This is a genomic window from Sporosarcina luteola (assembly GCF_007991495.1).
GTDB lineage: Bacteria > Bacillota > Bacilli > Bacillales_A > Planococcaceae > Sporosarcina > Sporosarcina luteola.
Genome location: NZ_BJYL01000003.1, coordinates 1 through 57,671, shown reverse-complemented (window position 1 = coordinate 57,671; position 57,671 = coordinate 1). Strand labels below are relative to the sequence as shown.

Sequence of the window (57,671 nt, the reverse complement as noted above, 5' to 3'; positions counted from 1 at the left end):
TATTTTGACTAAAAACAGACTGTAACCTATCAATTGATACTTTAAATTGGTTCATACCTTCTTTAAGCGCCGCAACATCACTAATATCTCCGCCTGTAGACTTTTTTCCTAATTCAATTAAATCACTTTCTGTACAACTAAACGTATCTCCTCCATATTCATACTTTAGTTCCCTGAAAAATTTATCATTAATATGGTCTACAATAGTTGGAGAGAAAATTACATGAATATTGATTGGTCTTTCTCTAGCGGTTACTGTATCAATTCTCATTTCCACATTAGGTAGAATTAAATCAATATTATTTAATCTGCCATTATTTTTATATTCCATGACTTTTTGGTAACCTTCTATAGAGTAATAATCTGTTATTCCCAGTACACTAATATCTTCTAAGCCTTCCAATGCATCTATGTATGCATCCCATGAAGTAAATTCATTATGTAGTTTTGAGGCTGGTGAATGGACGTGTAAATCCCATTTTCGCCATATAGAACCTTTACTATTTAAAAATTTTTTCACTTATTCCATCTCCCTTTGGCACTTTTATTTCCACTCTATTTTTTACTCTATATTGAAGTCATGTGCTTTTCACTTATGGGTCTTATAAACATAGAAAATTACAATAACTAATCAAGTCACAATAGTGCCCTAGTTGTATCAACTAGGGTACATTCACACTATCTTACTGACTTAATAAACTTTGTTCTTTTGAGACTCCCAATGTTCGTTGAATAACCCCAACAACCCTCTCCTGCTCATCCACCGTCATCCCCGACCCCGATGGCAAACAAACCCCTCTCTCAAACAACCGCTCACTCACCACATCATCTTCAGCATGCGCATAAAACGCACACTCCTCAAACAAAGGCTGCAAATGCAACGGCTTCCAAACAGGTCTTGCCTCAATATTCTCCGCCTCCAACGCATCAATTAATTCGTTAGGCGTAACACTAATCTTCTCAGGATCCAACAGCATAGCCGTCAACCATCTATTGGAAAAGGTCCCTTCCAATTCCGGCATAAACTCAACACCATCAATACCCGCAAGGGCCATCTCATATCTTTCATACACCGCACGTCTCGCCGCTACACGCTCATCCAACACCTCAAGCTGCGCCCGGCCTACTCCGGCAAGTATATTACTCATACGATAATTGTATCCGACGACGCTATGCTGATAATGCTTCGCCACATCACGTGCTTGCGTCGCCAAAAATCGGGAGCGTTCTAATGCATCCAAGTCATCCGAAACAAGCATTCCTCCCCCGGAAGTTGTAATAATCTTATTCCCGTTGAATGAAAATACTCCAAACTGGCCAAACGTTCCACTCTTCTTACCTTTGCATAACGATCCCAACGATTCTGCAGCATCCTCAATCACCGGAACTTCATAGCGGTCACAAATAGCCATCAATTCGTCCATCTTGGCACTTTGCCCATACAAATTCACAACAATAACAGCTTTCGGCAATTGTCGTTTCACTTGCGCTTCTTCCATGGCACGCGCTAATGCAACAGGCGACATATTCCACGTTTCCTCTTCGGAATCAATAAAAACAGGTGTTGCTCCTGCATAAAGAATCGGATTTGCGCTAGCTACGAACGTCAAACTAGAGCAAAAAACAGTATCTCCAGAACCGACACCCAATAATTCTAGCGCCAAGTGAATCGCAGCAGTTCCCGATGAAGTTGCCGCTGCACCATTACTACCTACATAACTCGCGAGCTCGCTCTCAAACGCATTTACGTTCGGACCAAGAGGGGCAATCCAATTTGTTTCGAATGCTTCGTTTATGTATTTCTGTTCATTCCCACTCATATGAGGGGGGGAGAGTAAAATTCGATTCGTCAATTTTCATCCTTCTCTCTTTATCACTCTGGCTGGGTTTCCAACCGCTGTTTCTCGATCACCAATAGTTGTAATCACCGTAGCCCCCGCTCCCACAGTCGACCATTTCCCAATTTGAACCCCAGGAATAACAGAAGCTCCTGCTCCAATATGTGATCCTTCGCCAACATGAACTCCACCTGTAATAACAGCTAGTGGAGAGATATGTACAAAATTGCCGACCACACAATCATGCTCAACAACGCACCCAGTGTTCAGAATGACATGATCACCAATAAGAGAATCTGCATTTATTGTCACGTTCGGCATAACGACGGTTCCCACACCCAAACGAGCACTTGGACTAACAACAGCTGATGGATGAATCAAGCTAACGAATACTTCAGACGAAAGATCATAAGTCATAATGATTTTTTCCCGTATAGCATTCATGCCGATTCCGAGGATAACCTTCAATGTAGCATCTTGGTTAAATAACGATTCTATATTGCTAATAGGAGCTTTGATAATACCGTCTTCAATAAACTGAGAATCATACTTGTCATCCAATTTCGCATAAACACGCATATCCGGATGTGCATCTACAATATCAACTATCACTTTCGCATGACCACTATCCCCGATAATGACTATGTTTTTCACTCGTGATCACCCTTTGACTTTGTTCCTTCAAACTTCGTCATCGTCGCCTGTCCATCCTGACTAATGCCTTCTGATTTAAACACCTTCAACACTGTCATAAATAAAATCTTAATGTCCAACCAAAACGAGCGATTTTCAACATACCATACATCCAATTCAAACTTTTCTTCCCACGAAATTGCATTCCGTCCATTTACCTGCGCCCAGCCAGTAATCCCTGGACGAACTTCATGCCGCCTCGCCTGGCGCTCATTGTATAGTGATAAATACTCCATTAACAACGGTCTTGGTCCAACGAAACTCATATCACCTTTAAGTACATTCCATAACTGAGGCAGCTCGTCCAAACTTAACTTTCGCACTACCTTGCCAAATGAAGTTAACCGTACATCATCAGGCAATAATTCACCATTGGAGTCCCGCTCATCTGTCATTGACCGGAATTTGTAAACATTAAAAGGCTCCCCATTCAATCCGGGTCTCTGCTGTTTGAATAAAACTGGGGAACCTATCTTTAGACGAATAAGGAATGCTGTTACACCTATAACAGGGGATAAAATGATTAATGCCAGTAAACTCACTATAGAATCAAATAGTCTTTTCATAGTTCAGCCTACATTTCTAAACGATATTTTTGATTGCATAATTTACAACGAATTAATGATCTGTAAGCATATTGAAAAGCTCTATCTGTTTTGATAGAACTTTCTCTTCATCAAACAACTCTTCAGTAATCTCCCTACTCCTATTACCAAATTGACAAACGAGCTCCGGATTTTCCAATAATGCAACCATAGCTTCTTCCAACTCTTCGGCATTCGCTTTCTCTACTAAAAAACCATTCTTACCTGGGAACACTTCTTCCCTGCAACCTCTAATATTTGTAGCAATGATAGGTTTCGACATTGCCATCGCTTCTATAATTGATCTCGGCAACCCTTCCCTATAGGATGGCAAGATAAAAGTATCAGTTGCTTTCATAATCCTAGGGATATCATTACGGAACCCCAAGTAGCATATCTTAGGATGATTTAGATCTCGTAAAAGTTGATCGTAACTTTCATGATCCCTCTCACTTTCAAGCAGGCCGCCGATTAACAATAACTTAGCTTGGGGGAATCTGTCAGATAGGGACTTAAATGCTTCAACCAATTCAAAGATCCCTTTTTCTTTTACCAATCTTCCAATGAAAGAAAAAACAAAGTCTTCATCATCTAAGTTATTTTCCATTCGAAAATCATGAATTTCTTCATGAGTAATACGACGTTCGTGGAACTTATTCCAAATATCGACACCATTACCCAAATGGACTATTCGCTTTTGCGGTTTAAATTTATGTATCAATGCTAACTCGTAGTCTTCTTTGCTTTGGAGCAACAACCAATCCGTCATCCATTTGGCTGCAAACTTTTCAATGTTGAAAAAGAGATTATACTGTTTTTTAGACATTTCCTCATGAAAATAAAACCCGTGTGCCGTATAAATCACATTCTTTACACCAGCTAACTTTGCAGCTATACGACCAAGCAAAGCAGCGATTGGTGTATGGACATGTACAACATCGTATTTTTCCCTTTTCATCAACTTATACAAATTCCAAACCGACCCTAGATTTTTGATAGGATGTATTTGGCGATCTATCGATACTTCAACCATATGTAATCCTTGTCTTTTCAAATCGGTAAATTTACCGGTATCTGTACAAGCATTATGAACTTCATATCCTTCTTCCATTGACTTTAGGATTAACGGTTTTAAAAGTGCATCCACACTTACATCAATTGCGCAGACTTGTAATATCTTTTTGTTCGTCACCTTTATAATCTCCACAAATCAATTTGCTCAGGTTTGTCCTCTTTATTAAGAGCACTCTTAATATCTACAACAATCCCTTTTCCGTATTTCAGCAAGCTATCAAATTGAGACCAACCAGCCTCAATATATTCATTATGAGAAACAGCCAAAACAACTGCTTCTGCAGGTAATAATTCATTATAAGGAGTTATAGAGATTCCATATTCTCGCATAGCTGAATCAGTATCTGCTTGCGCATCCGTCACTTGAACATCCACTCCATATTCCTGTAGTTCTTTGATAACATCGATAACTTTCGAGTTTCGAAGATCAGGGACATTTTCTTTAAACGTCAATCCAAGAATCGTTATCCTAGCTCCTTGAACTGGCAAGTTTGATTTAATTAGCTTCTTCACCAATGTTCTTGCAATGAATTTCCCAACATCATCATTTATGCGACGACCCGCTAATATCACTTCGGGATGATGTCCAACCATTTCAGCTTTATGCGTTAGATAGTAAGGATCCACACCAATACAATGACCACCAACTAAGCCGGGCGTGAACTTCAGGAAGTTCCATTTCGTTCCGGCAGCTTCTAAAACTTCAGACGTATCAATACCTATACGATCAAAAATCAATGCTAACTCATTCATCAAAGCAATATTTACATCACGTTGCGTATTTTCAATAACTTTTGCAGCTTCTGCTACTTTAATAGAACTTGCTTTATGTATACCTGCTGTAACAACACTTCCATATACTTCGGCAACAATATCCAACACTTCTGGAGTTTGTCCAGAAACAACTTTTGTAATGTTTGTGAATGTATGTATCTTATCTCCCGGATTTATGCGTTCAGGTGAGTAACCAACGAAAAAGTCTTGTCCACAGACCAGTCCGGAAGTTTTCTCTAAAACAGGAACACAATCATCTTCTGTCGCTCCCGGATAGACAGTCGATTCGTACACGACGATGGATCCTTTTTGCAGGTTAATGCCTACAGTTTCGGATGCTTTTAACAAAGGAGTCAAGTCGGGTTGATTATGGGCATTAATAGGGGTCGGAACAGACACAATAACAAAATCTGCTTCTTTCAACTTCTCCCCTTCAGAAGTGAATTCGATATCAGCTACTTGCAGGTCCTCTCGCTCTACTTCATTTGTATAGTCAACCCCTGATTTCAAAGTTTCGATGCGATGTGTATTAATGTCAAAACCAATGACAGAGTGCTTCTTTCCAAACGCAACAGCAACAGGCAATCCAACATATCCTAGTCCCACAACAGCAATATTTCGATTCATCTCAACCATCCTTAGAGTTTTACTTTGTAGTAATCGATATACCAATCGACGAACTTGCCTACGCCGTCTTTAATAGACGTCTGTGGACGAAAATCAATCGTACGGTATAAATCTTCAACATCCGCATAAGTAGCAGGTACATCACCCGCTTGAAGGGGCATAAAGTTCATAATAGCTTTCTTACCGACCTTCTCCTCGATTGCTTTAATAAAATCCATCAGATTAACGGGGCTATTGTTTCCAATGTTATAGACTTTATATGGTGCATAACTAGAACTCGGATCAGGATTTTCACCTGACCATTCAGGATTAGGTTCGGCTGGCTTTTCAATCAATCGGGAAATCGCTTCAACGATATCATCCACATATGTAAAGTCGCGCATCATTTCCCCATTGTTATAGACATCAATCGGCTTACCTTCAATAATGTTCTTCGTGAATTTGAAGAGGGCCATGTCAGGGCGTCCCCACGGACCGTATACAGTAAAGAAACGAAGGCCGGTAGTCGGGATATTGTATAGGCTACTATATGTATGAGCCATCAATTCATTGGCTTTCTTTGTAGCGGCATATAAACTTAATGGATGATCAATATTGTTGCTTGTTGAGAAGGGTAATGCTGTATTTGCACCGTAAACTGAACTTGAAGATGCATAAATTAATTGGTCAACTTTGTTATGTCGACAAGCTTCGAGAATATTTACAAATCCTGTAATGTTAGAATCAATATAGGAATGCGGATTTTCTAAGCTGTAACGTACTCCTGCCTGCGCAGCCAAATTAATTACAATGTTAGGTTTTTCTGTTTTAAATATCATATTCACAGCTTCCCTATTTTCCAAATCAATCTTGTGCAGAGTGAAATTATCATCATGAATTTCTTTAAGCCGATTTTCTTTTAGCGACACTTCATAATAATCATTCATATTATCTATACCTATTACCGAGTGATTTAACTCTAATATTTTTTTCACCAAATTAAATCCAATAAAACCAGCAGCACCAGTAACAACAATTTTCATGTATTCCCTCCTCAAGAAAATTCCCTAAAACAAAACCTAATATTCCACTCTCGAAATTCTAAACAAATAAAAAGTTATGATTGATATTATCCAAAGAAATAAAATGAAAATAAACGAAGTGGCTTGAAGTATCATAAGTAAGAAACCTGTGATATAAGTGAGTATAATTATTAAATTGTTCTTTGAACTATCTCCAAGCCTACAAACTAATATAAGAACAATTAATGAAAGTAAGATACCAAAAATCACTCCATAATTCGATATACTCTCATCAAAAATACCAGTTGTCATCCCCCATCCTAAATCAACTGGAGTATTATATCCTATTAATTTTGATGTAGCATAAATAGAATATTTATATTCACTATGTAATGCTTTTAAGTTGATTGGAAGAAACTTCAAAAGATATAGATGTGTATTAGATTGTCCTTTTAATATACCATCATCATTAACCTGGTAGTAAATCGCCATCTTGATAACATCGTCTCTTCCATAATCCACTCTAATATCAGTATAAAACTGCGAAGAAGATTCATTCAAAGATATTCCTCTAATTTCAGATTGATACGTGAAAGAAGATATTAATATAAAAATCGCGCTCAGAACTATAATATACTGGAAGTTCTTCAACTTTATTTTGGTCTTGAAAAGCAAAACAAATATATATAGAACCAAAAGTATTGCAATTATGTTTCTCTTCCCATGGATTCCTACTGCAATATAAACCGGAACGGAGTAAAAAATTGTTTGTGATAAAATACTCCTGTTTGTAAATACTAAAATAATGATAAATGACAAAACGACAAATAGTGATAGATAGTAATAAGTTAAAAAGTTTTCATCATTTCTAAACAATAATCTTAAATAATTGTAATTAAATATTTGAAACCAAGAATCATTTAGGATAGTGATTTTATTCAAACTTAATACTAGAGGCAGTACTATAACAAAACTAAGAGCAAAAATAAGCCACCTATGAACGGCACTATACCTAACTTTTTTTATATCCTTTATTAAAAGATCTTTTTTCCTTCCAAATAAAAAAAGTAATATAGTACTGCCAATCAAAAAGAAGGAATAAATTATCTCAGTTAAATAATCCTCACCACTAATTTTAAAGCCCCAAAACGAATTAAACTGAGAATAATAATCAAAATTTGGTCTACCAAATATTAAATCTAAAAATACTGGAAGAACCATGAAAAAATAGAAGCCCAAATATATTATGTAGCAACTATTTACAATTCCTTTTTTCAATTTACCGAACGACACGGCAACAAAAAAAGTACAAAATATCCAGGTAATCAGCTTCAATAAAATGATTGTCATATGTAATCCTCTACTGTTTGTATATTGTCAAGAAAACCCCAACTTCATTCTTAACTCGGGATAAAATATTCCTTGATAATCTTCTCAGTTCAACTTAGCATGAATGAAGAAAATGCATTCACCGCCGTTTTTCTTCGTTCCATAATTTTAATGGTAAATACTCTTATCTGCTTTTAACTAATATCATTTTTAGTGAAAATTTTATTATAAAGTACTAAAATATTTGATACAGTATCACTGAATGTGAATTTTTTTTCGACTCGTTCTTTTGATGCTATACCAAATTCGATCAACTTGCCACTATCGTTCATAAGTATGTTAATTTTATTTGCTATTTCTTGATAATCACCACATTCAACAAGAAAACCTTCAATATTGTCTGTTAGTATTTCGGGTATCCCACCCGTTCTTGTAGCTATATTTGGAATACCCCTAGCCATGGTTTCAATAATTGATATTCCGAATCCTTCTTCTTTCGAAGTTAAAATATGTAGATCAATGTTATCTATGACTTCTTTAATGTTAGAATGAAAGCCCGCAAAAACAACATATTTATTAATACTTAATTGTTTTACAAGATGCTGGAGTTTTTCTTTTTCCGGTCCATCTCCATAAATAATATATTCAATGTAAGTGACTTTTAAGGTGTACACCAAATAATGGATCGCCTTTAACGCAGTTTCTAAATCTTTCCTAGTTTCTAATCGAGCTATAGAACCAATAACAAATCTACCACTGGATTTGTTCTGTACTTTATCCACAATTTCTTTAGAAGACCTAATTTCCATATCAGTTCCGTTATGGATGGTTACTAACTTGTCTTTATTAACACCACTCCAGTTTAATGTGTGTGTACGGACGTCCTCCGAGATTGTCGTAATAGCGTGAAATCTTCTGTACATTATATTTTGAAGTAACCCAAAGACTTTATACTTTTTTCTTCGGCTCGAAGAACTATGCTCTGTAGAAACTCTTATCGGACTAGCCTCTCTATTTAAGGACGTCATGTAATTCATCAAGTCTCCTTTAAATAAGTGAGAATGGATAACTTGAATATTACTTTGCTTAATAACTCTATTTAAACTAACTAACTTTCTTATCGTAATGTTAGAACCTTCACCTAACTCATAGTATGAGATTTCACTATTCAATCTGTCCTTTAATACTCCTCCTTTACCTAATGTACAAACTGTTACGTTATGTTTTTCACTAATAAGACTATTACTTAAGTTAACGACTTGTACTTCAGCCCCGCCTATATTTAAATTTGTAACTACAAACAAAATGTTCACTTGAATCACCTTCTTACCCATATATATATTCTTAATTCGTTTTTATTTTCCGTAGTATATTAAAAAATAGGACAGTATACAAAAGAGTTTGTATAAGACGGCTTAATAGAAGTGCCCATGCAGCACCTTCAATAGCGAAATCTTTTATCAAAAGGTATCCTGCAATAAACGATACACAAACTGCAATTCCATTCAATACTGGAAGTGATCGGACCTCTCTGGTGGAAATAATAGATAAGTTGAGAAATGAGTTGATAAAGCCGAATATTAGCGTTATGGAAATAATAATAAAAGCTCTTTCATAAACAGCAAATCCCTTTCCATACAATAAAGTAAGTATATACTCACCACTTAATAAAACTGGAAGAATTAAAATTAATGACATTATCACTGCTAATATGATTAGTACTGAAATTAGTTTTAAGAAATCACTTCTAGTACTATTATGATACGAATTAGCAATCCGAGGGGCGGCTAATAAAGACACTGGTGTTATAAGCATATTTCCCGCGACTATTATATAATATAGAGCTGAGTAGATTCCCACCGCTTCTACACCTACATAATAATCCAAGAAATATCTAGGTATATTTGGAACCAGCGAACTAATTAATGCGGTTATTCCCAAGGGGAAAAATAAAATAATCATTTTCAGACCACTTAAATCGAATATAGGGAATACATTTGTATATGGGATTAAATGTTTTAGATCATAAAATAAGAACCTCAAAATCATAACTGTTAGTAATCCTAATAACATAAAATTAATACTTTGAGTTATTAAATAGATTAACGACGAGACAGTCATTGACAGTATACCTCTATAAAGTTGAGATTTTCCTATCAATTCTATTTTACTTTCCTTTTGAAAGTATCCCATACATAAATCACTCAGAGCTTCAAATATCTTGATTAAGCCAATCAATAGAATTGATAGTGTCGCAATTGTGTTTTCAACATAAAAAAATGAAATAGGCATTATTACTAAGTAAGCAATTAAAAGATGTATAATCCTACTTCCGAAAAATTGTTGAAAACTGTAATCATTCTTACTATCAGTTGCTAACACAGTTCTTAACTCAAAATTAAAGAATTGGATAACTGGGGCAGTGATTGCTAGACCCAAAGAATATATACCTAGGTCAGCTGCTGAGCCGAATCTCGCTAAAATAGATAATATAATCCATTGGGATAGCGCGAAAACAATATTACCCAGTAAAGACCATGTTAGTTTTCCTTTAAATTCATTTAACTTGCTCCACATTTTCACACCTGCATTTTCAATGGATTGGAATAACATTCAAAAAGATAAATGTATTGCCTACCAGCAATCAGACCGTCATCTTCATTTGCGTCTGCCTCTCAACAACCTTCCGATTCGCCAACCCAACAAGCGTTTCCTTCAACTCATCCGTGTCCATATCCAGCAACTTGTCCAACACATATTCCTGTTCTATTTCAGTAATCGGCGTAGCCTTCCCAACATAAATCTTCGGAAACACATACTCACTCTGCCGTTCACTCTCGTTCAACAATTCCTCAAACAACTTTTCCCCCGGACGGATGCCGGAATATGTAATTTTTATCTCTTCTTCTCCGTATCCAGACAATCGAATCAAGTTCTTTGCCAAATCGACAATCTTTACAGGCTCGCCCATATCAAGGACAAACACTTCGCCGCCGCGAGCAAGGGTACCTGCCTGAATCACAAGCCTTGAGGCTTCAGGAATCGTCATGAAATACCTCGTCATTTCAGGATCTGTCACAGTCACCGGCCCTCCTGCGGCAATCTGCTTCTTAAACAGGGGAACAACACTCCCCCGAGATCCAAGCACATTGCCGAAGCGGACAGCCGCAAATTTCGTACTACTGTTCTTCGCAAGATTTTGAACAATCATTTCCGCAAACCGCTTCGTCGCCCCCATTACGTTCGGTGGGTTAACCGCTTTATCCGTCGAAACAAGAACAAAGTGCGGGATGCCGAACATATCTGCAGCTTCGGCGATGTTTTTTGTGCCGAAGATGTTGTTTTTGACGGCTTCCATCGGGTTCGCTTCCATGAGTGGGACGTGTTTATGTGCCGCAGCATGGTAGATGACGTGAGGAAGATAGTCCGAAACGATTTCGTTGATTCGGCTTCGGTCTTTTACGTCTGCGATTACTGGAATTAATTCGATGTCTGGTGAAACTTTTTGGCGGAGTTCCATGTCTATATTATAGATGGAACTTTCACCGTGACCGAGCATAATGAGTCTCTTCGGTTTGAAAGCTGTCACTTGCCGGCATATTTCCGAGCCAATGGATCCGCCTGCACCAGTGACGAGTATGGTTTTGCCTGTCAGTTTCTCCTGGATGGCCTGCATATCGAGTTGCACCTCGTCGCGGCCAAGGAGGTCTTCTATTTTTACGTCGCGTATGTCGTTGACGGATACTTTGCCTGTCATCAAGTCTTCGATGCGCGGGATCATCTGTGTTCGGACACCTGTTTCGACGCATCGCTTCATAAGTTCCGTCATTTCTTGTTTTGCCATTGATGGAATGGCGATGATGATTTTGTCGATGTTGTTGTCTTTGATCTTTTCTTCGATATGGTTTGTACTGCCAAGAATTTTAATGCCGTACAGTTCCAGTCCTTTTTTCGCTCGATCGTCGTCGAGGAAGAGGACAGGCTTCATGCCCGAATCTGGGTTGTTCAGCAATTGCCTTACTACCATCGTACCGGCTTGCCCGGCGCCGATGATCATTGTGCGTTTCATCCCGTTTTCATCCGTTTTGCGGAAGGAATCGCGTACAATGCGCCAGCTGAGCCGCGATCCGCCAATCAAAAGAATGTGGAGCATCCATGTGAGGAATAGGGCCCGAAAATTGATGTCTTTGACGAAAAGCAGCTGGGCGGCCATGACGATGATGATTGTGAATGTGACTGCCTTGAATATGGCTTTCAGTTCTCCGACCGAGGCATATGACCAGACTTTCCTGTAGAGTCCGTAGTGCCAGGCGAGTAGATGGTGTGCGACTTGGATTGTCACCGCGCTCATCAGGACGATTTCATCTTTAAAGATAATAACGTCGGGGCGCAATATATAGTAGCCTAGGAAGATTGATAGGAACACGATGAGTGAATCCAATAGGAAAAGCATTGTCATCCGCTTTTTCATTGTCATGCTGGCTGCTCCTTCCACTGTGTGCTGTGTCTCAGAAACTATAAGTCTTCCATAATTATGGGTTTCAATATAGTATGATAGTATCACTCTTCCATTTTGTGGTCTAGTGGAATTTCCAACTTCCACCCCTTCTGACTACTTGGGTTTCTGGGAAAACAGAGTCGGTTTTCTTCAATTTCTCCTGATTTAATAACCTTTTACGGCTTTATTCCCCTTTACCTCAACAGTTTTTTCATTACTATAAATTATTCACTTGAATTTCAATTCATTTTATAATCCTAGGTCTTTTTTACCGACGTTTACCCGATTAATCCGAAAAACTTCCTCGGTTTTTGTAATTCCGGTTCTAGAAGCAATAGTGGCTCATCATTCAAAATGCGTTCATTGTTTGCAAGCAACAGATCCGCGATGTCATACAGCCTTTTCTTTTCCAGAAAATCGAGTCCTTTGCCGAAATGGAAGGGACGCGTTTTTAAGTTATGGACATCGGAGCCGTATGTATGGATAAGGTTCGATTCAATCAGTCGGAGTGAAAGCCTTTGAATATTTTTCCCGAAATGCCCAGATAGACTGCCGGCAGTGATTTGAGCGGTTGCACCATGACGTATGAGCTTTTCGAGACGCTGCGGTTTTTCGGCGATTGCACGGTTACGCTCCGGATGGGCGATGATTGGAATGGTTTCCCGTTCCAGCAGTGCATGGATGATATTGACGGTGTATGCGGGAACGGTCTGTGACGGAAGTTCCAGTAGAAGGTATTGTGAATTTGCAAGTGTTAGCAGTTCATTTCTGTCGAATTTATCGATGATATCTTCTGTCAGGCGGATTTCCTGCCCAGGGTGAAGTTTGATGTCATGGCCTGCTTTCACTAAAGCAGTTGTAAGTGATGTAGTTTGCTTGAGAACTTCCGGCTTTTCGACATTGTATTGCGGATGATAGGCATGTGAGGTGCAGATCAAATCCGTGATGCCTTCCGAATGTGCTTTTTCGATCATTTTCAATGTCTCTTCCATCGTCTGGGGTCCGTCATCCACGCCGAACAGGAGATGAGTATGTATATCGATCATTTATTTGCTGCTCCTTCAAACAGGAAAAGAGCGAGAGGGAACCCCCCCCCTCTTCACTCTCCCGTTCCGTAATATTGGTAGTAGTAATGGTCTTTTTCGAGCTTGAAGTTGTTCATGAGGGTTCCTAATATGTTCGCTTTAGCGGAAACGAGTGATTCCTTCGCCTTAACGACGCTATCTTTTTCCGTCGTGCCTGCATTGATGACAAGGATTGTGCCATCGCATTTATTCGATAGGATTTGTGCATCAGCGACTGATAATAGTGGCGGAGCGTCGAAAATAACGATGTCGTACTGGGATTTCAATGTCTCGATTAGCGTACCCATTGAGTTCGAACCAATCAATTCAGCTGGATTCGGCGGAATCGGACCACTCGTAATCAAATGCAATCCGTCGACTTTCGTAACCTTTGTAACTTCTTCCAACATCCATTGCTTCGTCAGCAAATTGGACAGACCTGTCGTGTTTGTCGTGTGGAATGTGTAATGCATCGTCGGTTTACGCATATCTGCGTCGACCAATAGAACTTTCTTCCCTTCTTGCGCAAATACGATTGCGACATTAGCCGCGCTCGTCGATTTGCCTTCGCCCGGAGAGGAAGAAGTGAATAACAACGTCTTCAGCTCCTTGTCCGGCATTGAGAAATTGATGTTCGTCCGGACCGTGCGGAACTGCTCCGAAACGATCGATTTCGGATTTTCATTCGTCACGAGTTTTCGCGCAACGTTTTGCAACGGCTGTTTTTTGCGTTTGAGCATGTTTGTCACCCCTTCTTCCTTCTCCGTTGTAATGCTTCTCTCGCGTTTGGCATATCTCCATCTGTAATCGGGCTCACGAGGCCTAAAATCGGCAAGTCCAAAATTTCCTCGATGTCCTGCTCTGTCTTCACTGTCGTATCCAAATATTCAAGTAAAAATGCGATTCCGACGCCAAGCATCAGTCCGACTACAGCCGCAATTGCCATATTCAAGTATGGATCCGGTTTGACCGGGCTTGGATTCTCGGATAGAACGGCTGGTGACAGAATGTTGACGTTATCGACATTCATCAGCTTTTGGATCTCTTCTTGGAACACTTCCGCAGTCGTGTTGGCGATATCGACCGCCATATAAGGCTCCGGATCTTGCACACTTACATTGACGACTTGGGAATTTTGCGCGCTGTTTACTGTAATTTTTGTATTCAAAGCGGCCGGCGTCGTGTCAAGGTCTAGGTTTTCAATCACCTTCGACAATATAGCCGGGCTTTTTATGATGACATTGTATGTATTGATCAACTGAAGATTCGCTTGGATATCTTGCGTGTTGAACTGATTCTGCTCCACTTTCTGCTGATTGACGAGAATCTGCGTGGATGCCTGGTAGATCGGCGTCAAAAATATGAAACTGACAACTCCCGCCACCGTAACCGCCAACAACATCGTCAGCAAAATGAGGACAGCCCTCTTCTTCAACGTCTTGAACAGATCCTGAAGACTAATTGTTTCTTCCATATAGTCTGTATCCCCTTTATAGCTATCTATTTAAACATGTCATATTATATCATATTTTGTAGAATTGATTCTTGTCTTAATTTATTTTATGGTATATTTGATGCATAGGATAATTTGTGGGAGGAATGGCTCATGAATAAAAAAGGGGTCGGCATTGCCCTCTTCATCTTCTTTTGCCTTGGCATACTTGCCTTCAGCTACAGCAGTTGGAAGCAGAAACTGGCAGGCGAATCGGGGAACAGTGCATTAGCGGAAGGACCAATGTCCGAAATCGCGATGATGGAAGATGGCTCTATAGCTTCATCTGAAATTGAATCTTCCACAACTGAAGAAAACACTGAATTAACAGTGTCCGATCTTGCTTCCCTATCCGCAAACATGGATGAAACGCTCGCCGGCTTATTGACAGACCGTTTCGAATCGGATAAGACCGTGAAGTTTCTCATTGTCGGATCTCAAGCAATCGCGCAAGGGGGAGACAAAGGCGCAGCCGGCATACTGGCGGATAATTTAACGGAAGCTTATCGGGGATTCATTGAAACGGAGGTCGTTGCATTCGACGGCACTTCGCTTGAATTCATCGACAGGATGGACGAGCTTGTCGATTGGGAGACGGGGTATGATGTCCTTCTTCTCGAACCGTTCACATTGAATAATAATGGACGTGTCGTCATCGAGGATGAGCATCGCCACGTATTGAGGATTCAGGAGCGCTTGCAGGAAATTTCCGCGGATGCAAGGTTGGTCGTCATGCCATCACAGCCGATTCATCGGCCAAGTTTCTACGCAACGCAGATTAGGTCATTGCAAAGATTCACGGAAACACGCGGTATTCCGTATATCGATCATTGGCAAGGTTGGCCGGATGTAGCGGATGAGGATGTATTGGGGTACTTAGACGAGAACAGCGCTCCGAATGATTCAGGGGCAGAGGTTTGGGCAGGAGTTTTACGGGAATACTTCATGGGAGATTACTAGAACTCTACATAGAGATTACGCGGGAATCGCTAATTTTTTTCAAGATCCGACATATTTTAGTATCAAACTAGTAATCTTTCATGCTATAGTTAGTGGGAATATTCATTTTTATTTAATTACCATACAAAAAATTGGAGGGAAACAAATGAAAAAAACAGCAAGAAAGTCTTTCCTATCGGCATTATCTTTATCATTAGCGGCTGGCGCAGTCGTCGTTGCAGCTCCTACATCAGCTGACGCAGCTACGACTTCGTTCAGCGACGTAGCACCTTCACTCGATCACCATGATGCAATCATGAACTTGGCGGCACGTGGCATTCTTCAAGGATTTGAGGATGGCAGATTCATGCCTGACATGAAATTGACGCGTGCACACGCTTCTAAAATTCTTGCTATGTCATTAGGTTTGGATACAACAAATGTCAAAGACCCTGGCTTCAAAGATCTTAACAAAAACCAATGGTACTACGGTTATGTCGCAGCTCTTGCAAGCGCAGGCTACATTGACGGCTTCGAAGACGGCACATTCCGTCCGAACGCACCAATGACACGCGCGCAAACTTCGAAAATTTTGGACATGGCTTACAAACTTCCACTTGAAGCAAGAACGGAAAACCCGTTCACAGATGTAAGCAGTTCTGCTTGGTATGTCGATCATATCCGCACACTCGTTGAAAACAAAGTGACAAAAGGCAAAACAGCAACTACATTTGAACCGAATGCAAACGTTACACGTGCACAAATGGCTTCTTTCGTCGTACGTGCTGAAAACTTTGAAAAAGTTGCAAACATCGTAGACGAAACGAAAGCAAAAATCCGCGCAACTGTCCTTGAAGAAGGCACAGTCGAAAAAGACGGCGTCAAAGTAGCAGAAGCAAATTACGACACAGCGACAGACACTTTGACAATGACGGCCTACAACTTGGACGAAGGCGTTAAGGCGCTTCAAGGTACAGGTCTTTTCTCGGACAAGCTCCCTGAACTTGGCGTATCCAGCATCCGCATCGGAGACGGTCAACTAATCGACGTCGTCAACAACCGAGCAGAAGCAAAGCAACACATCATGGACACAATGGCTGAACTCCTCAAGACGCCAGCTGACACAAGCAAAGGCGACATGGTAGCAGACGACATCAAAGTCACACTGTTCGGCCACAGCGAAAGCATCGAATTCTGGGAATACTTCAACGTGAACCTGCACGTCTTTGCGGGTGAATGATAGATAAGTAATAGAAGCTGTCACAGAAAGTCAAAAACTTTCTGTGGCAGTTTTTTTGTTGTTAAGGGGGACAGCGTCCAAAGTCAGGCGGCGTGCGTCCAAAGAGGGTTGTCCCGCGTCCAAAGCCTGGCGGCGTGCGTCCAAAGAGGGTTGTCTCCCGCCCAAAGTCAGGCGACGTGCGTCCAAAGAGGGCTGGCTCACGTCCCAAGGCAGGCGGCGTGCGTCCAAAGAGGGCTGGCTCACGTCCAAAGTCAGGCAGCGTGCGTCCAAAGGGGGTTGTCTCACGTCCAAAGTCAGGCGGCGTGCGTCCAAAGAGGGCTGGCTCACGTCCAAAGTCAGTCGACAGGCGTCCAAAGCTGGCGTTCCCACGTCCAAAGCCTTTTTCCAAAGGTCGTTTTATCAAGTTTGCGAGCAATATAATTTTCAAGTAATCTCATTCCATCTTCTAGACAAGGAATGTCCAAATATGATACGGTCACAGCATGAGAAAATTCCTATTTCTACTAATCATAATTGGAGTATTGTTCTTTTCATCAGGTCAAACGTATGAACAGCAATCAATTATCCCTAACTTAGAAGAATGGCTGCCAAGCAAGCCACTTGAAGATCAGCTTTCGAAATTGCAAATTCCTTACTGGGGCAAGATCATTTCAGTCGAAGAGCGAGGATATTATCCATTTGTTGAGTTCCTCCTGCGTAAGGCAGCCCACTTTTTCATTTTCGGATTACTAGCGATCGCCGTCTACATCATCTTACCCAAAATATGTTACCGGACTCTAATCGCACTTTTCATCACACTCGCCCTGGCAATAGGAGATGAATACCATCAGTCGCTCACCGGCGGACGAACCCCTTCCTCTAAAGACGTACTATTGGATATGTCAGGAGCCTTTACATTTTTACTCATTTTCAGGCTTATTCAACTCGGCTTTGCCAATCGAAGACAAAAACGAAAAAGAAAACCGCTCAAGTATTAACTTTTGAGCGGTTTTCTTATGTTAAGAGCGTCCGACAACTTTCTTCAAAATACCGTCACGACGCGATTTTTTCGTAGCTTCATATTCATCTATGAAACTCTTTGCGTATGATTTATTATATCCATTCGCGACCAATTCAGCTTCCACAGCTTCAATGACACCATAAAATACGGCATCGGTGCTTGACTCGAGGCTTGTTGCGGCCCCCATATATTTGTTATAAAAATATCCGTAACTGATGCTTTCGCCATTCGCCTTCTTGTCGGAGTACTCCTTCTTTGCCCGGCCAATCAATGAATTGATTTTCGTATCTGCCTGAGCTTCGAGCTGCCTGAACACAGGCTCGTACTTCCCTTTCACGTCTGCAACTGTCAGTTTTTTATCCGTGTTAGACGGTTTTGATGGTTTTTTAGCTTCATTTGAATTTGTTTTATCCGCATTACTTTTTGGGGGTGTAATTCCCGCCGTACTGTCCTTTTGGGTTGTAGTTGACCCAGAAGTTGCTTCACCTTCGTTTTCATCACCAGCATCCACTTCATTATTGGTATTCTGCTCAGAAACCTTGCCATCTTCGTCGATGACTAATTTCGATCCATCTGGAAGCTCAATTTCATACGGATTCTCGACAATTTCCGCGACTTCCTCATCTGCTACGTCGTATTCTTTAAATTTCAAAATATATGCCAAATAGGCACCAGCTCCCAACACCAATGCAACCACTATCGCTAAGCTGATTTTCCACTTTTTCTTCATTCTTACACCCGCCTTTTGCTGATACTAGCAGTTTACCATGAATTTGAAAGAGAAGGTAGTTATAATAGTAGAGTTAAACCGTTTGAAAATGGGAAACGGCCGCCACAGAAGGTCAGTTTTCACCGACTTTCTGGACAGCTACTTTCAAAATCATTTAAGGTATCTCGAATTTTCTCTAAAACGACAATAAAGTTGGAAATTTCTACATTTATTTGTGTAATTGAAATACCTGTCTATTTACGGCAGGAATATTATATTTTCGGGGGTTATAATGTTGAGAAAAGTAGCAACGTGGGTTTTGGCGTTTGTGTTTGTTCTTTCATTCGCTTGGCCAAACATGACGGCATCAGCTCAAACAGGTTCTATGAAACTTGTAGTCGATGGTGTTGAAGTAGAAGGTTATGAACAACCATTTATGTCGCAAGAGGATGTATTGATTCCGGTTGAGAATCTATTCAATGAAGCTGGATATCAAGTTTCAAAGGATGCTGCTGGAAAAGTAACTGTAACAAATACGTATTTGACGGTAGATTTCAGTGCTGCTGATGAGCAAATTACTGTAGACGGTGAAGCAACGGATGCGTTATTCCCGCTTACGTTGAAAAACTACGGCAACTATGTTTCTGGAGAATTCCTAAACGAATTAGAAGGCTTTGAAGTAACAATTTCTGAAGACCAACAAACAGTTAATGTCACTACGAATCGTGTACAAGACGTAGACGCATTCCTAAAGAAAATGGTTGCTGCGAATCCGAACAGCTATGCTGCGAAGATGACAATTGACCAATCAATGGTTTCGGACACTGAGGAATTATCCATGGACATGCTTATGGATATCGACATGAGCATCACGAATAATCCGATTGGCCTTTATCAAAAAATGTCAATGACAATCGGTGAAGAAGAGGTTTCGACTGAATCTTATTTCACAGAAGATGGTTTCTTCCAACAGGATGGCGAGAGCTGGACAAAGCTTCCTGAAGAATTAACGGCTGGACTTTTAGAAGCAACTGCAGCACAAGCAGACCCTGTTGCACAATTGGAACTTACGAAGCAGTTCATGAAAGGCATCCATATTTTCGAATATGACGATGCTTATATCATCACTCAATCAATGACGAACGAAGAATTCCAAAGCATGATGGATGAGGCTATGTCTTTATTCGGAGATATGATTCCGGAAGAACTATTTATCGACAATGAAGCTGTAGAAGTGACTGAAGCTACTGACGTTAAAGAAGAGCAAAAGGAAGAAGCTACTATTGTAGAAGAAGAAACTGCAACTGAAGAGGCTGCGGAAGAAGCAACAACTGACGAAGAAGTGACTACAGAAGAAAACGCTGCAGTCGAAGAGGCTACTGAAGAGACTGAAGAAGAAACAGTGGAAGGCGAAGAAATCGATCTTGATTCGATTCTAGGTGAAGTATCCATCTCTATTGACGAGTTTTTCATCGTCACAGTTATCGACAAAAATACTTTATTCCCAGTTTCGACAAACGGCAAAACAGCTATGACAATTAAAGTCGCTGGTGAGACGGTCACACTCAATCAATTAATCAGCGGTATCTTTAGCAAGTTTAATGAAGTGAAGGAAATTAAAGTTCCAGAAGAAATTATTAAAAATGCTGTTATTTTAGACTTAGATTCTGAAGCAACTGCAGAAGAATTGAAAGAAGAGGCAGCAGAATAAGATTTGCGGGAAATTTAAAACCACCAACCTTCGATTTTGAAGATTGGTGGTTTTTTTGAGCAGATCAGAAACTATCCAAGATGCTGAAACATTAATGTATCGTCAATCCCTCAACCTGTTTCTGCAATTTATCCTTCAAATCATTATAATTTTTCCTACTCAGCGGAACAAGCACATCATAGTCTTTCAACTGCACCGTGTAAGAACGGGAGAAAGAATCAGGAGTGACAGACATGATTGAGTGTAGAGGGACGAGGAAGGATTGGTGGGTCCGAAAGAAATTGAAAGAATGGAGAATCTCCTCAAGCCTTTTCATTGTTTCCCTCGTTTCGTACCGCGTCCCCCCTTTGCTCTCGACAAAGATTTTTCTACCTTTCTTTTCGATCAGCCGGATGTCACTCACTAGAATCATGTGGATGCCTCCAGGTACATTTAAACCAATTTTCGCGTCTCTTGGCAACGGGGTTTCCAAAAAGCGCTCTTCCACTTTTTGAAGCGTTTTTTTCAAGCGTATCGGATTCACAGGTTTTGTTAAAAAGTCGACAGGATGCACCTCATAGCCTTCTAGCGCAAATTGGGGATGACCTGTCACGAAGACGATCAATATGTGCGGGTAGAGGGATTCTGCAAGATGCGCAAAACGAATTCCGTCCATCCCTCCCATTTCAATGTCTAGAAATAATAGGTCAACACGATTAGACTCCAGAAAGCTGATCGCCTCTTCAGAGCTATTCACCTCACCAACTACATCCAGGAAAGGATAGGATGCAAGATGGACTTGAAGGTCGTCAATACAGCTTCTATCATCATCCACTATCAGCGTCCGCGCTTTCATGACATTCACCCCCTCTTAGTAAAAACTTCTGGAATTAGAACACGGAAACTGATGAAGCCCACATTCAACTCCGGATACACAACTCCGTTATATTTTTCGACAATTTTTTTCACGGCTGGCAAACCAAGACCTTCATGATGTTCTTTCATGGAAAAGCCCTCTTGGAATAAATCGTCCAGCCTATCATTGTTCATCGTGATTTTGTTTTTCACAGTAATGACAAGTTGCGCCAGTTCTGTATTCAACTCTACACTGATTGGCTGCTTCGGATCGGCATGGCGCTCCACTTCATCCATCGCATTTTGAATTAGATTTCCAATCACCTTGTTAATCTCATAGACCGAACAAGGACAATGCCGCAAATCATTCATAATGATGAAGTCAATCGTAATACCTTTCGCGGTTGCCCTTTCTTTGAATGTACTTAACATCGCAGCGGTTGCCGGGTAATGCAGCGGCAGCAGATCATTGATTTCTGTTGCTGACTTTACCATTTCTTCTATATATATTTTACAAGCGTCATATTCCTTCTTTTGAATTAGACCGTTGATCGCGGTCAAATGAAAATTGAAGTCATGGCGTTGTGATCGGATCATACTGAAAAATGATAATAATTCCTTTTGGTATTGCTGATCTAAAAACAACTGCACTTTTTCGTTTTTAAACAAAATGATTTTTCGTTGGAATACGATTATTGCAACGGTAACAGCCAGTGACCAGATAGTAAGGAACCAACGATAATGCAACCGAATATGCGGAAGTTCAACCGAAGCATAATAAAGGCCCGCGACTAATAGGAATAAAATGAGTATGACGGAATATACTTGTCCGCTGAACGAGATTTCAGGGTCGTCATCACGCAATGACTTTTCAAATAATGCTTTCGGAAATAAGACAGGTGATTTTGTAACGATAATCATCGATAGAAATATATTATTTAACGTAACAAACGAATCGATTGACAATTTCGCGCCAACATCCAACGTCACATCCGCTATGTCAAGCAAAAGGTAAAATATGTTGTACTCCAAGAGTGTAATAATAAGTAAATTAAAAATGACTGCAAGTAGCATGGCTATCAATACTTGTGTAATGGGTGCTTTCAACATCCGGAAAAGTACGGCGAATAGTACTACGAGAAGTAGCAGAAAAAGATATTCTGACGGATAAAAATTATGAGCAATGCCAAAAATGATCCCCAGAAGTAAACTCGTTATTATTAACGGTTTAAGTGTTTGCTGTACCTTCAAGCCAACTAGTGAGAGGCCAAGTAATAGTCCTGTGAGAATTTGAATGGACCAAACAATAATTTCTGTAATTTGGAGAAAAACAGCCATACTATTTCGTCACCTATTTCCAATCACTGACCTATCTATATAAATAGACTACTCACCTTTTAAAATTTTCTTTCAATACTTCATGATAGTTATTATATCGAAATATCCACCCAACTTCAATTTTACAAAGTATGAATTTTAAAAAACACAAATAAGGAATAGATCCTCATTTGCGTTTTTTATGTCATTCTACTGTCGACTCACTTTAATTTTTCTTGAAGAAGCTTATAAATATCTTCTTGATCCGGATGGCCTTCTGCTAGGAAAAAGTAATGATTATCGATAACCAAAACCGGAATCTCTGCTACTTCTCCTTCAAATTCCGCTTGTCCCATTCCAGTTTCCGCTGCGTTTTTCAAATGCTCACTGTCTGGATCCATTTCAAAAACTTGAAGTGTAAGCATATCTTCCCCATTGACTTGAACTGCAAATGATGATTGCGTATCTGTAAAGAAATCCGTGTCTCCATCTGTAAAATTCGTCAGCTCATAACCTTCAGCTTTTAAGATATCTACGACATTTTTGAAGTATTCATTATCCAATACCGCTGAGTTTGGTTCATCTCCAGACGTGCCATCTGTCTGCTCAGTCACATCTGCATCCGTCGAATCAGCTGCATCCCCTTTGTCATCTCCACTACAAGCAGCAAGAGCGGAAACGATCAGTGCCATCAACAATATCATAAAAAGCTTTTTCATCTTATATTCCCCCTATGGATGGTATTTATTTTGAACACTGTATTACTAGTGGTCCAAACGGAAAATGCGTGTCTTTGTGTGTAGATCTGTTAGAAAAATGTCATTCTCTCTTCTTTAGAAGCCTGGATATCCACCAAAATCTTGTACAATTCATTGGACTTCATCAATTCATCATGAGTACCCAAACCTGATACTCCACCTGCATCGATGACAATAATTTGATCCGCCTCTTTGATAAAGTTCATATCGTGGGCAATCATAATTGTCGTTCTATCTTTCATTAACAATTCCAAGGACTTTTCAATGTTACTCTCGGACTGAGCATCCAAGCTGGACGTTGCCTCGTCTAGAAGTAATATAGGAGCATCCTGTATAAAGGCGCGTGCGATAGCAATCCGTTGACGCTGTCCGCCTGACAACCTCGAACCGAATTCTCCGACCTCCGTATCGAACCCATCCGGGAACTCCTCAATAAACTCGAGGGCGTCCGCCAGTCCCGCAGCTAGTCTCACTTCCTCGGCACTTATTTCCCTTTCAAGACCATAAATTATATTGTCACGAATTGAGCCTGAAAGTAATGGACTCGATTGCGATACAGAAGCAACGGACTTTCTCCACTCATCAAGGTGAATTTTTTCGACAGGTGTATTTCCAATGACGAGCCGTCCGACATTCGGTTCATAGAAACGTTCGATCAGTTTAAAGATCGTTGATTTACCGCACCCGCTCGGTCCAACAATGGCCGTCACCTTGCCAGCGGGAATTTCCATATTTAAATGTGTGAGTACATTTCTATCGCCATAACTGAACGAGACATTTTCAAATCTCAAGTCTTGTTTCTCAATAGCAGGCATTGACTCCTCACGCTGAATCCTCTCACTTTCAGAATCAAGGATGCTTGAGATTTTTTCAGACGCCCCTTTTGCCTGTTTCAATGTTTGCCAGTACAATCCATATTGCAAGACATTCGTATGAATGAACTGGACATATAGATAGAAGGAGATGACCTGGCTCACTTTCAATTCTCCAACGGAAACAAGATAAGCTCCGTAGATCAGCACGGTTCCGACGATGATTGCCCGGACACTTTGCATTAAAGGCTCCGCATATAAATCGACGGTAATCCGTTTTTTCTCCGCCTTATATTGCTCAACCAATATATCTTTTCCAAGCTCAATTTCTTCTTGTTCTTTATTGAACGACTTCACTAAACGGATTCTAGGCAGTCGTTCCGCGAAAAACGCTGTGACTCCAGAGTATTGCGTCTGTACACCCTTTTGAGTCTTTTGCGTATAATGTCCAGCAATTGCCGATACGATAAAGATATATGGAACTACCGGCAATAATGCAAATGTCAATTTGGCATTCATGTTATACATGATCACATACGAAGCAACGAGCGAATAGGTTGAAAGCAATACAGTTTTCATGCCTGCGACTACGCTATCGATGAAAAGCGGGTCATCTGTAACCCGGCTAATCAATTGCTGTGAAGGCTGCTTCGAATAGTCTTTCATTTTCATATTCATGATTTTTGACCAAACCGTATTCTGCACATTTCTCATGACAATTGGTGGTGTGATTGAGAAAAACAGTGCCGAGAGTGCTACCAGTATGTTTGCAAGCACACCCAGCAAAATATAATTTCTGATGATCTCATTGTTAAATATGTCGCCTTCAAATAACCCTTGAATATACTTCGGCATGATTAAAGACACCGTTGTGGAACCAGCCGCTACTAGAAACCCTATGATATACAATTTCCACGGCAATTTGGATTTGAAGATCAGCCTAAAAAACTCTTTCCAACTATGTCGTTTAGTTCCCTCCATATATATCCCCCCTTACCTAGATTGCAAGACTCAGCCTGCAGATGAACTTGTATGGAGTTGAACTAAAAGACGATACAACTCATTTGTTTTTAAGAGTTCGTCATGCGTCCCTATACCATCCACTGTTCCACCGTTCAAAACGATAATTTGATCGGCATCTTGAACATTTGATAGGTCATGAGAGATCATGATTGTCGTTCTTCCTTGCATCAATGTATCCATCGCTTCCTGAATGAACTTTTCTGCTTGGCTATCCAAGCTTGCCGTTGCTTCATCCAACAATAAAATATCGGAGTTTCGGAGGATGGCCCTTGCGATAGCAATCCGTTGACGTTGCCCGCCTGACAAATTAGAACCTGCCTCACCGACGTACGTATCAAACCCATCCCTGAATCCTTTGATGAAATCTAAAGCATTCGCTTTCTCGGCTGCTTCCGCCAATTCGGCATCCGTAACATCCCGGTTTACACCGTACACGATATTTTCTCGAATCGTCCCGGAAATCATCGGACTATCTTGAGCAACTCCAGCAAATAAATCCCGCCAATCCGTTAAATGATATTCAGAAATTGGCGTCTTACCTACTAATATTTCACCTGAATTCGGTTGATAGAATTGTTGCAGCAATGAAAATATCGTTGACTTACCGCTTCCGCTCGGACCAACGATTGCTGTTACCTTACCGACCGGGATAGTTACATCGACGTGGCCTAATACAGGCTTTTCGCCATAACTGAATGCTACATCTTTAAATACGATATTGTCCTCCAACTTGGAGATGCTGAAATTTCTTTCACTGACTTCCAAATCGCCATCCATCAATGCGGCAATACGATCTGTTGCTCCCTGACTCTTCTTAATCTCAACATACATCATGAGGAAAGAACCCAGCATCCCCCACAGCATTCCTATGTACATGAAGAATCCAAGCCATTCTGAGATTGTGATGATTTCTGCCTTAACTAGATATCCGCCATATAAAATGACAAGAATATCAGACGTGATGCTCAAAATACCATTAATCGGGTTTTCTACCCACATGATAATGTATCTGCGCATGTTCGCTTTATAGTAATACTGCAAGTTTTTATGGCCGCGTTCATCCTCTTTCTTTTCCGTCACGAATGTCTTGATGAGCGGAACACTCATGAGCAACTCGGAAAGGAATTGAGTTAAAGTCGATAATCGATTGTATGTTTCCTTGAATGCACGATAATTCCATTTCCCGTAGAAAAGATTGAATATGAGATATAGCGGGATATATACGATTACCGATAACGCCAAGCGCCAATCATAGGTGAATATGACCGCCACGACTCCGATTGTCCCGTATATGGTCGCTGCCAAGGATGGCAGATATGATCCTAAAACGGTACTGATTTTTGTCGCATCAGTTGTAATCCGAGTAATCATTGTGGTCGGCTTCATCTGATCAAAAAAGCGCAACGGCGATTTGATCAGCCTTTCCCAAATCAATGAACGGTAACTTACATCGATTTTAGCAACGAGTAGTTTATTGAAATAACGGACAACACCCGACATGATGACATCTGCGACAATCAACCCGACTGTTCCCCAAATGATGTATGGCTTCAATACGCCAGTCGCAACTTTGGATGCAAAGTTTGGAAACGCCAATGTGATCGTAGATGAAAACATATAGAGAGCCGACACAAATATGATCCAACCCCAAGGTAATTTAGCTTTGAACATTAAACGAAAATAGGATTTCCATATACCCTTTTCAGCTTGTTTTTTTAACTGTTTCTCACTGGATGCCATGCGTTATCCCTCCCTCCGTGTCAATTTTAATTGACTAACTGGCTTACAAAGCAGCATCTACAAATGAAAGGAGCTCTGAGCGATCCAAGGATCCTAAATGAGAGTGCGCCACTTCTCCGCCCTTAAAGATAAGGAGGGTCGGGAATCCCATTACATCATACTTAACGACCACTTCATTCGAATTATTCAATACGTCATCCATCGGTACGTAAAATTTCGTGATTTTGAGTTTGCCGATATACTCTTCGGAAAGCTCATCTAAAATAGGTGCAATAAATTCACAAGGTCCGCAGCCATCTGCATAAAAATCGACTAATACAGGAAGTTCACATTCGACTACTTCCTTTTGGAAATTTTCTTTCGTTACATTGATTACGTTTGACATTGTCAGTTCCCCCTTAGTGGTATATCTCTTTCTCTTTACACTTGCTCAACTTTTCAGAAATCGAAAAATAATGTTATACATAATTTATATTTATCAACTCAATGATTCAATATGTTAAGACGAAAACGTCCTTTTCCATGTCGATTCTGTCCGAAAAACTTGTAGCTGGACATAAAGTATAGTATAAGCGCTTACATTAACTAGATGTGTGACAGAAAATCGATTTTATTAAGCGGGCATACATATCCAAATACGGATATGTATGCCCTATGCAATCAATTGGATTGATTTCCTGAGATTTGCAGTGCATTTACTTTGATAGACGGAAGTGTAATTGATCCTCGGATGCGTAAATCGCTTCCAATGGTGCTTATATCGTTCAGTACATCGAAAATATTCCCAGCAATCGTAAACTGATCGATAGTACGAGTAATTTTGCCATCCTCAATCAAGAAACCGATCGAGGCGAGAGAGAAATCGCCTGACGTATAATTGATGCCTGCGTTTGTACCTTGCAGCTCAACGATCAAAATGGCATTGCCAGCTTGAGCAATCATTTCGTCCAACGAGGACGAGCCCGGTTCTAGGTATAGATTATAAGGTCCGACGCCTACCATTGACCTGAATCCGCCTTTAACAGCATTTCCTGTTGACTCTACTCCGTCTTTTTTCGCTGTTTTTCGATTGTGCATGAACGTCAATAATTTCCCGTTTCGGATCAGATCCTTCTTTCGGGTAGCGAAGCCCTCCGAATCGAACGTTGCGTATGTGATTGCGTCTTTCATAAGAGGATCATCTACAAATGTAATATTCTCCCCTGCGATTTGTTCGTTCAGCTTGCCTTTCAACTTGGAGTATCCTTGTTGGACAGATTCGGCTGATAATTGACCCAAAAACGAACCGACCAATTCAGTCGCTGTATCGTACCGGAATATGATCGGATAACTACCCGTCATAATCGAACTTGCATTCAATTTTGAAACAGCTTCTTTAACCGCTTTTTCTGCAATTTTGTGCATGTTCAGTTCAGAGAAGGCCGTCATTGTAAAGTCGGACTCGCCGCCAGTTGCTGTTGATTCGCCATCTTGTGCCGTTAAATATAGGCCCGCTGAAGCGAATGCCCCTTTGGAATGACAATGCAATCCTTTCGTATTGGCGATTAAACTTTCATTGACGACTTTCGATGCGTAAGCTGCTTGGACAAACTCAACACGTTCATCTGCTTTGTACGCAATTCTTTCCAGCTCCATCGCCGCTTGGATCATCTCTTCGGGTTCGAGCTTTTCCAGTGCTTCTGCAAATGGCCTTGGTTCCGCATAATCAGTCGATCCTTCGAACAGATCCTCACCATCATCCACTTCAATGACAAGCGTGTTGTTCAATGCTTCCTCAAGCAACAACGGAATAGAGTCAATGGCGATTCTTTCGGCATACGCATAACCCATTTTGCCTTTATATAATCCACGGAAGGAAACACCGCCCTCTTCCATAATTGTATAATCATCGATTTCCTGATGATAAATGGAGATGGATACTGCTTTACTGGAGGAATAAAAGATCTCCATCTCTTCAAATCCCATTTCAGTTCCCTCATTGAATAGTTCGATTTGAAAGTCTTGAATATTCATCAAGCGTTCCCCCCTCTACCGCCAATTGTTAGCTCTGAAACCCGGATCATTGGTTGACCGACAGTGACAGGCACCGTTCCACTAGACGCTCCGCACATTCCGATACCGAGTCCCAAATTATTGCCAACCATGTCGATTTTTTTCAATGTATCGATTCCTTTGCCGATAATGGCTGCTCCTTTAATCGGCTCAGCTAGTTTTCCATTCCGGATCATATACCCTTCACTCACTGAGAAATTGTAATCGCTCGTTATTGGGTTGACGGAACCGCCCTCCATATACTTAGCGAAGACGCCGAGTTCCGTGTTCGCAATGATCTCTTCAGGCGTCGACTTGCCTGGTGCGATGAAAGTATTGTTCATCCGGGAAGTCGGTGCATATTTGTAGGATTCCCGGCGTCCTGATCCGGTAGGTGCCATATTCATCTTACGGCTGCCCAATTTATCAATTAAATAACCTTTTAAAATACCATTCTCAATTAAGAGATTCTTTTGGGTCTCCATGCCTTCGTCGTCTATATTGCTAGACCCCCAGGCGTTCGGTATCGTTCCATCGTCATATGCTGTTACGAGAGGAGAAGCGACATATTCGCCTAGCTTGTCTGCGAAAACGGACGCTTTCCGAGCAACAGCATGCGATTCTAACCCATGACCGCATGCCTCATGGAAAATGACTCCGCCGAATTCATTGTCAATAACAACTGGGAAATTGCCGGATGGAGCATGATCCGCGAAAAGGATGGTCTTCGCGCTCCGTGCCGCTTCTCTTGCAACCCCTTCGATATCGAGTTGTTCCATATACTCGAGGCCCCCAAAAGAGCCAGGTCCGAAACCGGCAGCCTCTCGATCGTTCCCCGATTCAGCAATTACATTGATGCCCATGCGATTATAGGCTCTACGATCTTCCACGAACAAACCTTCCGAGTTCACAATGCAAATGTCTTTGACCGTGTCGATGAGTGTCATCGTCGTTTGAACGATGACCGGGTCAAAAGAACTTGCCGCTTCATGTGCCCGACGGAGCCATTCAACTTTTTGTCCCTTTGAAAATGCAGTTGGTTGCACCAAAATATTGTGTTTGTTTTGCACTACCTTATTTTGCAAGTTTAATGTTAGATCTATCGGATTGCTTCGAATTGCTTGAGCCGCTTCACGGGCGACTTTCAATAAATTACTTTCACTATCATCGCTAGTAAACGCATAGACCGAGTATTCACCTTTCAAAATACGGATGCCCACACCATAATCGCGTCCAGCCAGTGCGCGTTCCACTACGCCGCCAATCATTCCGATTGTCGAATTTCTTTTATCCTCAATAAATATCTCTGCAAAATCACCACCTGTTTCAAGCGCTGCATAGATGATATTTTCAGCTACAGATTTCTTAATCATATTGTCACCTCTTGTTTTAGTTAGTGAATAAATCTGACATATAAAACGATTACAATTAACTTATCGGGTAATAAGTCTAGTATCAAGACGATTTGACAATCATGTCCTTTTTGACGTTCATTCGGACGTTTAAATTGTAATTCTTTCATTCAATGCTTCTAAGTAATGTTGGACATTTTGTGCTGCGATGCTTCCGTCCCCTGTTGCCGTAACAACTTGGCGAAGCATTTTTTCACGTATATCGCCTGCTGCAAAAATCCCAGGAACTTTCGTTTCCATCTCTTCATTTGTTTCGATATATCCGTTCTCGTTTGTAATACCTAGATTAACAAAAGGCTTGGATAGCGGAAGCATACCGACGTAAATGAAAACCCCATTTGTCACAACTTTCCGTTCTTCACCAGTTTTCGTTGAAACGAGTGTCACACTGCCGACCTTCCCATTCCCCTCGTTAATTTGTTTGACGGAATGGCTCCAAATGAACTCGATTTTTTCATTGTCAAAAGCTCTCTTTTGTAAAATGGCCTGTGCACGAAGTTCATCCCGACGGTGTACGATAGTTACCTTTGAAGCAAAACGTGTTAAATATGCCGCCTCTTCTACTGCTGAATCGCCGCCGCCAATAACGACAAGTTCCTTGTCTTTGAAAAAAGCCCCATCACAGACTGCACAGTAGGAGACACCTTTTCCTCTAAGCTCTTGTTCCCCGGGTACCCCAAGTTTTTTATATTCCGCTCCAGCCGTTATAATAATGGCCTTTGCTTTATACTGTTTTTTTCCTGCATATACAGTCTTGTATTCAGAGCCATCTATCACTTCTTCTATATCTCCGTACGCATATTCCGCTCCAAATTTCTTTGCATGCGCTAACATTCTTTTTGACAAATCCGGACCAAGAATTTGTTCGAATCCTGGATAGTTCTCGATTTCCTCCGTGTTCGCCATTTGCCCTCCTGGGATTCCCCTTTCAAGCATTAACGTTGATAGATTTGCACGTGAAGCATATACCGCTGCTGTCATGCCTGCGGGTCCTGCGCCAATAATAAGTACGTCATAAATTTTGTCTGCTGTCATAATTATTCACCCCATAGTTGTAAGTACGATCATTTATTCATCATCAACTTTAAAATCCACTCGTCCGTTTGCCGCGTTCCTTCATTTCCCAATGTGCAAAAGGCTTCAATCGATTTTTCCACATCATCGTGAATGAAACCATCCGTTGACTGAATTTCTTGATCATTGAGCGCCAATATCGCGGATTGCACAGCTACATTAGAACACGTCGACACCTTCATTGCGCAACCTGCCTTCGCGCCGTCACAAATCATTCCAGACACGTTGCCAATTGTATTTTTAACAGCCGCTTTCACTTGTTGGAGCGTACCATCGAGTAAATAAACAATCGCAGCACTCGCTCCCATACCTGCAGTCGTTACACCGCATAAGGCAGATAGCCGCCCGAATTTAGACTTTATATGGATTGTCACTAAATGGCTAAGTGCCACCGCGCGGATCATCTTTTCCTCAGACACTTGAAGCTTTTCAGCTACTCCGACAACTGGCAATGTTACAGCGATCCCTTGATTGCCACTTCCAGTATTTGCAATAACAGGCATTGTCGAACCCGCCATTCTCGCATCTGATCCAGCTGCGGCTAACGACATCGCAGCCGTAGTAATATCATCTGAAAGAATGCCTCTTTCCACGTTCGCTTTAATCGTTCTTCCGACATTCAATCCGTAATTTCCTGAAAGACCTTCCAGTCCAATAGCCCGGTTCAGCTCGATGCTTCGCTTCACCAGTGGGAGCTCGTCCACGTCGACTTGCAGCACCCAATCGTAAATCTCATCGATCGTCAGCTCGCTGGATTCCTCCATGCCGGATTGTGCAGAGATATTCTCACATCCCCCACGGGCAATCGGCTTACCATCCACTTCGATCAGTACAATATTGCTATGGTTGTCCGCAATAATTACACGCGACGTTTGAGTTTCCGTCTGAATGATCACTTCTATGTAAAGCAGCTTCGCAGTATTCGCCTGACTCGCCTTCACTTTCCCCGCTTCAATAAGCGCGAACGCCTTGCGCTCATCCTCCGCCGTCAGTCCTTCCAGCAATTCCAATTTCTTATCCGGATTCCCCGCGACAGCGCCGATGGCTGCAGAAAAGTCCAACCCCTTCCCGGACATCCCCGGAATACCAACCGACTTCGCATTCTTAATAATATTGCCGCTCGCCTTCACAACGAGTTCTTGAATGTCCCCACTCACATAGCTCTTTGCCGTCGCAGCTGCTAAGGCGATTGCAACCGGCTCCGTACAACCAAGCGCAACAACCAATTCCTTTTCAATCAACTTGTGAAATTTATCCTTTGTCACAATCAACCGCCCCCCTACTCAATAATTCGACTTTATCCACTAATCAGGCGAACATCAATAGACGATGTCGAACGTGGTTGGATTCATGTTTATTCGGTCTGACTGATCGAACCTACTTTATGGGAATAGAAGATCTACCACTCCCTGTACCTAATGAACACAGTTTAGGATGCTTTTGACGAAACCTATTGTACCGGCTTCAAAAGCAAGATAAAGTTTCTTTATATTGATGAAGGGCATGTGAATTTGCCGGCCCTACTTTAAGGAGGAAATGAAATGTCATATGTTGTAGAGGTTACAAAAGAGGAGTTTCAAAAAGAAGTGTTAGAATGCGAATTGCCAGTATTCGTTGATTTCTATACAGATGAATGCGGTCCTTGCCAAGCTTTCGAACCAGTTCTTGAGGACGTTGCCGAAGAATTAGACGGGAAGATTAAATTCGTAAAACATTGGGTCACATATGAAGACTTCGAGGCGAAATCAAATCCAGTTCAATTGAAATACGATATTGTCTCTTTCCCTTCTTTGTATCTTTTCAATAAAGGGGAAGTTGTTAAAACATACATCGGCTATTTAAACCGACAAGATTTCCTGGATTTCCTGGAAGAAGTTCTGTAATTTCATCCAATAAATGCAACACGGCTTCCATGATGTTCATGGAAGCCGTGTTTTTTTATACAATTGACGCTGACAACTGTTTCCCCTAGCATTAAATCCAAACCCTCTGACAAAAATCTTTGCTATTTGGGCATGCTTCAATGTAAGTCAAGTATTGGATTCTATTAAATACATCGCTAAAGCTGAAATCTTTGCCGCTTGCCCCCTTACACATTTCAGAACAAATTGCTTACAAATGTTTTTTTCAAGACAAACCTATGTCCGTTCTCTCACCCTTCATCTCTTTCTACTATCCTATTCCCTAAAAAACATACACCATACCCACCTGTGCCATCTTGTCAGTTTCCTCTTTTTGACTTACTTAATCACAATACAGCACTAGAACAGTTGAACTAGCACAACATAGGACCTATACTATAATAGAAGGAATTTTTTATATCTTTCGATTGGAGAATTATAGAATACCATAACTATCAACAGGGGGCTTACAATGGGGAAATTCAATCGCAGTAACTTATTCAAAGCAACGTTGGCCACAACACTAGCAACAGGAGCAATCGTTGCATTTGTACCCGCCAACGCAGAAGCGGCGACACGGACATTTTCTGATGTCAAAGATATTCCAAGCCATCATTTTTACGAGGCAGTTATGGACTTGTCTTCACGGGGCATTATTGGTGGGTATCCGGATGGTACCTTCAAACCGGGCGAAAGCATCAGCCGGCAGCATGCAGCAAAGTTCTTGGCGTTGACACTTGGACTCGACACAGTAAATGTGAAAGATCCCGGATTTAAAGACGTCAACAAGAACAATCCATACTATAGTGCCATTGCAGCGCTTGTTGAAAAGGGAATCATTTCAGGCTATGCAGATAATACGTTCAAGCCTAACGAGAACTTGACAAGAACTCAAATGGCTAAAATGCTTGTTCTCGGGTTCAATCTCAAGTCACAGGGCACAGAGGACAATCCGTTTAGTGATATCAGTGCCGGCAACTGGAATAAGAGCTTTGTTCAAGTCTTGTATTCCAACGACATTACATCAGGAACGACTCCAACGACCTTCTCACCGAACGCCTTTGTAACACGCGGGCAATTGGCTTCCTTCCTTTTCAGAAGTGAAGCGGCGACAGGTTCGAAGCCAGTGCCAGAACCGGCACCGGAAGTGACTGATCGAAATCAGCTTGCCGTAGAAGCAGCCTACTTCCAAGTCACGGGCGGTACATTGGAGATTCCTCATGGAGACAATGCAACAAATGAGCAAAAATTAACCGCTGTCCAAACGTATGCCACTTCTCTCATTAAGGAGCAAGGTGTTGTTGCAAAGGTTGTCGAGGGTAAAAGGACGGGGCTCTATGTAGTTACCTTTACAAAAGGCGGGGCGAAAACAGATAAAACAATTGCGATGAAATTTGAATCGAAAGCAGGCACTCATTACATTAAAGACGTAAAAGCTCTTAACGCCAAACAAGTTGAAGTGACGTTTGCAACCCCCATTTCAAAGTCAACTATCCTAGATGCGAGGAACGTCGTACAGAATATTTCCATCACAGCAAACACGGGGGCGACTGGGAATCCTGGACAACTTACGGGTGCTTTATCTTCAGATGGGAGAACATTAACGATTACAGCAAGCGGATCCTTTAATGGCGACTATACACTCTCAGCAACGGACGCTATTCAATCCACGACAAACGAGCCGCTTGATAAATATGCGGAAACCCTAAAAGCATATGACACGACTGCTCCGAGACTAGTGTCTAGTTCCGCAAAAGCAAAAACATCGACGACTTCATTCTCTTTATTTTTCGATGAGCCTGTGAATGCAGCAGGTGCTACCGTCTATGTCAACAATTCAGTTGCGACGATCACCAATAATCCAACAGATCCTAATCGTTTGGACATCACAGCACGTACGCCAGTACAAGCGGGCGCAACTGCAAGGATCTCCGTGACGAATGTGAAGGATTACAATAACAACACTGCATCTCCAAACCCGGTGGAAACAACAATTACAGTTGCTGCTGACACGACCTCTCCGACTGTGATCGATGTGAGGGTTACAACTGACAGCAAAATTGAATTGACCTACGATAAAGATATGGATATTTCCTCATTCGCAGGCAAGGCACGGATCGTCCATGCAAATGGCGCAGTAACCGAGCTGTCGGCATCGGCAGGTCGGAATGCCAGAACAGTAGTCTTAACAGGCGCGTCGTCCTTCTACTATGACACGTATAATAGCGTTCTATTTATCGATGCTGATGTGAAAGACACAGCCGGTTACAGCACAGCCCTATATTCAACAAACCTGAACTTTAATCTGGATAGAATTCCTCCTGCGCTAACAAACGTTGAATGGAAAAATGGGGAAATTATTGCAAGTTTCTCAGAAAGTATTACACTAGGCACGAATAACGTCATCACTGTCGTCAATCAAAACACAGGTGTTGTAACGCCGATTACCCTTAACTATTACGGCGGATCAAATACCTCGATTTCCTACAATTCGTTGACGGTCTATCACGATTTGCCAGATGGATACTATCAGCTGCACGTCCCAGCAAATACGGTCGTTGATCAAGCACCTATTCCAAATCCAAATGAAGCGGCAATCCAAGCATTTACCGTTCAAAACTACGGATGGGATACGACTCCCCCGGTAGTTTCCGGAATTGCAAATGGGCCTGTAGAATGGAACTCTCAAACTGTAACGTATACAGTGTCCGATGAAAATAGCGGCGTCAACCTAGACAGTGTGCGCAACATCCTTAACTATACATGGGGTGGCCAACAATTGCCTGAAGGTTCCACTGTATCCACATCTGTCCTAGTTGGATCAGAAGACGAAGCAACATATGTTATTGTAACCGTCTATGTGCCAAGCGATGGTATTCCAATAACTAACACAGCTTCTTTTACAGTTAGCCATATCAGAGACAATACTGGAAATACTATGTATTATACTGAAAGTGCGGACATTACTTTTAACGGTTATCAACATTAACCAGAATTCAACAGTGCTAACGGTAGTATGTTTGGCAATTACTTATTCATAAACAAATAGGGTTCCCACCAAAAACAATTCGTTGATGTTTTTGGCGGGAACCCGTTTCATTGGAGATGATTTTCAGGGACCGGAACCCACATTCAAATGATAATTTATACTTATTCGTAAGAAATTAGAGAGGTAGGAGAGGGTACTTTGGAACAGGATAGTGACAGGACCTTGGCTGGAATTCGTGCGAAACATCCAGTTATAGGCATTCATCTGGCCGGGTTTCCCGTCCGATCAATGATTTTCTTTGCAAAGGTCTCATCCACATGCATGACGAAATTGTTCATCATCAGCATTTTCATCCGTTCAAATACCAGCATTAGCCAATCATGAGTCGCTTGAATGTACCAATTTGACAGATTCTTATCATCGTTTTCCAGTCCATACCGCATCCATTCGTTTACCTGACGGTAAAGGAGTATATGCAGTACGAATTTATCGTGCAACACTTTCATTAGAACACTAGTATCGGCAAGTCTGTACTGGATGGCTGGCTGAAGTGCTTGAACCCATTTTATCTGTGCAGGCAAAGATGCAATCCCCTTACATGTCTTGCATTCTTAGGTATATTCAAAATGGTGCGCCTTCACCATTTTAGCGGGAATAAGCTTGACTTCCTCGTGGACAACGGTGGTACCGATTTCCGTCATTGCGTGATGGCAACATGTACAAGCAGTCTGTTTAAGATTATAATGGACGCATTCCACATCCACATGATCGCGTAAGGAATCGTTTCTCTTTTCCTGGTTTTTTTTCGAACAACGCTGTAGGAGACGAACTGCTGGCTTTGTTCATCTGTATGCTCAGAATAAGGAAAAAGGGATTCATCTTAATCAAACAGGGATCTTTGCCCTCCGGGCACGTTGTATTTCGATTTCTCTGTTTTTAAACAGAACAATAGTTCGTCAGCTTTTAACTGTTGCGACAATGATTCAACCCGTTTTATCAGTTCTGATTCTGACGAGTGGCATGGCCCAGCTGCTCTTCTAGTATTCGGATGACATTCTTAAGATGTTTCTGCCATGCCATTCACCCGCTTTCCGGTTAATTCCGTTGTATTAAGTATAACGAATTCGGCAATGGAAAAAAACTAAATTAAAACGCGCCTTGAGTCGAAGATTGTATCGCTTTTGGTTGTTGGCTGGAAGCCTCCAGCATCCAGCAAAGTGCCTGTTAAAACAAGTTCTTTTCCTCCTGTTTACTCCTTGGCCATTGGAGTTTCCCGTTATCCAATCGTTTATACAACACCGCAAAACCGTCTCCTTCAAAATATAAACATTTATACCGATACTAATTCCTACCCGCGAACTAGAAGATGGAATCGTCACAATGATCTAGTTCGAAAGAGCCTTGGAGTAGAGCAGCCAAGCCATCGATCCCTTTCCGCATATCGGTATTCCCACAAACGATGCAGATATTTTTGACATTCATGTAGTCCAGTCTCATCGGATGATTAGCTCTCTAATGATTGTTTGTATACGCTTCTCCACATCATTTTGGAAAGTGATTGCCAATTTAATAACACAAAGTCCATTGGACTTGGAGGGATTAGTTGGCATACTTACGTTAGAAAGGGAATCCAGCGTTACAGGGAAGATGATTTATGGTTTTTTCGGCACGTTAAAGCATCTCCTTCATTTGATACATCAATCATACAAAGAGATACATTCTATTAATATGCGTTGTTTCATTGGGGGCTCACAGTTGAAAATATAATTTAATTGATAAAAGGCTTTCTTTGTAAAACTCATCTAACTATCAAGTTTTATCACTTGACGAATACAACGGAAAAACCCTCTAACTTATATTTCCAGTTAGAGGGTTTTTCTTTTCAATCAATTCTATTTAAAGTTATTTGGACTTAGTCAATTTTGATAGCTGCGGTAGAAGCAGTTCCTTCTTTTCCAGTTCTTTCTGTCAAAGTAAGAATTTCTTCAAGTGAAACTGTAGAAGCAATCGCACTAACGCTATCATCGTTTACAGAGATTACAAGAGCTAAGTTAGCTAAGTCAGTAGCTAGATTACCTGTTGCGTCAAATGTTTTTCCAACTGTAGAAGTTCCTGCTGTATATGTGATACCGTTAACAGTAACTTTTTCTGTTGGTGAAATATCAGCAACAGTAGATGTTGTAAAGTTATAAACAAATTCTGCAGCGCGTGCTGGTGCAGCAGCTACATAATTACGTGTAACGCTAGGCAAAACATCAGCAGGAGCCCCTGAAGTTGTTAAGTTTACGTTTTGTCCGCCTGTAATTACCACACGACCATCTGAATCAACTGTTGCTAGGGCATCAATAGTAGCAGTTGTTAAAGCATTATTGATTTTAGTTTCTAAGTCTGTTGCTGTATCAGTAGCATCAACGTTGACATTCGCAGTATTTGAACCATCCGCAATAGTTAATGTGAAATCAGAGAAGTTCACATCATCTATAATTGAACTTGAAATCTTAGCAAATGATTCAGTAACAGCTGGCAAGTACGCTGTTGTTACAGTAGCTGGTACAGATACTGTAGTTGGTGCTGGTGATGTCGGTAGAGCAGCTCCTGATCCTGCTTTTGTTACGTAGAAATGATTTTTATCTCCGACTTTTTTATAAGTAACTTCTGCTCCACTTGTAAGTTTTGCAAGGAAGTCCGTCTCAGTCAATGGAGTGTTTATTCCAACGCTTGTTGTATTGTCGAAGAATTCTCCACCTGCATACTTGAAGTTTTTAACTACACCGGCAGCATCTTTCAAATATAGTACCTTAACATTGCTTAAATCATTAAGAGCGATTACTTCGCCTGCAAAAATAGTCGTAGCTGGCGCTGCAGTAAATTGAACAGATGCAGATTGGTTAGGCAAGCTTACTTGAGATGCAGAGGCATCCACAGTAACCGTTGACGGAGTTGCAGATGAAGTAGTAATAGTTGCAACTCCATTTACAGCATTCGCTTTTACCGATCTAGTTGTTCCTCTTGGAACTGTTACAGTTCCAGCTGTAGTATTACCAACCGTCACATCACCAAATTGAGCTGTAACTTGGAAAGTAACTTCATATCTTCCTGTACCTTCATAATAAGGGAATCCATTTTGATCTACAGATTGATAAACGTAAGTAACAACATCTCCAACAACCGCTGACTCAGTATAATCACCGTTAGCATCAATTGTCATCAAGTCAGAATTGTTTACAACTGCATTTACAAAGTATGTTATTTCTCCAACAGTTTGCAAGTCATTAGCGTCTAGTTTGCTATTTACCGTACCGTTGTCAAGGAAAACAGTCGGTGTTGCAAATGCGTCTTTTTCACCTACAAGCTTAAATGTTGCTTGGCCTTTTGTTCCTGCAACTTTAATTTCATATGGTGTATCAGCAAACACTTGGGATTTGCTTCCATCTGCAAATACGATGTAAACTTTCTTGTCAGTACTAATGCTTCCAGCAGGGAAAGTCACATACGCAGATGTTCCAGCAGGTGCCAATTTTCCATTTTTATCTGACACTGTAACTGTATACTCGCGACCACCTTGACCCTTAGCTGTTTCAGCTGCTGCGTTCATAACGCCTTCAGCCTTAACATCAAGGCCCAATGTGTGACTCAGTTCAAACTTAACTGAAGGTGCTGTTGCTTGAAGCTCCGTTGCATCAAGTTTACCGTTTCCAGTCCATTTGTTAGTTACTGAATTAAATTCTCCATCAACAAATACTACTGGAGTAACAGTTGCATTTGAACCTTCAACTGTAAATGTTGCTTCACCATTTGCATTCAATTTGACAAGTGCAATTTGTACGCCGCCAGTTGTAACTTCGTATGGATATTTATTAGCTGCAACTGTTGTAGTTCCGTCCGGAGACAAAACAAACACTTGAGCGTCAGTTAGTTTAGCACCAGTTACAAGCTTGTCTGGAGTTGCTTGTACGTTTTCTTTGAAAGCTACGTTTACATATCCGCCAGCATTTTCAGGTGAGCTGATTTTGTAAACCTTTTTAGAACCGTTAGCTAAAGCGTTACCTTCAGTAACTTCTGATACCGCTAAACGTGTATAGTTAGCCCAGTATACTTTACCGAATGCACGTACGTTAGCTTTACCAGTTGCATAAACTTGAACATTGTCATCAGTAGCAGCATAGCGAGTATATGAATACTCAGCAATACCGTTTTCGTCTGTAAATGCTTCAACTACTTGATCAGCGTTGAGTGATTTGTTAGATTCTGACACAATGTTAAATGTAACAGGAACTCCTGCTTCTTTAACATTAATATTAGCTTTAACAGTTACTTCCTTACCAAGGATACCTTGAAGTGAAGTTGTTTCAAGCGTTACTTTTTCAGGAACAACTGCAGAAATCCCTTCGAATGAACCAAGTTTATTACCATTCAAAGTAATTTCATATTTTTTGCCACCTTCTTGAGTAGCAGTAGTTAAAACTACAGTCTTAGCATCAGTTTGCTTAAGAACTGCATTTTTCACTTCTAAACCTTCAATTGCGAACTTAAGTGAGTTGATGTCAGTTACGCCTTCAACGAACTTAACTTCAACAGTTGTTGTATTAATAGCACTAATTGACTCAACTCCAGCTACAACGCCAGTTACTTTTGAAAGATCAGCTTTCAAGAAGTTGTTAAGGAATGTAGCAAAGTGTCCGCGAGTTGTAGTGTCTTTTGGATTAAACTGTGCAACTGTTGTAATGTCGAAGAAGTCTAAGACATTGATTGCTGTACGTGCTTCAGATTTAGCAGAGTTAAGATCAGTAACTTCTTTATCGAAGTCTTGAGCTTCAACGTATTCTACTAGGTTGATATCTTTAACTGTGTCGAATGCACGAACAAGAACAACTGCCATGTTTTCACGGGACATGTTGTCTCCAGCTAGCAAACGACCGTTGCTTCCGTTGAATACGCCGTTGTCTTTAACAACTGCAGCATATTTCAAAAGCTCATCGTTTGTAGAAGCTTGTAAGTCTGAGAAACGCATATTAGTTTTGTAGTCTTCAGGTACTTCGTAGCCTTCAGATACAAGCCATTTACCCATCATTTTGACTACGTCAGAACGAGTCAATGTTTTGTTTGGCTTGAAAGTGCCGTCTTCGTAACCTGTGATAATGCCAGCATCAGATAGTGCATCGATTGCTGCCTCGTGTGTGTTACCTTTTGTGTCTGAGAAATCTTTCGCGCTTGCTACTGGTGCTACTGCAGATGCCACTAATGCAGCTGATGCAGCGCCAACTACAAACTTACGATACTTCGTTGGTTGGTTAGCCATTGAATAATTTCCTCCTCTAATTAAGAAATAAAATTTGTCATCTACCCCACGGCAAAATGGATGTAGAAGCCATTACACAGTAAAGTATAGATATTAACAGCAGAGATGTCAATTACTTATTAGTATTTTGCTAGAATGTAGCTCAAAACTCTATGTAATTTTCCGCTGCTTCTACTATTCTATCGTATTTCAAATAATTATCAAGTATTTCTGCTATATTTCCATAAAAGTCTAAAAATCAATCTAATAGTCTTGCTATTTTTGATTGTCCTGTTTCACTTTGAACCTATGTTTGGGATAGTATTTATAGAAGGGAAAGTTAATCTGTTTCTTGTCTAGCATTTGGGGGCGACTTTCACTTTTCTTTGTTTAGCTTTAGGGGCCGAAGGCAACTTATGCTTTTCTAGTGTCTAGCTCCAGGCGCTAGGGGCTCGGGTCATAAGCCGATGCTGCTGCGTGGCAAAAGGCGCCACTTCGCATCCTCGTCTTATGCCTGTCGCCCCTGAGCAAGCGCCTTCCGCTTTTCTAGATGGCAAAAGGACTTGAACAGATGGGAGCTGTTCAAGTCCTTTTGTGCGGTCAACCAACCGTTTTCGTCCTGCGTGGCGTTAATGTTATATATGCTACAGAGGAAATTATCCTTACACTTACGTATTCTATCATCAGTTTTACTAGATTACAAGTATCATTTAGTTATTTTTGGCGGATTATTTCAAATAGGAATTTTGGTAGGTTCATTTGCCGTTTTAGCCGGCTTGGTTCCAATAATAACCGATATAGCCATTCAGCGCCAACTTTTTGGAATGCGGCTGGCGCTCTTTTGATATTGCCTGCTAGGACGTCGAATGAGCCGCCGACTCCTTGATAGAGGATCGGATGCAGGTTTTCACGGTGTTCTTCGATCCATAGTTCCTGTTTTGGCGAGCCCATTGCGACGAATAGGATGTCGGGCTTAGCTTCGTTGATTTTACTGATCACTTTTCTTTCGTCTTTTTCGTAGCCGTCTTGTGTGCCGGCGACTTGGAGATTGGGATAGGTTTCGATCAGTTTAGCAGCAGCCGTTTCTGCGACGCCCGGTTTTGCTCCGTAGAGGAAGATGGACTTGCCTGTTCGGGCAGCTTCCCTTACGATTCGGTCCATCGTGTCTACTCCGGTTACGCGGGATTTTATGTTGCCTTTTTGGAGCTTGGACGCGATGATAACGCCAATGCCGTCCGGGATTTGGAATTCGGCCCGGTTGAGCAGTGCTTTTAAAGCTGGGTCGTCTTTTGCCTTCATTAACTTCTCAGGGTTGATGGCTACGACGAGTGATTTCTTTTGGGCGTCGATGTTTTGGAAGAGTTTCGGGATGAGTTCATCGTAGTTCTCCGTGTTGACATCGACGCCTAGTATTTGTTCTTTCATTTAACTCATGACTCCTACGGGTGAGCCGTCGCCTAGTTTGATGTAGTGGAATCCGGCTTGTTCCCATTTGTTTCGGTCTAATGCATTTTTCGTGTCGAGGACGAATGGTTTTGGTTGTTTTGTTGTAAGTGTGTTCGGGCTGAGCTGTTTGAAGTCGGTGTGATCCGTCGTCAGGATGAGCAGGTCAGCGTCTTTTGTTGCTTCCTCGAGCGTTGCTTGTTGCGTTTCGTGTTGCAAGTTTTTAATGTGCGGGTCGAAGGATTTGACTTCGAGGCCGAGCGCTTGCAATGCTTCGATTACTTTAATAGATGGGCTTTCGCGCATGTCGTCTACGTCACCTTTGAATGCGAGGCCGAGGACTGCGACTTTGCCGTTTTCGATTTGCACACTGTTTAGTACGTTTTTTGCTTTTTGAGCGACGAATTGCGGCATGGCATCGTTTGTGAGCCTTGCTTTGTGTATGATTTCCGCGTTTTCCGGGTTGAGTTCTACTAGGAACCATGGGTCAACAGCGATGCAGTGTCCGCCTACTCCAGGTCCCGGCATATGGATGTTGACGCGCGGGTGGAAGTTGGCGAAGCGGATTGCTTCCCATATATCGACGCCGATTGTTTCCGCGATTTTCGCGAGTTCGTTGGCGAATGCGATGTTGACGTCGCGGTATGTGTTTTCCATGACTTTGACGAGTTCAGCTGTTGTGGCATCAGTCAGGTGGATCTCACCTTGAACAAATGTTTTATAGAGTGCTTTTGTTTTTTCGGCGGATTCCGGTGTGATTCCGCCGACGATCCGGTCGTTGTTGACGAGTTCTTCGAAGATCTTACCTGGAATGACGCGTTCAGGTGAGTGTGAGACGAAAAGGTCTTCGCCAAGTGTCAGGTCCGATTTGCGCAGTTCAGGCAGCATGATATTTTCGACAGTTTTTGGTGGAACGGTCGATTCCAGTATGACGAGTGCGCCTGGTTTTAGGTATGGAACGATTGATGCTGTTGCTTGACGGATGTATTCCAAGTTTGCCGTGTTGTCGGGATTGATTGGTGACGGGACGGCGACGATATATGTGTCAGCCTCGACGGGTGTTGTGGAGACGGTGAAGAATCCTTCGTCGATTGCTTTGTCGAGTCGTTCTTGGAGTCCGTTCTCTTCTATATGTAGTTGCTTTTGCGCGATCATGTTGACTGCTTTTTCGTTGATGTCGACGCCGTGTACTTTTACGCCGCTGTTGGCGAACATGACGGCTGTCGGTAGGCCGATATAGCCTAGGCCGATGACGCAGATGTTGTTGTTCATTTGGGTGATGTTCCTTTCTTTGTGGGGGTGCTGGTAAGGCTCACCCATGGAGAGTCCTACCTTATGTTTTTGCGACGGCGCTTGTGGGCACCTTCGCTCTAATTCATACAGTTGGTTCTTACATTTTACCAATTGTAGATTATAGCATAGTTGTGTTGCTTGTACATGTTTTGGAGCTGATGGCGCTTTTGTTTATTTCACCGTGATGGGTGTGTAGATGCCTTGTTTAGTCGTTCGCCCTTTGTCGTTGGCGAAGCCTGGTTGGACGATGAGGAAATAGGATCCCCCTTTTTGCATTCTTTTATTCGGCGTGATATCGAGTGTGTTTGCGCCGTTCGGTTTTATGGAGATCGGCACTGCAACACCGCCTAGTTTAACGAGTTCTACTTTATTGGACGTTTGGTTGTAGGTTAGGTTCATTTCTTGTGTGAAATGCAAATGGAATGTTTTGTCTGTCAAAACGTTTTGCAGGTCGTCTACCTGTTTGTATTGCTGGTGAGCCAATGAATCTTTCAAAATGCGTGCATGGATGGTAGAGAGCTCTTTGTCATGTTCGCAATCAATTGTCGGCGCAATCCCTTTTCGATGAATTTTGGACTTTTTCGGTCCTGTGAACTCACCGATTGTTAGTTTGAGTGCTGCCCCGTCTTCGAATTCGAAGAAGGATTGGATTGTGCCCTTCCCTTTTGTCTGTTCACCGACGATGATGGCGGCCTGTTGGTCTTGGAGGGAAGCAGCTACGATTTCAGATGCAGATGCTGAGTAGCGGTTGACGAGTATATAGGTTTGTTTCGGAAATTTAATTTTTGATTGCACCGGTTTGACAGTGGTGTTGCCTTCTCTCGTTTTCATTTCGTAGGCTGTTTTGACGCCTTCGAAGTGTCCGAGTAGTTGTTCGGCGCTTTCGACGTAGCCGCCGCCGTTATAGCGGAGATCGATGACGAGTTTATCGGCACCTTGTTTTTTCAGGCTCGAGTAGTGTCTGATGACGTCCTTGTCCATGTTGGTCGAGAAGGTTGTGATGCTAATATAGCCAACGTTGCCGTACAGCATGGCGGATGAGACGGCTGGTTCATGTATGTCGTGGAGGGCGATGTCGTCCGCTCCGACTGCTGATACGTAGTTCGTGTATTCGTCGGGCGTCATGTAGCGTGAGTATTCATCGAGTGCTTCTATTATTTGGTCGATGGTGGTCATCGATTGCAGGTTTTCAGGGATGTCTCCGTAGTAAAAGTTTTCGACGAAGAATTTGATATCGTCGACGCGCGCGGCTTCGGCTGTTTGTGTTTGAGCCGCAGCTGCTGGCGCGAGTAGGATAATTGTTATGAATGCGAGTAGAATGGATTGGATTTGTTTCATGCCGGTGACTCCCCTTTCTTGGTATGCGGGTTGTTAAGGTTATTATACCCATTTGGCGAAATTAAAGACATGGTGCGGGAGAATAGTTTTATAGATTTCAGAGAGGGCCTTTGAGCACAGTGAAAACCGAAGGTTTGCTTTTGTTGCAGGGATAGTTGGTTGTGTTGCGATGGATGATGATTGCGTTGCGATGCAGGTTGCTTGTGTTGTATAGCGTTTTGATTGTGTTGCGGGTGTTTGGTTGTGTTACGGATTGATTTGGTGGTGTTGCGTTGGAATTTGATTGTATTGCCCAGTTGAATGGTTGCGTTGCGTTTTTTGCAGATGGATGCGGAGGTTGCTATGCGTTGGGGATTGGTGAGGCGCGATTGACTAAAAAGGGACGGTTTTGGCCGCCCCCTTTTTTGTTATTTTGTTGAGAAGATGTGGACCCAGTAGGGGGTGCCGTTTTGGTCGGTGGTGTAGCCTGTGCCGATATTGGTGAATTTCGACTGGAGGATGTTGGCGCGGTGGCCGGGTGATTCCATCCAGCCTTGGACAACGGTTGCGGCTGTCGTGTAGCCTTTAGCGATGTTTTCGCCGTAGCCTGTCCAGCTGTAGTTAAAGCGGTCGAGCATGTCGCCGACGGAGCCGTAGGTTGGTGAGTTGTGGGCGAAGTAGTTATGTTTCACCATGTCTTCGGCTTTTGTTTGGGCGATGCTAGTAAGTGCTTTGTCTTCTTTGAGTGCAGCGAGGTTTTGTTGTTGGCGTTGCTTGTTTACTAGATTAATGGTTTGTGATGCTAGTGATTCATCCATTTGGCTTGGCGGTGGTTCCGGGATTGTGTAGACTTTTTCGACGTATTTTTGTTGGGCTTGGTCGTAGTAGATTTCTCCGGTTTTGCGTTTCGCGTCGAATTCGTTGGTGCGCTGGATGAAGGCAGCCATTTGGGCGCGTGTGACTGGGTCATTCGGTTTGAATTCGCCGCCTTGTTCGGTTGTTGTGATGTTGAGTTCAGCGAGTGTTGTGATGTAGCTGTAGTAGCCGTTGATTTTACGGACGTCGCTGAAGGTGATCAGGTCATTGTCATCCACGGTGATGTCGTAGGCGAGTGTGATGATTTTAGCCATTTGCCCGCGTGTTAGTTGTGCGTTCGGATTAAAAGCTCCACCGTTATTGAATATGCCGCGTTCGGTGAGTGCGCGGATGTGGTTGTATGCACCGTGTGCCGGGGTGACGTCTTTGAAATCCGGTGTAAAGTCATGTGTCGGTTTCGTTTTAGTTGCGAGTGCGATGATTTTGGCGGCTTGTGCGCGAGTGACGGGTTCGTTTAGGCGGTAAGTGCCGTCTGGGTAGCCGTTGATGATGCCTTCGTTTGAGATTGTGTCGATGGCGTTGTGGGCCCAGTGAGTTGTTGGAACGTCTTTGAAAGTTGCGGCTTGTACCGGTTCGGTAGCGGATGGCAGGATCAGGGCTGCTGCTAGTAGTGCAGTTGCTAGTTTGAGTTTCATAGATGTTTGCCTCCTTTTCTATGAGTATACTGTTTTTTTCTTAGAGTGTGGAGGGATATGGTGTTGTGGGTTAAATTTGGAGTTTGTGCATAGATTTTGTTGCGTTGCAGTAGGGACCCCGAAGAACAGTGAGTTGGTTGGTTTCGTTGCGGGTAGTTTTGGTTGTGTTGCAGCTTTAGTTGGTTGCATTGCGATGTGGTTTGGTTGTGTTGCTCAATGATTTCATTGTGTTGCGCTGGTTTGGTTGTGTTGCGTAAGCGTAAAAGGATCTGCACCTATTGATTCAGATGCAGATCCTTTATTCTTTAGAAGTGTTATCTTCTTTTGTAGGTAGGTAACAATGCAACGGAAGATTTTTCGACCATGGATATAACTTCGCAAGTTCCTCTTTGTCATTCCTATTGATATTTGGCAACGTCTCGTAAAGGTGTTGAAGATATTCCAGGATATTTAGTTTGTTCTCCTTTGCTGTCTCTACAATACTGTAAAGAATTGCGCTCGCCTGGGCACCTTTCGGTGTATTGGAGAACAGCCAGTTCTTCCTACCAATCACTAATGGTTTGATGGACCGCTCGGCTTTGTTGTTGTCAATATCGAGCCTTCCATCTTTTCATAACCGGAATACCCATCTGTATGTAGATTTCCTTTGAATCCTTCTAAGAAACGTTCCGGATGCCCAGAGCCGCGCGTCGGCGTGTACTCGAAGAGTACGATTGCTGGTCCGACCCTTCCTGATCTATACAACCATATGTATGATTTGGATGTAGGTTTTCGGCCTGCCTCCTTTAAAACCTGTAGGGTTGTTTCGTCTGCGTGAAGGATAGGGAGCGACACTAGGAATGCACGCATGGATTCGTATAAAGGCTGGAGTAGTTCCCCTGTGGAATGGATAAGCCAATTGGACATTGTCTGCCTGGACAATTCCACCCCGAATTGACGGAATTGGAACTCCAACCGATATAAAGGCGTGGAGTACAGGTATTTCTGAGTAACCACATAAGCGATTGCGGAAGAAGAAGCCATGCTTTTCGGGATGACTGCTTCTGACATTGGAGCTTTTACAATTGGTGTCCTTGTGTTCACTTTCTCGCAGGTACGGCAAGAGTAGACATCCCGTTCATGCTGGATAATTTCAACCCGCGCAGGAATTACCTTGATTTCCCGTCTGATTTCCGTCTTCATCACATGCATGTAATTTCCACAATCTGAACAGGCCCGCCCCTCAAGGGGCAGGCTATGAGTGATAACGGTCACGGGTAGTTCCGCATTTAAGCTTTCCCGTACTTTCCGTTTCTTTTTTTGGTGAGATTTATCGGCTGTGATTTCATCAGGTGCTCCTTGCGGGAGCGCCGTTTTGGAAGAGGTCTCATTTTCCTCGAAGAGGCTAAGCTGTCCACTTGGAAACCTTTCGCTTGAAGCACCGTATTGGCGCTGTTTCTGCAGGCGTAACATTTCCTCGTACCTAGCGATGATCGCTTTCAGGCATAAAAGCTCCTCTTCGAGTGCCGTAATCCTATTTTCCTGTTCAGTTGGTTGGGTTTGATCTTTTTCAAAGTTTCTCATACTATATTTTTCGGCAGCTATTAGGAGATTTTCAACTCCGTCAGACAACTTTTTGTGCAGTAACTTTCGGAAAAACTTTCCCCTCTTCCAGCGTCAATCCTTCAAGTAGCCAGGAGAGTTGACGCGGGGTAATTTTCATCGCCTGGTCCTCTGGACCTTGCGGCCAGTTGAACCTGCCATTCTCCAGCCTACGATAGTAGAGCCAAAAGCCATTATGCTCCCAGTGGAGGATTTTCACCTTATCCCGATTGCGGTTACAGAAGATGAATATGTTCGATGAGAAGGGATCTAATTCGAAGGTTTCCTGCACACGTGCTGCCAGACCGTCAATGGAAAGTCGCATGTCTGTTGAGCCATGGGCGAGGAAGACGCCAGTGACACCCTCAAGATTTATGCGCATCTTTCAGCACCTCCACAATCTCTTCAAGGAGTGACCTGTCGAATCCCGGAGGGACTTCAATACGACATCCATTTAGATGCACATTAATCGAAGAGCTGGGGAATTCCATTGTTATCGCAGACCATGTATGATCCTTTCCAGTTCCGTATACTTCCTCAGGAAAAAGCTTTCTTCTGGCTCTCGATAATTGATAGTAGGTTATATCCTCGCGTTCTTTAGTCCATTCAGACATGGACTGTCCGCTTTGTTTCCATTCTTCGATAAACTCCATCATACGTAAATCGTGCTCGTTCAGTGCCGGAGGCTCATTATTTAATTGTACCAAGTTGAAAACTCCTTTCAAATCTGAAGATGTCATCATTATTTCATGATCGAACCACAGAAATAAGGTGTGTTTTCTTTAACGCTTACTGTGTTGCGAGCAACGATGGTTGCATTGCGAATCAGATTGATTGTGTTGCAGAAGGGAGTTCAGTAATGGTGCGTTATGGTTTTTATAAGCTCAAAAAAAGCCGTCCTCCCAGGCGGCTTTAGAATTTTGTATAGGTAGTGCTTCGGGAGGCGCCGGTGCGGCGGAGGTTGGTGTTTCGAAGTATGACGCTTGCGGCAGAGCTGGATTTTAGTTCTAGGAAGAGACGGATTTGCCTGTTCGTGATGGTCGGGCTGACGAGCAGGAACCAATCATCTATGGATTGTTGCAGCGATTCTTTTGTGTTTTTACCGCACGTCCTACAAAACCAGGAGTGTCCACGGACGCGGGTGGCTGGTTGGTTGCATATTTGGCAGAGCACTCCCCTTTTCAGGTCGTTCGGTGAGATATTGTATCGCTTGCATGCTTTGTCGTTCCACCATTTTCTACGATTCTCGTTGATAGTTTTCGTGATTTTTTGGATTTGATTTATTGTTAGTCGCGGTTCATTCGTTATGAAATTTCGAATGTAGCGCGGGAGTTGTTTTGCATATTTAAGTGTTACTTCGTCTGGGAACTCCGGTATTTCAGTTTTATTATTCGCCATGACAAGGATAGGCTTTATCTGAATCTGGATATTGCGTTTTTGTAACCATTCAGTTAGACCGGTTACCGCTCGGTCCAGTTGGTGAATGTCGCAGTCGTATTTTTCGACTTGGCCGTTTGGTGAAAGTTTAGTAGTTTTCCCTGTTGCTACGTCGAAATGAACGGTGCCGCTATAGTTTTTGATCTCAAGCAGAAAGGCGATGGTTGGGGATAGGATCAGGGTGTCGATCTGGATTTGGAAGTCGGGGTTGATTTCCAATGTGATGTCTTTCAGGATTGCTGTGCCCTGGGGAAAGGCGATCTCGTTGAGTACTCGGTCTACATATAGTTCTCCGCTGTAGCCGGCCTTGACTTGGTTGTACTTTTTGCTGACGGTTTCGTGTTGTGGGTGTTTGGTTGGTAGTCTTGTGAGCAGCCGTTCGAGTTGGGTGAGTTCTTCAGGCTGGGTTCGTTGTTCGTGTATGGATGGTCACACTCCTTGTATTGAATACTCTGTTTTCGATGATAGTTTAGCATTTACTTTTGGTGGTTGCAAGGAATTGATTGGGTTTGGGTGCTTGCTTGTGTTGCAAACCTAGTTGGTTGCGTTGTGTTATAGATTGCTTGCGTTGCGATTGAATTTGGTTGTGTTGCATGGGGATTTGATTGTTTTGCGCATGTTTGCTTGTGTTGCGGATTGAATTCCTTTCGTTGCGAACCTCGATGATTGCGTTGCGGTAAAACACACGGAAATATCCAGCAAATAACTTCATTCTTTAGGGCATTTCACGCATTTGTCAATGTCTTTCCGCGGTAGCGGAGCGAGGGTGGTTTTCCCGAGTGAGCATAAGGAGCGGAAAGGCGTTGACAAATAGGATGCCCTCAGACCCTCTTGGCTTGGAACAAACTTGTTTGTTCCTCCCTACCGGCGAGGGAGCCCCCTCAAAACTGAGGGGGGTGGGGGTGTTTTTTGCTGAGGATGCAGGGGGATCATCCCCCTGCTGGGTCTGGGCAAAGCCCAGGGTCTGGCTTACTATTGTTCCAAAAACTGTTCATAACCTAATCTAGTTCCCTTCCCTGTTCGCGCGTAGTGATTTTCACAAATTTAGGAACTCGATTTTACTCCTTGGCGGGTTGAGTTTCAATATTGTAGTTAGCAGGAATACTAGTTCGCATTTGTAGTGATAGAATGCTAGAATAGATGTTGCGGTTGCATAAGCGGATGGGCGGTTGGCACTCCCTTTGAAAGGGGGTGTTTATATGGTGACATATGAAGCAATTAACATACTGATTCAATTCGGTATTTTACATGCACTTTGGGCTGCAGTCCTAGTTGCAATGATTGCGTTATGCGCCAATAGAAAAAAGTAACCCCCTCCGCTCGACTAGTGTGATGGGGTTACTTTTCGCCTTCATTACAACTGGCCAACCGCTCTTTTTGCGGATGTCAGCTGCAATTATTGAATTGACTGGGCGTTCGCAGCGCTCAGTCTTTTTTTAGTATATGTATAGTGTAGCATATACAAACGGGGGTTTCACTTACTAGAATCACGGAGAATTTTTGAATTCCTTTCCATCGGCGAATATTTTTCGCGGCCTATCCAAAAAAAGTGTTGTTCCGTGGGCTTACCAGGCATTTGTCAATGTCTTTCCGCGGTAGCGGAGCGAAGGCGTTTTTCCCGAGTGGGCATAAGGAGCGGAAAGGCGTTGACAAATAGGATGCACCCAGACCCTCTTGGCTTGGAACAAACTTGTTTGTTCCTGCCTACCGGCGAGGGAAAATGAGGGTGCAGGGGAATCATTCCCCTGCTGGGTCTGGGCAAAGCCAAGGATCTTATTCATTTTTCAAATGTATCTTCTGACGTCGTCGATGGATTCATATCTAAAGATATTGGACAGAAGAAGTTGTAATGCAACAGTGTCCGCATTAGCAATTCCGTCTTTTATTTCTAAAGGTAATTCGCCGAACCTTTCAGTCAACTGATTGACCGCTACTTCAGATAAGGCATCCACTTTCCCTTTTTCGATTCCTTTTTCAATTCCTTCTTCTCTCCACTTGTCTATGAATGACATAGTCAGTTCTCTCCCTTCTGGATAGATTGTATCTATTCCACGAATGATTTCATCTTTTTCAGATTCTGATAGGCTTGTGTCAACGCCGAATATATAGTGCATCATGGTATTCAGGTATTCTAGGCCAGTTTGTTTATCCTCCAACTCGGTTAAGTAGTGGAGTGCTTTAAGAATGGATTCTTGGAGTTCTTTTGGATCTTTTGTGAAGATGTCGCGTAAGAGTGTCAACAGGATGCGTAGTTGCGTTTCCCCTTTGATTTCTTCGTCGGTGAAAATGGACACATCGTAGAGCACGTAGTTGTAATTCGGCACGAAGGCTTTCAGTTCTTCTGATAGCTGATCGTAGCCATTTAACATGGCGCCTAGATTGGATGGGGTGCGCCAGTCTGTTTTGCCATGGTAGATGACGAGCGGAATGATGATTGGCAGTTCCCTGTTCTCCTTCGTTGTTTTGCTTTCCCAGATTTCCACCATGTATTTCAGTAGTTGAAAGGCGATTCCTTTGTCAGGATAGTTTTTATGTTCGAACAGGAAGTAGATATAGCTTTCTTTTCCATGTATGTCTACTTTGAATAGAAGGTCCGAAAAGCTTTCTACTAGTTCATTACTGATGAGGCTTTATTTTTGCGGCTCAAGTGTGTGTTGATATCGATGGCATTCATAATTTGATCCGGCAGGTAATTGACTAGGAAATCCTGTGCAGTTGCAATATTGCCGAGTGTTTCTTTGAAGAATTTGTCGTGTGGATTTTGGATTTTCAATTGCTGTGTTTCCCCCTTTCCTGCTTAGTTTTCGGTCGTTTTTTGTACGTTAATTATATCGTTCATCCTTGTTTTTTTGCTAGTGAATGGCTGTATGGGGATCAGTGCGAATCTTGATTCAGTTGAACTTATTATAACCGCGGGACTTTTTTCGTTCCCTCCTCCCCTGTCGCGCCTAATGCCTTTGACAAATCAGGGGGTGGATTCAAAAAAGGATATAAGGGATGGGCTGATACGATGATTGTGTTGCGTTCGGGTTTGCTTGCGTTGCAATACAGATTGGTTGTGTTACGCATGGAGTTGATTGTGTTGCTCGACGGGTTGATTGCGTTGCAGTGAATTGATTGTGTTGCTCGACGGCTTGATTGCGTTGCGGCGGGGCTTGATTGTGTTGCGCGCACGGAGGACGAAACGCAGGAGGTTTATTTCTCTCGAGCCGTCTTAAGACGGCTCGGGTTTGGATTTCCGTTTTCTCCAAAGATCTTCGGCAGCACCGGAGCCTAGGATGACGCCAATGATGATAAGGACGAAGCCGAGCAGGTGGTGGCTTGTGATGATTTCTCCTAAGAAGATGGCTGAGCCTGCCAATGAGAAAAGCGTGTTCAAGTTCATAAAGATGGCGGCTTTGGCGGGGCCGACTTGTCCGATTGAATGGTTGTAGAGCATGTGTCCGACGGCTGTGCTTAGGATGGCACTTCCTGCAAAGACGAGCCAGAAGGTTGGCGGGACGGTTGTGAATTTTATTAGTTCGCCGGGCTCTTGGATGAAGCTGATGGCGAATAGCAGGATGCTCCCAGCAGTTAGCATGTACGCGGTGAGAAGCCTTGGGTCTAGCGTCCTTGCCGCCTTAGCGATTACCAAAAATGAAAGGACTTGTGCAAGGATGGCGATGAAGATGAATGCGTCGCCGAGTTTGAGACCGGTGAAACTGTCGCCGCCTGCGAGGACGACGGAGCTGATGCCGATGAAGCCTATGCTAGCGCCGATCCATTGGATTTTGGTCGGGTAGTTGCGCAGGATGAGGGCTGTGCATATGGCTGTTAGTACTGGGCCGGTGCCGAGGATGAGGCTGGCGTTGGTGCCGGTTGTGCGGAAGAGGCCCATGTTGAGGAAGTAGTGGTGGAGGACGACGTTGAGTGCGGCTCCGCCGATGATGTATGTCCATTCCTTTTTGGTTGGGAGGCGCAGGAGTTTGAGGGCTCCGAGGATGGCGAAGACAGTTATTCCGGCGGTGAGGACGCGGAGTGCTGTCATGGTGACGGGGTTCATGAAAGTGAGGAGGTATTTAAGTGCTGGGAGGTTGAGCCCCCAGAGGAGCATGACGGTGGTGAGGAGTATGTAGGTTTTCCACATGTTGTCGGCCTTCTTTCTTTTGATCGGTAGAGATTAGTTTAGCATATGGGGGGCGGTTATGCGTGAGTTTTTGGGATTATGCGTGAGTTTGGGAGTTTATGCGTTTTTGGATGAGGAAAGCGGACTCCCGGTTGTGAGGGTCCGCTTTTCATTTCAAAACCTAAAGGCTTTTCGTTGGATGGCGAGTGAGCCAATGATGTAGGCGGCGAGCGACAGGACGACTGGGATCGTGACTGTGTGGACGCCGAGTAGGTTTCCGTATGCTTCGTTGTAGAAATGGATCGCGATGTAGCTGGCGATGCCGGTAATCATGCTGAGTAGTGCTCCGTGTTTGTTGCCGTATTTCCAGTAGAGTCCGAGGACGACGGGCCAGATGAAGGCGGCTTCGAGACCTCCGAAGGCGAATAGGTTCAGGAAGATGAGCAGGTCGGGCGGCTGCAGGGCGAGTAGGAAGACGATGATTCCTAGGATGCCTGTGACGCCGAAGCTTATTTGTTTGACCCGCTTTTCGGTTGCTTCCGGTTTGATGAAGTTCAGGTAGACGTCTTTGACGATGGCTGAGCTGACGAGCAGCAACAGTGAATCGACAGTCGACATGATGGCCGCCATTGGTGCCGCGAGGACGATGCCTGCTAGCCACGCGGGCAATACTTCGAGCGCGATTAACGGAATGACCTTATCCCCGACGTCGATGCCCGGCATGATTGGACGGGCGAAAACGCCGATCAGGTGCATGTTGAGCATGATGAAGCCGGTGACGATTGTACCGATGACGAGTGCTCGGTGCATGGCGCGGGAGCTTTTGTAGCTCATGGCGCGAACGGCCATTTGTGGGAGTCCGACGACGCCAACGCCGACGAGTATCCAGAAGGAGGATACGTATCCGGCGGTGAGGGTTCCGTCTGCTCCGAATGGCGTGACGAGTCTCGGGTTTTCATTCAATAAATCTTGCATGATCGCTGGAACTCCTCCGCCCGCGATGATGACGCCGATGAGGAGGATGAGTGTGCCGACAACCATGATGGCGCCTTGGACGGCGTCGGTGAGTGCGACTGCACGAAATCCGCCGATCGTCACGTAGACGAGGACGGAAATCGCGAAGATGAAGAGCGCCGTTGTGTACTCGAGCCCGGTGAGCGATTCGATGAGCCGTCCCCCGCCGACCCATTGTGCGGTCATGGCGGAGAATAGGAATATGATGATGGCGATGGCTGATAGAATCGCGACGGCCGGGCTGTTATAGCGCGCTTTCAGGAAGTCGATCATCGTGACGGCATTGTATTTGCGGCCGAGGATGGCGAATTTTTTCCCTAAGATTAAGAGAACGAAATAGCCGGTGACGACTTGAGTCATCGCAAGCAGAATCCAGCCGAAGCCGACAGTGTAGGCGGTCCCTGGCCCTCCGAGGAAACTGGAAGCGCTGCCGTATGTGGCAACCATTGTCATAGCGAGGACGAAGCCGCCGAGTTCGCGTCCGCCTAGGAAGTATTCTTGGAGGAATCCGCCGCCTGAGCTCATTTGTTTCGATGCGATGAAGCCAATGGCGAAGATCGCAATTAGGAAGATGAGTAATGGGATGATGACTTGGATGTTTAGGGTCATGGCTTTTGCGGTTCCTCCTTTTCAATGTATTCGGCGTCAAGCGGGACTTCTTTTAAGACAAATTTAGTGATGACGATGACGAGTGCTGACATCAGGATGAAGCCGATGACGCAGCTATAGAAAAACCAGTCGGGCAGGCCGAGGATGTATGTATATTCTTCAGGTGGGCGCGAACCGAGTCCGTAGGCGAAACCGAACCACCAGATGAAGTTGAAGATGGCGAGCCCGACGCCGATGAGTGCTTCTTTGTGCGCGATTTTGAAGCGTGGGTCGGGTTTGTATGTGTCTGGCGCGTTTTGCGGCGCTTTGTTCGTGGACATGTTGGGTGCTCCTTTCTGTTGGAGTATTATTTGACGAATGTGTGTCTTTGGGTTTGATTATACAGGATTCTAGCGGGTTTGGGAGGGGAAATTTTAGATAGAGAACGTCCACCACATGAAGCTTGCAAATCTGTAAGGAAGACGTCACTTGAACCGATGGATGGCGATTGCATCCCGTCTTACAATGAAACCATTGCATTGAAAGGTCAGGTGATCAAGGTAGTGAATAGACGAATAGAGGAACTGGATACGATACGGGGATTTGCCTTACTCGGAATTATTCTCGTCAATATACTGGCATTGCTTCACATTGATATCCCCGCTCCACATACATTGGATGCTAGCTATCAACGATTTTTATATTTGTTTGTAGAAGGCCGCTTTTACTCCATCTTTTCATTTTTATTCGGGGTCGGGTTTTATATTTTTTTGACGAGGGCGAAAGTTAAGGAACAAAAGGGATCTGTTTTATTCTTGCGTAGGATGATGGTGTTGTTTGCATTCGGGGTGATTCATATGATGTTTCAGCCGGGTGAGGCATTGGCGATCTACGCGGTATGCGGGTTACTCGTCCTTCCGTTCTATAAGGTCAACAAGCATGTAAACTTGCTCATTGCCCTTTCGTTGCTTGGCATTTTTGCGATGATGGGAAGTAAGCTTCTCTTAACATTGCCGCTAATTTTACTTGGGCTCGTTTGTGGGCAATACCGATTGTTTGAGAACCTTTCTAAAAAGCGACGGATCTATTTCTTTACGTCTGTGCTATTGGTTCTCAGTACAGTCGCGGTCTATATGCAGTACAAACTAGTGCCTGCAGAACCTTTCTTTAACATGATTATGGTGGATGAAGACGGGCATATGGATGCGACCAGTACGTTTTTGAAGGTAGGCGTCATGATCGGCCCCATCCTTTCTGCATGTTATATGGGATTGCTGCTGGTTCTTTTGCAATCTAAAGTGGTGAAAATGCTTTTAACACCGCTTAATTATTATGGTCGAATGGCTTTGACCAATTATTTAGGTCAGACAGCGCTCATCCTTCTTATCGGCAAGGTCTTCCATGTCACAGCGGATTTATCGTATATGGGCACATTCTATATTTGTATTGCAATTTGCACCGTGCAAATGGTTTTCAGCATGGTCTGGCTACGCTACTTTACGATGGGCCCGTTTGAATGGGTGTGGCGTATGATTACGTATTGGAAGGTTTTTTCTATTAGACGAGTGGTGAGGTTGTGAGTTCTTTGATGCTGACTTATGGGATTGAGAACTCCTTGAGCGGGAATGAGAACTTGGAAT

At 42.9% G+C, this 57,671-nt stretch carries 48 protein-coding genes and 2 pseudogenes (1 of these 50 running past the window's edge); 8 read left to right on the top strand and 42 right to left on the bottom strand.

What is annotated here, in order from left to right:
• The 14 genes from SLU01_RS00665 to SLU01_RS00600 all read right to left on the bottom strand — a co-directional run.
• Nucleotides 1–520, bottom strand: partial view of a TrlF family AAA-like ATPase gene (locus SLU01_RS00665; RefSeq protein ID WP_147054271.1) — the 5' end (the start) only. 2,282 nt of this gene lie to the left of the window's left edge; the window shows 520 of its 2,802 coding nt (coding positions 1–520); its start codon is at nucleotides 518–520; the stop codon falls past the left edge of the window.
• Nucleotides 521–683: 163 nt separating this feature from the next.
• Nucleotides 684–1,820, bottom strand: coding sequence for an aminotransferase class I/II-fold pyridoxal phosphate-dependent enzyme (locus tag SLU01_RS00660; protein ID WP_147054452.1), 1,137 nt, complete (start codon nucleotides 1,818–1,820; stop codon nucleotides 684–686).
• A gap of 36 nt (nucleotides 1,821–1,856) precedes the next feature.
• Nucleotides 1,857–2,492 carry an acetyltransferase gene (locus SLU01_RS00655; RefSeq protein ID WP_147054269.1) on the bottom strand — a complete coding sequence of 212 codons (636 nt, stop codon included), beginning with the start codon at nucleotides 2,490–2,492 and terminating at the stop codon, nucleotides 1,857–1,859.
• The gene (locus SLU01_RS00650) at nucleotides 2,489–3,097 is read right to left on the bottom strand and encodes a sugar transferase (RefSeq protein ID WP_147054267.1); all 609 of its coding nucleotides are present in this window, start codon (nucleotides 3,095–3,097) and stop codon (nucleotides 2,489–2,491) included. Before SLU01_RS00650 ends, SLU01_RS00655 begins: the two co-directional genes overlap by 4 nt.
• 52 nt (nucleotides 3,098–3,149) lie before the next feature.
• Nucleotides 3,150–4,307: a glycosyltransferase family 4 protein gene (locus SLU01_RS00645; RefSeq protein ID WP_147054265.1), complete on the bottom strand. Its 1,158-nt coding sequence runs from the start codon at nucleotides 4,305–4,307 to the stop codon at nucleotides 3,150–3,152.
• 2 nt (nucleotides 4,308–4,309) lie between these two features.
• A complete protein-coding gene (locus SLU01_RS00640; protein ID WP_147054263.1) occupies nucleotides 4,310–5,590 on the bottom strand; it encodes a nucleotide sugar dehydrogenase in 1,281 nt (426 codons plus the stop codon).
• A gap of 11 nt (nucleotides 5,591–5,601) precedes the next feature.
• Nucleotides 5,602–6,612 (bottom strand): NAD-dependent epimerase, encoded by a 1,011-nt coding sequence (locus SLU01_RS00635; RefSeq protein WP_147054261.1) that lies wholly within the window; start codon nucleotides 6,610–6,612, stop codon nucleotides 5,602–5,604.
• A gap of 36 nt (nucleotides 6,613–6,648) precedes the next feature.
• The gene (locus SLU01_RS00630; RefSeq protein WP_170232534.1) at nucleotides 6,649–7,941 is read right to left on the bottom strand and encodes an oligosaccharide repeat unit polymerase; all 1,293 of its coding nucleotides are present in this window, start codon (nucleotides 7,939–7,941) and stop codon (nucleotides 6,649–6,651) included.
• A gap of 173 nt (nucleotides 7,942–8,114) precedes the next feature.
• Entirely contained in the window at nucleotides 8,115–9,233 is a 1,119-nt protein-coding gene (locus SLU01_RS00625) for a glycosyltransferase (protein WP_170232533.1), read from the bottom strand.
• Between the two features lie 31 nt (nucleotides 9,234–9,264).
• The gene (locus SLU01_RS00620; RefSeq protein ID WP_170232532.1) at nucleotides 9,265–10,497 is read right to left on the bottom strand and encodes an MATE family efflux transporter; all 1,233 of its coding nucleotides are present in this window, start codon (nucleotides 10,495–10,497) and stop codon (nucleotides 9,265–9,267) included.
• Nucleotides 10,498–10,564: 67 nt separating this feature from the next.
• Nucleotides 10,565–12,397, bottom strand: coding sequence for a polysaccharide biosynthesis protein (locus SLU01_RS00615; RefSeq protein WP_147054253.1), 1,833 nt, complete (start codon nucleotides 12,395–12,397; stop codon nucleotides 10,565–10,567).
• Between the two features lie 299 nt (nucleotides 12,398–12,696).
• The gene (locus SLU01_RS00610) at nucleotides 12,697–13,464 is read right to left on the bottom strand and encodes a tyrosine-protein phosphatase (protein WP_147054251.1); all 768 of its coding nucleotides are present in this window, start codon (nucleotides 13,462–13,464) and stop codon (nucleotides 12,697–12,699) included.
• 53 nt (nucleotides 13,465–13,517) lie between these two features.
• On the bottom strand, nucleotides 13,518–14,222 hold the full coding sequence (locus tag SLU01_RS00605; RefSeq protein ID WP_147054249.1) for a CpsD/CapB family tyrosine-protein kinase: 705 nt from the start codon (nucleotides 14,220–14,222) through the stop codon (nucleotides 13,518–13,520).
• A gap of 5 nt (nucleotides 14,223–14,227) precedes the next feature.
• Entirely contained in the window at nucleotides 14,228–14,956 is a 729-nt protein-coding gene (locus tag SLU01_RS00600; RefSeq protein WP_147054247.1) for a YveK family protein, read from the bottom strand.
• A 132-nt stretch (nucleotides 14,957–15,088) separates the two neighbouring features.
• Between SLU01_RS00600 and SLU01_RS00595 the strand changes: the two genes are divergently transcribed.
• The 3 genes from SLU01_RS00595 to SLU01_RS00585 all read left to right on the top strand — a co-directional run bounded on the left by SLU01_RS00595 (nucleotide 15,089) and on the right by SLU01_RS00585 (nucleotide 18,130).
• Nucleotides 15,089–15,934, top strand: a complete 846-nt coding sequence (locus SLU01_RS00595) for an SGNH/GDSL hydrolase family protein (RefSeq protein WP_147054245.1) — start codon at nucleotides 15,089–15,091, stop codon at nucleotides 15,932–15,934.
• Between the two features lie 145 nt (nucleotides 15,935–16,079).
• A complete protein-coding gene (locus SLU01_RS00590) occupies nucleotides 16,080–17,153 on the top strand; it encodes an S-layer homology domain-containing protein (protein ID WP_170232531.1) in 1,074 nt (357 codons plus the stop codon).
• Between the two features lie 482 nt (nucleotides 17,154–17,635).
• Nucleotides 17,636–18,130 (top strand): VanZ family protein, encoded by a 495-nt coding sequence (locus SLU01_RS00585; RefSeq protein ID WP_147054241.1) that lies wholly within the window; start codon nucleotides 17,636–17,638, stop codon nucleotides 18,128–18,130.
• A 21-nt stretch (nucleotides 18,131–18,151) separates the two neighbouring features.
• Here the strand turns inward: SLU01_RS00585 and SLU01_RS00580 are convergent, their stop codons facing one another.
• Nucleotides 18,152–18,883: a hypothetical protein gene (locus SLU01_RS00580; protein WP_147054239.1), complete on the bottom strand. Its 732-nt coding sequence runs from the start codon at nucleotides 18,881–18,883 to the stop codon at nucleotides 18,152–18,154.
• A gap of 274 nt (nucleotides 18,884–19,157) precedes the next feature.
• Here SLU01_RS00580 and SLU01_RS00575 point away from each other — a divergent pair, with 274 nt between their 5' ends.
• Nucleotides 19,158–20,573, top strand: a complete 1,416-nt coding sequence (locus SLU01_RS00575; protein WP_170232530.1) for a DUF6612 family protein — start codon at nucleotides 19,158–19,160, stop codon at nucleotides 20,571–20,573.
• 91 nt (nucleotides 20,574–20,664) lie between these two features.
• On the opposite strand, the gene SLU01_RS00570 is transcribed toward SLU01_RS00575, so the two are convergent.
• The 10 genes from SLU01_RS00570 to SLU01_RS00525 form a co-directional block, all read right to left on the bottom strand.
• Entirely contained in the window at nucleotides 20,665–21,408 is a 744-nt protein-coding gene (locus SLU01_RS00570) for a LytR/AlgR family response regulator transcription factor (protein WP_147054234.1), read from the bottom strand.
• Nucleotides 21,409–21,413: 5 nt separating this feature from the next.
• A complete protein-coding gene (locus SLU01_RS00565) occupies nucleotides 21,414–22,745 on the bottom strand; it encodes a sensor histidine kinase (protein WP_147054232.1) in 1,332 nt (443 codons plus the stop codon).
• Between the two features lie 200 nt (nucleotides 22,746–22,945).
• Entirely contained in the window at nucleotides 22,946–23,443 is a 498-nt protein-coding gene (locus SLU01_RS00560; RefSeq protein ID WP_147054230.1) for a hypothetical protein, read from the bottom strand.
• 89 nt (nucleotides 23,444–23,532) lie between these two features.
• Nucleotides 23,533–25,275, bottom strand: a complete 1,743-nt coding sequence (locus SLU01_RS00555; protein WP_147054228.1) for an ABC transporter ATP-binding protein — start codon at nucleotides 25,273–25,275, stop codon at nucleotides 23,533–23,535.
• 30 nt (nucleotides 25,276–25,305) lie between these two features.
• Entirely contained in the window at nucleotides 25,306–27,057 is a 1,752-nt protein-coding gene (locus tag SLU01_RS00550) for an ABC transporter ATP-binding protein (RefSeq protein ID WP_147054226.1), read from the bottom strand.
• Nucleotides 27,058–27,100: 43 nt separating this feature from the next.
• Nucleotides 27,101–27,442, bottom strand: a complete 342-nt coding sequence (locus SLU01_RS00545) for a thioredoxin family protein (protein WP_147054224.1) — start codon at nucleotides 27,440–27,442, stop codon at nucleotides 27,101–27,103.
• A 275-nt stretch (nucleotides 27,443–27,717) separates the two neighbouring features.
• Nucleotides 27,718–29,070 (bottom strand): TldD/PmbA family protein, encoded by a 1,353-nt coding sequence (locus SLU01_RS00540; protein ID WP_147054221.1) that lies wholly within the window; start codon nucleotides 29,068–29,070, stop codon nucleotides 27,718–27,720.
• On the bottom strand, nucleotides 29,070–30,461 hold the full coding sequence (locus SLU01_RS00535) for a TldD/PmbA family protein (RefSeq protein ID WP_147054219.1): 1,392 nt from the start codon (nucleotides 30,459–30,461) through the stop codon (nucleotides 29,070–29,072). Before SLU01_RS00535 ends, SLU01_RS00540 begins: the two co-directional genes overlap by 1 nt.
• 129 nt (nucleotides 30,462–30,590) lie before the next feature.
• Nucleotides 30,591–31,535, bottom strand: a complete 945-nt coding sequence (gene trxB, locus SLU01_RS00530) for a thioredoxin-disulfide reductase (protein WP_147054217.1) — start codon at nucleotides 31,533–31,535, stop codon at nucleotides 30,591–30,593.
• 29 nt (nucleotides 31,536–31,564) lie between these two features.
• Entirely contained in the window at nucleotides 31,565–32,839 is a 1,275-nt protein-coding gene (locus tag SLU01_RS00525) for an L-cysteine desulfidase family protein (RefSeq protein WP_147054215.1), read from the bottom strand.
• A gap of 276 nt (nucleotides 32,840–33,115) precedes the next feature.
• Between SLU01_RS00525 and SLU01_RS00520 the strand changes: the two genes are divergently transcribed.
• Nucleotides 33,116–33,457, top strand: coding sequence for a thioredoxin family protein (locus SLU01_RS00520; protein ID WP_147054213.1), 342 nt, complete (start codon nucleotides 33,116–33,118; stop codon nucleotides 33,455–33,457).
• A gap of 490 nt (nucleotides 33,458–33,947) precedes the next feature.
• Nucleotides 33,948–36,464, top strand: coding sequence for an S-layer homology domain-containing protein (locus SLU01_RS00515; RefSeq protein ID WP_147054211.1), 2,517 nt, complete (start codon nucleotides 33,948–33,950; stop codon nucleotides 36,462–36,464).
• Between the two features lie 260 nt (nucleotides 36,465–36,724).
• On the opposite strand, the gene SLU01_RS00510 is transcribed toward SLU01_RS00515, so the two are convergent.
• From SLU01_RS00510 to SLU01_RS00450, 12 genes and pseudogenes are all read right to left on the bottom strand, one after another.
• Entirely contained in the window at nucleotides 36,725–37,045 is a 321-nt protein-coding gene (locus SLU01_RS00510) for an IS66 family transposase (RefSeq protein WP_147054209.1), read from the bottom strand.
• A gap of 30 nt (nucleotides 37,046–37,075) precedes the next feature.
• The gene (locus SLU01_RS18415; RefSeq protein ID WP_373866378.1) at nucleotides 37,076–37,222 is read right to left on the bottom strand and encodes an IS66 family transposase zinc-finger binding domain-containing protein; all 147 of its coding nucleotides are present in this window, start codon (nucleotides 37,220–37,222) and stop codon (nucleotides 37,076–37,078) included.
• A 466-nt stretch (nucleotides 37,223–37,688) separates the two neighbouring features.
• A pseudogene (gene tnpB, locus SLU01_RS18150) lies at nucleotides 37,689–37,946 on the bottom strand (IS66 family insertion sequence element accessory protein TnpB).
• Nucleotides 37,947–38,376: 430 nt separating this feature from the next.
• Nucleotides 38,377–41,763 (bottom strand): S-layer homology domain-containing protein, encoded by a 3,387-nt coding sequence (locus tag SLU01_RS00490; RefSeq protein WP_147054202.1) that lies wholly within the window; start codon nucleotides 41,761–41,763, stop codon nucleotides 38,377–38,379.
• A 693-nt stretch (nucleotides 41,764–42,456) separates the two neighbouring features.
• Entirely contained in the window at nucleotides 42,457–43,167 is a 711-nt protein-coding gene (locus SLU01_RS00485) for a WecB/TagA/CpsF family glycosyltransferase (protein WP_147054200.1), read from the bottom strand.
• A complete protein-coding gene (locus SLU01_RS00480) occupies nucleotides 43,168–44,457 on the bottom strand; it encodes a nucleotide sugar dehydrogenase (protein WP_147054199.1) in 1,290 nt (429 codons plus the stop codon).
• A 192-nt stretch (nucleotides 44,458–44,649) separates the two neighbouring features.
• Nucleotides 44,650–45,816: a S41 family peptidase gene (locus SLU01_RS00475; RefSeq protein ID WP_147054197.1), complete on the bottom strand. Its 1,167-nt coding sequence runs from the start codon at nucleotides 45,814–45,816 to the stop codon at nucleotides 44,650–44,652.
• Nucleotides 45,817–46,223: 407 nt separating this feature from the next.
• Nucleotides 46,224–47,306 carry a CAP and S-layer homology domain-containing protein gene (locus SLU01_RS00470; protein WP_147054195.1) on the bottom strand — a complete coding sequence of 361 codons (1,083 nt, stop codon included), beginning with the start codon at nucleotides 47,304–47,306 and terminating at the stop codon, nucleotides 46,224–46,226.
• 298 nt (nucleotides 47,307–47,604) lie between these two features.
• Nucleotides 47,605–48,869 (bottom strand): annotated as a pseudogene (gene tnpC / locus SLU01_RS00465) (IS66 family transposase).
• 40 nt (nucleotides 48,870–48,909) lie between these two features.
• A complete protein-coding gene (gene tnpB, locus SLU01_RS00460) occupies nucleotides 48,910–49,269 on the bottom strand; it encodes an IS66 family insertion sequence element accessory protein TnpB (RefSeq protein WP_147054192.1) in 360 nt (119 codons plus the stop codon).
• Complete coding sequence (gene tnpA, locus SLU01_RS00455; protein ID WP_147054190.1) at nucleotides 49,253–49,594, bottom strand: IS66 family insertion sequence element accessory protein TnpA; 342 nt, start codon at nucleotides 49,592–49,594, stop codon at nucleotides 49,253–49,255. Before tnpA ends, tnpB (SLU01_RS00460) begins: the two co-directional genes overlap by 17 nt.
• A gap of 205 nt (nucleotides 49,595–49,799) precedes the next feature.
• A complete protein-coding gene (locus SLU01_RS00450) occupies nucleotides 49,800–50,699 on the bottom strand; it encodes a nuclease-related domain-containing protein (protein ID WP_281288353.1) in 900 nt (299 codons plus the stop codon).
• Between the two features lie 824 nt (nucleotides 50,700–51,523).
• On the opposite strand from SLU01_RS00450, the gene SLU01_RS18495 reads away from it, so the two are divergent.
• Nucleotides 51,524–51,634 (top strand): putative holin-like toxin, encoded by a 111-nt coding sequence (locus tag SLU01_RS18495; protein WP_445009325.1) that lies wholly within the window; start codon nucleotides 51,524–51,526, stop codon nucleotides 51,632–51,634.
• 474 nt (nucleotides 51,635–52,108) lie between these two features.
• On the opposite strand, the gene SLU01_RS00440 is transcribed toward SLU01_RS18495, so the two are convergent.
• The 5 genes from SLU01_RS00440 to SLU01_RS00425 all read right to left on the bottom strand — a co-directional run bounded on the left by SLU01_RS00440 (nucleotide 52,109) and on the right by SLU01_RS00425 (nucleotide 56,372).
• Nucleotides 52,109–52,897: an Rpn family recombination-promoting nuclease/putative transposase gene (locus tag SLU01_RS00440; protein ID WP_281288352.1), complete on the bottom strand. Its 789-nt coding sequence runs from the start codon at nucleotides 52,895–52,897 to the stop codon at nucleotides 52,109–52,111.
• 35 nt (nucleotides 52,898–52,932) lie between these two features.
• On the bottom strand, nucleotides 52,933–53,097 hold the full coding sequence (locus SLU01_RS18305) for an Rpn family recombination-promoting nuclease/putative transposase (protein ID WP_281288347.1): 165 nt from the start codon (nucleotides 53,095–53,097) through the stop codon (nucleotides 52,933–52,935).
• 441 nt (nucleotides 53,098–53,538) lie between these two features.
• The gene (locus SLU01_RS00435; protein WP_147054184.1) at nucleotides 53,539–54,450 is read right to left on the bottom strand and encodes a DMT family transporter; all 912 of its coding nucleotides are present in this window, start codon (nucleotides 54,448–54,450) and stop codon (nucleotides 53,539–53,541) included.
• 153 nt (nucleotides 54,451–54,603) lie between these two features.
• Entirely contained in the window at nucleotides 54,604–56,052 is a 1,449-nt protein-coding gene (gene panF / locus SLU01_RS00430) for a sodium/pantothenate symporter (RefSeq protein ID WP_147054182.1), read from the bottom strand.
• The gene (locus SLU01_RS00425; protein WP_147054180.1) at nucleotides 56,049–56,372 is read right to left on the bottom strand and encodes a YhdT family protein; all 324 of its coding nucleotides are present in this window, start codon (nucleotides 56,370–56,372) and stop codon (nucleotides 56,049–56,051) included. Before SLU01_RS00425 ends, panF begins: the two co-directional genes overlap by 4 nt.
• Before the next feature lie 78 nt (nucleotides 56,373–56,450).
• Between SLU01_RS00425 and SLU01_RS00420 the strand changes: the two genes are divergently transcribed.
• On the top strand, nucleotides 56,451–57,611 hold the full coding sequence (locus SLU01_RS00420) for a DUF418 domain-containing protein (RefSeq protein WP_246110826.1): 1,161 nt from the start codon (nucleotides 56,451–56,453) through the stop codon (nucleotides 57,609–57,611).
• Nucleotides 57,612–57,671: the final 60 nt, after the last annotated feature.

Bases quoted from the DNA above. Each gene is read 5' to 3' on its own strand.
- SLU01_RS00660 (WP_147054452.1), bottom strand. From the start codon at position 1,820: ATGAGTGGGAATGAACAGAAATACATAAACGAAGCATTCGAAACAAAT.
- SLU01_RS00650 (WP_147054267.1), bottom strand. From the start codon at position 3,097: ATGAAAAGACTATTTGATTCTATAGTGAGTTTACTGGCATTAATCATT.
- SLU01_RS00640 (WP_147054263.1), bottom strand. From the start codon at position 5,590: ATGAATCGAAATATTGCTGTTGTGGGACTAGGATATGTTGGATTGCCT.
- SLU01_RS00635 (WP_147054261.1), bottom strand. From the start codon at position 6,612: ATGAAAATTGTTGTTACTGGTGCTGCTGGTTTTATTGGATTTAATTTG.
- SLU01_RS00630 (WP_170232534.1), bottom strand. From the start codon at position 7,941: ATGACAATCATTTTATTGAAGCTGATTACCTGGATATTTTGTACTTTT.
- SLU01_RS00620 (WP_170232532.1), bottom strand. From the start codon at position 10,497: ATGTGGAGCAAGTTAAATGAATTTAAAGGAAAACTAACATGGTCTTTA.
- SLU01_RS00615 (WP_147054253.1), bottom strand. From the start codon at position 12,397: ATGACAATGAAAAAGCGGATGACAATGCTTTTCCTATTGGATTCACTC.
- SLU01_RS00610 (WP_147054251.1), bottom strand. From the start codon at position 13,464: ATGATCGATATACATACTCATCTCCTGTTCGGCGTGGATGACGGACCC.
- SLU01_RS00605 (WP_147054249.1), bottom strand. From the start codon at position 14,222: ATGCTCAAACGCAAAAAACAGCCGTTGCAAAACGTTGCGCGAAAACTC.
- SLU01_RS00600 (WP_147054247.1), bottom strand. From the start codon at position 14,956: ATGGAAGAAACAATTAGTCTTCAGGATCTGTTCAAGACGTTGAAGAAG.
- SLU01_RS00595 (WP_147054245.1), top strand. From the start codon at position 15,089: ATGAATAAAAAAGGGGTCGGCATTGCCCTCTTCATCTTCTTTTGCCTT.
- SLU01_RS00590 (WP_170232531.1), top strand. From the start codon at position 16,080: ATGAAAAAAACAGCAAGAAAGTCTTTCCTATCGGCATTATCTTTATCA.
- SLU01_RS00585 (WP_147054241.1), top strand. From the start codon at position 17,636: ATGAGAAAATTCCTATTTCTACTAATCATAATTGGAGTATTGTTCTTT.
- SLU01_RS00580 (WP_147054239.1), bottom strand. From the start codon at position 18,883: ATGAAGAAAAAGTGGAAAATCAGCTTAGCGATAGTGGTTGCATTGGTG.
- SLU01_RS00570 (WP_147054234.1), bottom strand. From the start codon at position 21,408: ATGAAAGCGCGGACGCTGATAGTGGATGATGATAGAAGCTGTATTGAC.
- SLU01_RS00565 (WP_147054232.1), bottom strand. From the start codon at position 22,745: ATGGCTGTTTTTCTCCAAATTACAGAAATTATTGTTTGGTCCATTCAA.
- SLU01_RS00560 (WP_147054230.1), bottom strand. From the start codon at position 23,443: ATGAAAAAGCTTTTTATGATATTGTTGATGGCACTGATCGTTTCCGCT.
- SLU01_RS00555 (WP_147054228.1), bottom strand. From the start codon at position 25,275: ATGGAGGGAACTAAACGACATAGTTGGAAAGAGTTTTTTAGGCTGATC.
- SLU01_RS00550 (WP_147054226.1), bottom strand. From the start codon at position 27,057: ATGGCATCCAGTGAGAAACAGTTAAAAAAACAAGCTGAAAAGGGTATA.
- SLU01_RS00545 (WP_147054224.1), bottom strand. From the start codon at position 27,442: ATGTCAAACGTAATCAATGTAACGAAAGAAAATTTCCAAAAGGAAGTA.
- SLU01_RS00540 (WP_147054221.1), bottom strand. From the start codon at position 29,070: ATGAATATTCAAGACTTTCAAATCGAACTATTCAATGAGGGAACTGAA.
- SLU01_RS00535 (WP_147054219.1), bottom strand. From the start codon at position 30,461: ATGATTAAGAAATCTGTAGCTGAAAATATCATCTATGCAGCGCTTGAA.
- trxB (WP_147054217.1), bottom strand. From the start codon at position 31,535: ATGACAGCAGACAAAATTTATGACGTACTTATTATTGGCGCAGGACCC.
- SLU01_RS00520 (WP_147054213.1), top strand. From the start codon at position 33,116: ATGTCATATGTTGTAGAGGTTACAAAAGAGGAGTTTCAAAAAGAAGTG.
- SLU01_RS00515 (WP_147054211.1), top strand. From the start codon at position 33,948: ATGGGGAAATTCAATCGCAGTAACTTATTCAAAGCAACGTTGGCCACA.
- SLU01_RS00490 (WP_147054202.1), bottom strand. From the start codon at position 41,763: ATGGCTAACCAACCAACGAAGTATCGTAAGTTTGTAGTTGGCGCTGCA.
- SLU01_RS00485 (WP_147054200.1), bottom strand. From the start codon at position 43,167: ATGAAAGAACAAATACTAGGCGTCGATGTCAACACGGAGAACTACGAT.
- SLU01_RS00480 (WP_147054199.1), bottom strand. From the start codon at position 44,457: ATGAACAACAACATCTGCGTCATCGGCCTAGGCTATATCGGCCTACCG.
- SLU01_RS00475 (WP_147054197.1), bottom strand. From the start codon at position 45,816: ATGAAACAAATCCAATCCATTCTACTCGCATTCATAACAATTATCCTA.
- SLU01_RS00470 (WP_147054195.1), bottom strand. From the start codon at position 47,306: ATGAAACTCAAACTAGCAACTGCACTACTAGCAGCAGCCCTGATCCTG.
- tnpB (WP_147054192.1), bottom strand. From the start codon at position 49,269: ATGCGCATAAATCTTGAGGGTGTCACTGGCGTCTTCCTCGCCCATGGC.
- SLU01_RS18495 (WP_445009325.1), top strand. From the start codon at position 51,524: ATGGTGACATATGAAGCAATTAACATACTGATTCAATTCGGTATTTTA.
- SLU01_RS00435 (WP_147054184.1), bottom strand. From the start codon at position 54,450: ATGTGGAAAACCTACATACTCCTCACCACCGTCATGCTCCTCTGGGGG.
- panF (WP_147054182.1), bottom strand. From the start codon at position 56,052: ATGACCCTAAACATCCAAGTCATCATCCCATTACTCATCTTCCTAATT.
- SLU01_RS00425 (WP_147054180.1), bottom strand. From the start codon at position 56,372: ATGTCCACGAACAAAGCGCCGCAAAACGCGCCAGACACATACAAACCC.